This window comes from Vibrio sp. ZF 223 (assembly GCF_003050585.1).
Classification (GTDB): Bacteria; Pseudomonadota; Gammaproteobacteria; order Enterobacterales; family Vibrionaceae; genus Vibrio; species Vibrio crassostreae.
On record NZ_PIGB01000003.1, the window covers coordinates 57672 to 115342 of the forward strand.

Annotated in this window: 55 protein-coding genes and 1 pseudogene (1 of these 56 only partly in view); 23 read left to right on the forward strand and 33 right to left on the reverse strand. The window is 44.2% G+C overall.

Features of this window, described 5'->3' with window-relative positions:
• The 3 genes from CWO13_RS07765 to CWO13_RS07775 form a co-directional block, all read left to right on the forward strand.
• On the forward strand, window positions 1–1004 hold the final stretch of the coding sequence (locus CWO13_RS07765) for an Ig-like domain-containing protein (RefSeq protein ID WP_108082735.1). The gene continues 1891 nt to the left of window position 1, outside the view; only the last 1004 of its 2895 coding nucleotides appear in the window; its start codon lies beyond the left edge, outside the window; its stop codon occupies window positions 1002–1004.
• A 381-nt stretch (window positions 1005–1385) separates the two neighbouring features.
• On the forward strand, window positions 1386–1565 hold the full coding sequence (locus tag CWO13_RS07770) for a hypothetical protein (RefSeq protein WP_102431307.1): 180 nt from the start codon (window positions 1386–1388) through the stop codon (window positions 1563–1565).
• Between the two features lie 47 nt (window positions 1566–1612).
• Complete coding sequence (locus CWO13_RS07775; protein WP_108082736.1) at window positions 1613–2200, forward strand: SAM-dependent methyltransferase; 588 nt, start codon at window positions 1613–1615, stop codon at window positions 2198–2200.
• 127 nt (window positions 2201–2327) lie between these two features.
• Here the strand turns inward: CWO13_RS07775 and CWO13_RS07780 are convergent, their stop codons facing one another.
• Window positions 2328–3965 carry a methyl-accepting chemotaxis protein gene (locus CWO13_RS07780; RefSeq protein WP_108082737.1) on the reverse strand — a complete coding sequence of 546 codons (1638 nt, stop codon included), beginning with the start codon at window positions 3963–3965 and terminating at the stop codon, window positions 2328–2330.
• 592 nt (window positions 3966–4557) lie between these two features.
• On the opposite strand from CWO13_RS07780, the gene CWO13_RS07785 reads away from it, so the two are divergent.
• Together CWO13_RS07785 and CWO13_RS07790 are read left to right on the forward strand one after the other, a co-directional pair.
• Window positions 4558–4806 (forward strand): hypothetical protein, encoded by a 249-nt coding sequence (locus CWO13_RS07785; protein WP_102441111.1) that lies wholly within the window; start codon window positions 4558–4560, stop codon window positions 4804–4806.
• 157 nt (window positions 4807–4963) lie between these two features.
• Window positions 4964–5167: an alpha/beta fold hydrolase gene (locus CWO13_RS07790; RefSeq protein ID WP_258186372.1), complete on the forward strand. Its 204-nt coding sequence runs from the start codon at window positions 4964–4966 to the stop codon at window positions 5165–5167.
• Here CWO13_RS07790 and CWO13_RS07795 read toward each other — a convergent pair.
• Window positions 5164–5562 carry a hypothetical protein gene (locus CWO13_RS07795; RefSeq protein WP_108082738.1) on the reverse strand — a complete coding sequence of 133 codons (399 nt, stop codon included), beginning with the start codon at window positions 5560–5562 and terminating at the stop codon, window positions 5164–5166. The genes CWO13_RS07790 and CWO13_RS07795 overlap by 4 nt on opposite strands.
• 195 nt (window positions 5563–5757) lie before the next feature.
• Between CWO13_RS07795 and CWO13_RS07800 the strand changes: the two genes are divergently transcribed.
• A complete protein-coding gene (locus tag CWO13_RS07800; RefSeq protein WP_057621948.1) occupies window positions 5758–6237 on the forward strand; it encodes an Sbal_3080 family lipoprotein in 480 nt (159 codons plus the stop codon).
• Window positions 6238–6422: 185 nt separating this feature from the next.
• On the opposite strand, the gene CWO13_RS07805 is transcribed toward CWO13_RS07800, so the two are convergent.
• Window positions 6423–7271: a DMT family transporter gene (locus CWO13_RS07805; protein ID WP_102433576.1), complete on the reverse strand. Its 849-nt coding sequence runs from the start codon at window positions 7269–7271 to the stop codon at window positions 6423–6425.
• Window positions 7272–7410: 139 nt separating this feature from the next.
• Here CWO13_RS07805 and CWO13_RS07810 point away from each other — a divergent pair, with 139 nt between their 5' ends.
• Window positions 7411–8310 (forward strand): LysR substrate-binding domain-containing protein, encoded by a 900-nt coding sequence (locus CWO13_RS07810; protein WP_102433577.1) that lies wholly within the window; start codon window positions 7411–7413, stop codon window positions 8308–8310.
• An 82-nt stretch (window positions 8311–8392) separates the two neighbouring features.
• Here the strand turns inward: CWO13_RS07810 and CWO13_RS07815 are convergent, their stop codons facing one another.
• Window positions 8393–9970: an EAL domain-containing protein gene (locus CWO13_RS07815; protein WP_108082739.1), complete on the reverse strand. Its 1578-nt coding sequence runs from the start codon at window positions 9968–9970 to the stop codon at window positions 8393–8395.
• Window positions 9971–10344: 374 nt separating this feature from the next.
• Between CWO13_RS07815 and CWO13_RS07820 the strand changes: the two genes are divergently transcribed.
• Window positions 10345–10767 carry a lysozyme inhibitor LprI family protein gene (locus CWO13_RS07820; RefSeq protein ID WP_102433579.1) on the forward strand — a complete coding sequence of 141 codons (423 nt, stop codon included), beginning with the start codon at window positions 10345–10347 and terminating at the stop codon, window positions 10765–10767.
• 73 nt (window positions 10768–10840) lie between these two features.
• A pseudogene (locus CWO13_RS07825) lies at window positions 10841–11284 on the forward strand (carbon-nitrogen hydrolase family protein); the annotation flags it as partial.
• A gap of 78 nt (window positions 11285–11362) precedes the next feature.
• On the opposite strand, the gene CWO13_RS07830 reads toward CWO13_RS07825, so the two are convergent.
• The 8 genes from CWO13_RS07830 to CWO13_RS07865 form a co-directional block, all read right to left on the reverse strand.
• On the reverse strand, window positions 11363–13822 hold the full coding sequence (locus CWO13_RS07830; RefSeq protein WP_108082740.1) for a CHASE3 domain-containing protein: 2460 nt from the start codon (window positions 13820–13822) through the stop codon (window positions 11363–11365).
• 216 nt (window positions 13823–14038) lie between these two features.
• A complete protein-coding gene (locus tag CWO13_RS07835; RefSeq protein ID WP_108082741.1) occupies window positions 14039–15040 on the reverse strand; it encodes a substrate-binding domain-containing protein in 1002 nt (333 codons plus the stop codon).
• A gap of 152 nt (window positions 15041–15192) precedes the next feature.
• Window positions 15193–16119 carry a ribokinase gene (rbsK, locus tag CWO13_RS07840; RefSeq protein ID WP_108082742.1) on the reverse strand — a complete coding sequence of 309 codons (927 nt, stop codon included), beginning with the start codon at window positions 16117–16119 and terminating at the stop codon, window positions 15193–15195.
• A gap of 212 nt (window positions 16120–16331) precedes the next feature.
• Window positions 16332–17210 (reverse strand): ribose ABC transporter substrate-binding protein RbsB, encoded by an 879-nt coding sequence (gene rbsB / locus CWO13_RS07845; RefSeq protein ID WP_017060856.1) that lies wholly within the window; start codon window positions 17208–17210, stop codon window positions 16332–16334.
• 127 nt (window positions 17211–17337) lie between these two features.
• Window positions 17338–18330 (reverse strand): ribose ABC transporter permease, encoded by a 993-nt coding sequence (gene rbsC / locus CWO13_RS07850; protein ID WP_009844905.1) that lies wholly within the window; start codon window positions 18328–18330, stop codon window positions 17338–17340.
• Window positions 18327–19832, reverse strand: a complete 1506-nt coding sequence (gene rbsA, locus CWO13_RS07855; RefSeq protein ID WP_099166634.1) for a ribose ABC transporter ATP-binding protein RbsA — start codon at window positions 19830–19832, stop codon at window positions 18327–18329. The genes rbsC and rbsA overlap by 4 nt, the downstream gene beginning before the upstream one ends.
• A gap of 83 nt (window positions 19833–19915) precedes the next feature.
• The gene (gene rbsD / locus CWO13_RS07860; RefSeq protein ID WP_029222043.1) at window positions 19916–20335 is read right to left on the reverse strand and encodes a D-ribose pyranase; all 420 of its coding nucleotides are present in this window, start codon (window positions 20333–20335) and stop codon (window positions 19916–19918) included.
• A gap of 200 nt (window positions 20336–20535) precedes the next feature.
• The gene (locus CWO13_RS07865) at window positions 20536–20850 is read right to left on the reverse strand and encodes a winged helix-turn-helix domain-containing protein (RefSeq protein ID WP_017108334.1); all 315 of its coding nucleotides are present in this window, start codon (window positions 20848–20850) and stop codon (window positions 20536–20538) included.
• Between the two features lie 440 nt (window positions 20851–21290).
• On the opposite strand from CWO13_RS07865, the gene CWO13_RS07870 reads away from it, so the two are divergent.
• Window positions 21291–21887: a porin family protein gene (locus CWO13_RS07870; RefSeq protein ID WP_102268581.1), complete on the forward strand. Its 597-nt coding sequence runs from the start codon at window positions 21291–21293 to the stop codon at window positions 21885–21887.
• A gap of 116 nt (window positions 21888–22003) precedes the next feature.
• On the opposite strand, the gene CWO13_RS07875 is transcribed toward CWO13_RS07870, so the two are convergent.
• Window positions 22004–23047, reverse strand: coding sequence for an endonuclease/exonuclease/phosphatase family protein (locus tag CWO13_RS07875; protein WP_108082743.1), 1044 nt, complete (start codon window positions 23045–23047; stop codon window positions 22004–22006).
• 403 nt (window positions 23048–23450) lie between these two features.
• Here CWO13_RS07875 and CWO13_RS07880 point away from each other — a divergent pair, with 403 nt between their 5' ends.
• From CWO13_RS07880 to CWO13_RS07900, 5 genes are all read left to right on the forward strand, one after another.
• Window positions 23451–25343 (forward strand): extracellular solute-binding protein, encoded by a 1893-nt coding sequence (locus tag CWO13_RS07880; RefSeq protein WP_108082744.1) that lies wholly within the window; start codon window positions 23451–23453, stop codon window positions 25341–25343.
• A 12-nt stretch (window positions 25344–25355) separates the two neighbouring features.
• Window positions 25356–26444: a microcin C ABC transporter permease YejB gene (locus CWO13_RS07885; protein ID WP_004730359.1), complete on the forward strand. Its 1089-nt coding sequence runs from the start codon at window positions 25356–25358 to the stop codon at window positions 26442–26444.
• Between the two features lie 31 nt (window positions 26445–26475).
• Complete coding sequence (locus CWO13_RS07890; protein ID WP_048608646.1) at window positions 26476–27498, forward strand: ABC transporter permease; 1023 nt, start codon at window positions 26476–26478, stop codon at window positions 27496–27498.
• 9 nt (window positions 27499–27507) lie between these two features.
• Window positions 27508–29130, forward strand: coding sequence for a microcin C ABC transporter ATP-binding protein YejF (gene yejF / locus CWO13_RS07895; protein ID WP_108082745.1), 1623 nt, complete (start codon window positions 27508–27510; stop codon window positions 29128–29130).
• A 117-nt stretch (window positions 29131–29247) separates the two neighbouring features.
• Entirely contained in the window at window positions 29248–29796 is a 549-nt protein-coding gene (locus CWO13_RS07900; RefSeq protein WP_108082746.1) for an RNA-binding S4 domain-containing protein, read from the forward strand.
• Window positions 29797–29921: 125 nt separating this feature from the next.
• Here CWO13_RS07900 and CWO13_RS07905 read toward each other — a convergent pair whose 3' ends face one another.
• The 9 genes from CWO13_RS07905 to CWO13_RS07940 form a co-directional block, all read right to left on the reverse strand.
• Window positions 29922–31655 carry a sodium:solute symporter family transporter gene (locus CWO13_RS07905; protein ID WP_108082747.1) on the reverse strand — a complete coding sequence of 578 codons (1734 nt, stop codon included), beginning with the start codon at window positions 31653–31655 and terminating at the stop codon, window positions 29922–29924.
• A complete protein-coding gene (locus CWO13_RS07910) occupies window positions 31648–32643 on the reverse strand; it encodes a nuclear transport factor 2 family protein (protein ID WP_108082748.1) in 996 nt (331 codons plus the stop codon). Before CWO13_RS07910 ends, CWO13_RS07905 begins: the two co-directional genes overlap by 8 nt.
• A 17-nt stretch (window positions 32644–32660) precedes the next feature.
• Window positions 32661–33635 carry a nuclear transport factor 2 family protein gene (locus tag CWO13_RS07915; RefSeq protein WP_108082749.1) on the reverse strand — a complete coding sequence of 325 codons (975 nt, stop codon included), beginning with the start codon at window positions 33633–33635 and terminating at the stop codon, window positions 32661–32663.
• 513 nt (window positions 33636–34148) lie between these two features.
• Window positions 34149–35429 carry a TRAP transporter large permease gene (locus tag CWO13_RS07920; protein WP_108082750.1) on the reverse strand — a complete coding sequence of 427 codons (1281 nt, stop codon included), beginning with the start codon at window positions 35427–35429 and terminating at the stop codon, window positions 34149–34151.
• The gene (locus tag CWO13_RS07925) at window positions 35426–35989 is read right to left on the reverse strand and encodes a TRAP transporter small permease (protein ID WP_108082751.1); all 564 of its coding nucleotides are present in this window, start codon (window positions 35987–35989) and stop codon (window positions 35426–35428) included. Before CWO13_RS07925 ends, CWO13_RS07920 begins: the two co-directional genes overlap by 4 nt.
• 167 nt (window positions 35990–36156) lie before the next feature.
• Window positions 36157–36783 (reverse strand): TRAP transporter substrate-binding protein, encoded by a 627-nt coding sequence (locus tag CWO13_RS23660; protein WP_258186377.1) that lies wholly within the window; start codon window positions 36781–36783, stop codon window positions 36157–36159.
• An 11-nt stretch (window positions 36784–36794) separates the two neighbouring features.
• Window positions 36795–37157 carry a TRAP transporter substrate-binding protein DctP gene (gene dctP, locus CWO13_RS23665; protein ID WP_258186373.1) on the reverse strand — a complete coding sequence of 121 codons (363 nt, stop codon included), beginning with the start codon at window positions 37155–37157 and terminating at the stop codon, window positions 36795–36797.
• Window positions 37158–37470: 313 nt separating this feature from the next.
• Window positions 37471–38436: a LacI family DNA-binding transcriptional regulator gene (locus CWO13_RS07935; protein ID WP_108082752.1), complete on the reverse strand. Its 966-nt coding sequence runs from the start codon at window positions 38434–38436 to the stop codon at window positions 37471–37473.
• Between the two features lie 152 nt (window positions 38437–38588).
• Complete coding sequence (locus CWO13_RS07940; protein WP_108082753.1) at window positions 38589–39338, reverse strand: HpcH/HpaI aldolase family protein; 750 nt, start codon at window positions 39336–39338, stop codon at window positions 38589–38591.
• Window positions 39339–39678: 340 nt separating this feature from the next.
• On the opposite strand from CWO13_RS07940, the gene hisD reads away from it, so the two are divergent.
• Genes hisD through CWO13_RS07960 form a run of 4 tightly spaced genes read left to right on the forward strand, consistent with a single transcriptional unit; the run spans window position 39679 to window position 43442 of the window.
• A complete protein-coding gene (hisD, locus tag CWO13_RS07945) occupies window positions 39679–40971 on the forward strand; it encodes a histidinol dehydrogenase (protein ID WP_017631601.1) in 1293 nt (430 codons plus the stop codon).
• Between the two features lies 1 nt (window position 40972).
• A complete protein-coding gene (locus CWO13_RS07950) occupies window positions 40973–41704 on the forward strand; it encodes an SDR family NAD(P)-dependent oxidoreductase (protein WP_108082754.1) in 732 nt (243 codons plus the stop codon).
• Window positions 41705–41721: 17 nt separating this feature from the next.
• Window positions 41722–42726: a cupin domain-containing protein gene (locus tag CWO13_RS07955; RefSeq protein WP_108082755.1), complete on the forward strand. Its 1005-nt coding sequence runs from the start codon at window positions 41722–41724 to the stop codon at window positions 42724–42726.
• Window positions 42727–42728: 2 nt separating this feature from the next.
• The gene (locus tag CWO13_RS07960) at window positions 42729–43442 is read left to right on the forward strand and encodes an alpha/beta fold hydrolase (RefSeq protein ID WP_375111966.1); all 714 of its coding nucleotides are present in this window, start codon (window positions 42729–42731) and stop codon (window positions 43440–43442) included.
• A 125-nt stretch (window positions 43443–43567) separates the two neighbouring features.
• Here CWO13_RS07960 and CWO13_RS07965 read toward each other — a convergent pair whose 3' ends face one another.
• Entirely contained in the window at window positions 43568–44455 is an 888-nt protein-coding gene (locus CWO13_RS07965) for a LysR family transcriptional regulator (RefSeq protein ID WP_108082757.1), read from the reverse strand.
• A 105-nt stretch (window positions 44456–44560) separates the two neighbouring features.
• Between CWO13_RS07965 and CWO13_RS07970 the strand changes: the two genes are divergently transcribed.
• A complete protein-coding gene (locus CWO13_RS07970; protein WP_108082758.1) occupies window positions 44561–45523 on the forward strand; it encodes a nitrilase family protein in 963 nt (320 codons plus the stop codon).
• Window positions 45524–45674: 151 nt separating this feature from the next.
• Here the strand turns inward: CWO13_RS07970 and CWO13_RS07975 are convergent, their stop codons facing one another.
• From CWO13_RS07975 to CWO13_RS08020, 10 genes are all read right to left on the reverse strand, one after another.
• Window positions 45675–46118, reverse strand: coding sequence for a F0F1 ATP synthase subunit epsilon (locus CWO13_RS07975; protein WP_108082759.1), 444 nt, complete (start codon window positions 46116–46118; stop codon window positions 45675–45677).
• Between the two features lie 14 nt (window positions 46119–46132).
• Window positions 46133–47518 (reverse strand): F0F1 ATP synthase subunit beta, encoded by a 1386-nt coding sequence (atpD, locus tag CWO13_RS07980; RefSeq protein ID WP_004730394.1) that lies wholly within the window; start codon window positions 47516–47518, stop codon window positions 46133–46135.
• Window positions 47519–47562: 44 nt separating this feature from the next.
• Window positions 47563–48432 (reverse strand): F0F1 ATP synthase subunit gamma, encoded by an 870-nt coding sequence (gene atpG / locus CWO13_RS07985; RefSeq protein WP_108082760.1) that lies wholly within the window; start codon window positions 48430–48432, stop codon window positions 47563–47565.
• A 46-nt stretch (window positions 48433–48478) separates the two neighbouring features.
• Window positions 48479–50020 (reverse strand): F0F1 ATP synthase subunit alpha, encoded by a 1542-nt coding sequence (gene atpA / locus CWO13_RS07990; RefSeq protein WP_048608585.1) that lies wholly within the window; start codon window positions 50018–50020, stop codon window positions 48479–48481.
• 9 nt (window positions 50021–50029) lie between these two features.
• Window positions 50030–50581, reverse strand: coding sequence for a F0F1 ATP synthase subunit delta (locus CWO13_RS07995; protein WP_108082761.1), 552 nt, complete (start codon window positions 50579–50581; stop codon window positions 50030–50032).
• A gap of 11 nt (window positions 50582–50592) precedes the next feature.
• On the reverse strand, window positions 50593–51063 hold the full coding sequence (locus CWO13_RS08000) for a F0F1 ATP synthase subunit B (RefSeq protein ID WP_017060839.1): 471 nt from the start codon (window positions 51061–51063) through the stop codon (window positions 50593–50595).
• Between the two features lie 54 nt (window positions 51064–51117).
• Window positions 51118–51354 carry a F0F1 ATP synthase subunit C gene (gene atpE, locus CWO13_RS08005; RefSeq protein ID WP_004730405.1) on the reverse strand — a complete coding sequence of 79 codons (237 nt, stop codon included), beginning with the start codon at window positions 51352–51354 and terminating at the stop codon, window positions 51118–51120.
• 45 nt (window positions 51355–51399) lie between these two features.
• Window positions 51400–52170: a F0F1 ATP synthase subunit A gene (gene atpB / locus CWO13_RS08010; protein ID WP_048608583.1), complete on the reverse strand. Its 771-nt coding sequence runs from the start codon at window positions 52168–52170 to the stop codon at window positions 51400–51402.
• A 1-nt stretch (window position 52171) separates the two neighbouring features.
• A complete protein-coding gene (locus CWO13_RS08015) occupies window positions 52172–52573 on the reverse strand; it encodes an ATP synthase subunit I (protein ID WP_048608582.1) in 402 nt (133 codons plus the stop codon).
• Window positions 52574–53293: 720 nt separating this feature from the next.
• Window positions 53294–54175: a LysR family transcriptional regulator gene (locus CWO13_RS08020; RefSeq protein WP_048608581.1), complete on the reverse strand. Its 882-nt coding sequence runs from the start codon at window positions 54173–54175 to the stop codon at window positions 53294–53296.
• 157 nt (window positions 54176–54332) lie between these two features.
• Between CWO13_RS08020 and CWO13_RS08025 the strand changes: the two genes are divergently transcribed.
• From CWO13_RS08025 to CWO13_RS08035, 3 genes are all read left to right on the forward strand, one after another.
• The gene (locus CWO13_RS08025; RefSeq protein WP_004730412.1) at window positions 54333–54731 is read left to right on the forward strand and encodes a RidA family protein; all 399 of its coding nucleotides are present in this window, start codon (window positions 54333–54335) and stop codon (window positions 54729–54731) included.
• Window positions 54732–54930: 199 nt separating this feature from the next.
• The gene (locus CWO13_RS08030) at window positions 54931–56391 is read left to right on the forward strand and encodes an aldehyde dehydrogenase family protein (RefSeq protein WP_048668871.1); all 1461 of its coding nucleotides are present in this window, start codon (window positions 54931–54933) and stop codon (window positions 56389–56391) included.
• 182 nt (window positions 56392–56573) lie between these two features.
• Window positions 56574–57569, forward strand: a complete 996-nt coding sequence (locus CWO13_RS08035; RefSeq protein WP_017060833.1) for a membrane dipeptidase — start codon at window positions 56574–56576, stop codon at window positions 57567–57569.
• Window positions 57570–57671 lie beyond the last annotated feature (102 nt).

A 57671-nucleotide genomic window follows, 5' to 3' on the forward strand; every position in this document is an offset into this window, starting at 1 on the left:
ATCTAACGTCTTGGGGTTTGAATGACTACCAAGAGCTGTTCACCTCAGAAGGTGATGGCTATCTATTGTCATTTGGTAAGTGGGACGCAAGCGGTAACATCACGATCTCTGATGGCATGCTAACACCACCGAATTATAGCCCGGACTGGATGACAACACAGTATCTAGCGTGGTCAACACTCAAGCATGATAATGAAAATGTGACCATGATGGTCGCGTTCGGTGGTCAAACTTACGAAAGCATTTGGTCGGCGATCGGTACGCCTGAAAGCCGTGAAGCAGTAGCTAATGGGTTGGTTGATTTGGTGCATACGCCATTCCCTGTCTACAAAAAGAACCTCAAACCTGAAGAAATGGAAGGCGAGTGTCTTGCAACACATTCAGACGGCAGCTGTGATTACAGCAAGTACCAGTTAGCGGGTTATGTGCACATTGATGGCCTGGACTTCGACTTTGAGAAAGCGGCGCGAATCACAGACAAAGAGAACCAAGACTTGACGGCTTTGATCAAGCTTATCCGTGAGAAGGTGGGCAATACGAAGGTTCTTTCTCTGACGACTTACCACGTAGGCGCGGATCCTGTTGAATGTATGGATGCAAGCGTGTTTGAAAACTGCTCTTACATTGAAGAGTCTGGCCGTTCATCTCACCACGGTGAAGTGATTGATCTGTTGAAAGCAACCAAGAACGACTTCGATTTCTTTAACGTGATGACATACGACGCGGGTCGAAACTTCTTATATGAAGTCGCGATGGCAAACTACGCTGAGTACATTGGAGACAAGTCGAAGATTGTTTTAGGTAATACGATAAACAGTCAGTGGTCACCAGAGCCAGGTGGTAACTTTGTCGAAACGCGCCAGAACAACCTAGACCGTGCTAAATGGCAGAAAGATAACGGCTACGGTGGCTTTTTTATGTGGGCGCTAGGCTATAACAACCAAAGTGTGAGCATGGCAGAGCAAGTGGATTACTTTAACGACATGATCAGCGTAAGTAAGTAGTACTTACCTTATCACCTACTTGAACGACGGAAGGCGCTTATGCCTTCCGTTATTTGTTCCCCAATCATTCAGAGCCCCAGATTCCCCTTGTGATAAAGGGGTTTAGCCAAAAGCGGTGAATAGTGCTTCATAACACTTCACATCGCATGCCCCCAAAGTGCGTCAGCACGATTTTCCTCGTTGATTTGGATACATGGTTTTCATTACTTGAACTCATGGCCGGAAAAAGTAAAGGGCGTGGACAAATTTAAAAATAAATTAATATAGTTGAAAATCATTGCTTTACATCGCATTTAATCTGAAAAATATATATTCAGGTTTGACCATTATTAGGTTCTATACTTATATAATAATTTCAGTTCTAACTCTAAAGGAGTATTGATGGATATGTTGGGTAAAGATTGCTTATTGCAATTAGTACTTGAACACTTTCAAGAAGATATAGCAAAGTCCGTTAACTTTGTGACTGGTGAAGTTGGAGTGGCATATTCAGACTTACCACATAATCTTGTTTTTTGTGTGAATTTATCGCTTGTCGAAAAAATTTATCCCACTAGCTAACTCGCCTCTGTTTTAAATCGAGTAAAACAAAACCTCAAGGTTTAAATATGGTAACTGACAACTTTTTCTATAACGCTGAATTATATAGAGACTACAGTGAGCTTGTGATCGAAAGGCAGATACGGGGGAGTGATTTACTTATTTGTTGTTTAGATACAGGTCAATATTACGATAGTTTTTCATTGGCAATGTTACATTCTTATTACGAACAAAAGACAGAGATGATCTCATCTGGTTTTTGTCGGATTATGTCTTTGGTTGACAACAGTAGTTTTAGAAAAATCAACTGTAAAGGGAACTTCAAAGAAAGGTTATTTAGTAACACCCGAGGTGAATTAGCTGAATATCTAGAGTCTAACAAAGTTAAAATGAAGAATAGTCATTTTTCCATCAATCGAAAAATAGAAAATAAAATCACATTTAATAACTTCGACCACGTTAATTTTAATCAGTACAATAGTAGGTTAGATGCGATTGTTATCGCATCATTAACCAATGAGTATCACGATATTGTCCGTAAGTATGCTCAAGACATCCTCATACCCGGAGGGCATGTTTTTATCTGTGATAACTCCCATGCACTAGAACTTAAAGGGATGCGGTGTTTGAAAAAAGGGGTTTATGTTCGTGTTTAGACTGATTCTCCTGTGGAAGCTGTCTTTGCAATCAATGGAAGAAATCAGTTCTAGCAGTAGCTGCGTGAGCTACTGCTATTCGTTTTTACGCGTAGGAAACTTCCGCTTTTCAAAGCAAATTCTTGCATCATGCAAGTTTGAATCGGTTAATTGTACACATGAGATTTTCCGAGATACCTCTGAGTTCCCGGCTCGAATTAGCCATTTCGGTAGATTCACTCGACACTAAAGTCGCCATATCACTCAAGCTGGCTACGTTACGGTTTATTTCGTTCACGGTGAGTGTTTGCTCTTCAGCAGCAGTTGCAATGTGTTGCGCCATACCTTCGATCTTATTAACTTGCTTGTTACTCTCGTCAATCTTGCATCCTGCCTGCGCTGATAGCTCTGAGGCTTTATTCGCTTTATCAACCCCTTGATGCATTACTGTAACGACATTTTCAGCGCCAACTTGCAACTTTTCTATAATATTTTGAATCTCAAGTGTGGACTCCTGAGTACGTTGAGACAGGGTTCTTACTTCATCAGCTACCACAGCAAAGCCCCGACCATGATCACCAGCCCTAGCGGCTTCAATAGCAGCGTTAAGTGCTAAGAGGTTTGTCTGTTCTGCGACTCCTCGAATAACTTCTAGAACCGTATCAACATTTTTTGCATCAAGCGCCAACTTCTGGACTGCTTGTCCTGCTGAGGTAATGACTTCCGCCATTTCGTTAGCTTCTATCACATTATTTTGAATAATTGAGGAACTCTTCTGTGTCTCCTGCGCTGCAAACCGACTTGCTTCATTTGCTTCAACGGTTCGCCCAGCAACTTCCTCAACGGTAGCAAGCATTTCTGTCATGGCTGTCGCAAGCATATCCACGTCGTTTCTTTGCTGGTTAAGGCTATTATCTATTTGGTGTACCGAATCAGTGAGTTGCGTTGCCGACGCTGATACTTGAGTCCCAATTCCCTGAATCCCGAGCATCATTGATTGAATAGACTCTACAAACTGATTGAAATAACGAGCCAAGAAAATCAGTTCTTTGCTCCCTTCTTCGGGAATACGTTGCGTTAGATCGCCTTCACCTTTTGATAATGCTTTCATCGCAGCCAAAGTACGATTTATTGGGAGAGTGATGGTTTTGATGAAGTAACCAACGATCAGTGAGAGAACCGTTAAAATGCCTATTGCATAACCTATCGATGTCATCTCAGCTCGGTGAGTCGTCGCTTGTAAGGCCACCATATTTACACCAGAACCAACCATCCATCCCCAAGGCTCCAACATTATTGCATAACTGGTTTTTGGCTCTAGCGTTTGTTTGTTCGGGTTTTTCCAATGATAATCAATGAATCCACCACCATTTTTCGAAATGCTGTACATCTCTCTGACAAAATATTTACCCTTACTATCTTGAAGGTCAATAATATTTTTTCCTAAAAGAGAGGGGACGCCTGTAGCTATTTGCTTTCCTTCTCGATCACCTACGAAGATATAATTCCCACCATCAAATCGCATATTTGAGATGGTTTCCAATGCGCGTGCACGTGCTTCCTCTTCACTTAATTTCCCTATTGCACTTTGATTTTCATAATGCTTAATAACGCTAACGGCGCTTTGAACTAGAATTTTTACCCCTTTTTGATAACTCTCACGTACATGTTGGCGTGAGCCGTCTATATTTAAAATTGTATTTGTAAGTAAAGCGATTGCAAACAAAGCGAGAATCGCCCAAACTCTAATAGCAATCGATACGTTTTTAACTTCTTTAATTATCATGGATTTATCCCCTAACCAAAAATTCACCAACGCAAGACAAAGGTTTTATGTTAAATTAGAACCAGAATATCTTAATTTTTATATTGTAAAATTAGCACATAAAAATCATTTAGTTTTGGGTAGGATGTAAATTAAAGAGTTTTTTTGATTGATGATAGATTGAATAATTAAACTGGCTGATTATTAAGTTAATAAAATATATTTAAAAATAGAAGTTATTTAAATTGAAATATATGATTATTAGCTTCATCATAGCCGAATGTGCTTTGGTAGGTTGATATAAATCCCCTATATTTTCAGTGATTTAAATTTGTTTTACTTAATCAAACTAGATTTTTAAGCCCATGCGTCACACAAATGGCTACGGCGCTATTTCTCCTTACAAAATCTCTCTTAGCATCCAATTCAACAAACACCTTTCTCATACATGTAATTGTCACCTTCAAGATGGCCCTGAGCTGTCGCAGTTTTAGAGTGGGCCAATCAATGCATTTTTAATATGTGTAATGTTTCATTTCTCGCATGTAACTCACAGACAAATCTCAAAGAAAAGGTACTCTAGTAAGTCCATGTGTTCGGCGAGTATTTTTGCATGCGTAAGCTCAAAATGGACACTTATTGCTTTGAAACTAGTGAGCTAAAGGACAGCTTGGTGGTTCCTTTAGGCTTGGCAAAGTTGGTTGTGACACTCTTACCCAAGAACATATCGTCTAAATTTGACGAAAACGGGGAGCAATTAGAAGCATTAGTTAACGCATTAAAAGACGCGAAGGCCGAAGGCATTTTACTTGAGTTGAAAGATGATGAAAGCCAAGAGCGCATTGTGTTTTCAGTGGCTTGATTGGCTAATCAATAACAAGCAATTCGACACGCTTGGTATGTGAAGTATGTATATGTTAAGTGTTGTGTTCAGTTGGTTTCAGAGGAATAAATGAAAGAGTTTAAGGTTAAGGGGGAGCAACGCGATACTCAGGTATCATGATCTTCCCGGTTCGGAAGTGCCTATTATTTTTATACATGGTATTGGCTGTGCTTCCTCGTTTGATTATCCGGCCGTTGCGGCTAGTGATTGGTTGCTTCCTCATCGGCGCATTCTTGTTGATTTGTTAGGTTCTGGGTTTAGTGATAAACCTGAGGACTTCGATTATTCCATCTGTAGCCACGCGGCTTATCTTGAGGCGTTTATTCAATCTTTGTGTTAGTTGGAAACGCTGTAAGTGTCGTAGTCGCGCAGTAAGAATAGTGCGATACAGGCTGCGAGCATTGGCCAAGAGGCAAAGAACAGTAGGTTGTTGAACGGGTCCATGTATTTTCCAAAAGAGGCGAAAGTTGAGCCTGCGTGCAGGACCAAAACCGCACCGTAGGTGTACTTTTTCCACATGCCGACGACGAATGCGCCTAAAAATCCAAGCTGAGCGACACCCAGCGCCATCATCGCATTGTTCGACACGTCGATGCCGTAAAAGCCGAACAGTACTTTTGTCGCGTGTTCAGGCACAAGGATCTTATCCAAGCCCCAGAACAAGAAGACTATAAAAATGCCGATTCTCAGCAGTAGTAGGCTGGTCGCCAGTTTGGTTTGAAGTGTCTTTTCCATGGTATTCCTTTTAATGTACTCAAGATGCGATGAAGTTAAATGTCCATCAAAGGAGACCCATGGTCGTTGGTTTTTCTTTCGCTATTTTTCAATGCTTTATGTAACAAGGAATGTCTTGTTGACTCCTTAGTATATGACATGCTGTTTTTATTTTATGGTACTATTCACCCAAATAATCATTAATGGATATGTAACGTGAAAAAATACCTACTATTATCGCTTTCGGTTTTAATTTTGGCTGGTTGTGGAGCCCCTCGTTACACAGGGAGCGCGATTCCAGAACCTACGACTGAAGTGGATGTTGTGATTGTTAAAGACGCTGAAACACGTGAAGGGTTCTTAAATACCATGGAAACGTGGCTGCAAGATAACGATTATACTTACACCGTCGTACCAGATAAGTCGCAGCACGATCTTGATAAGCTAACATTGGAGTATGAAGGCCATTGGGGCTGGGACTTAGCCTTGTTCTTAAAGCAAGCGGAGATCAATGCTTATCAGAACGGGCAAAGAGTAGGTGAAGTAGAGTTTAAAGTTCCATATACGGCTAACCCGAATAAGTTCGGTAATGCATCTAAGCGTATTGGTTTTATGATGGATACGGTGTTTGGTAAGAAAACCGCTGAAGAAGCGACGAAAGCGGCCAATTCATCAGATTCAAAAGCGACGAACTAGCCTAATTAGCTGACTAACTCACCCCTTTGTTCGCTTTCTATTTCTCTTTAAGCTCTGTTCGAACAGACGAAGCCGTTGCTTTTACAGTTACGGCTTCACATTGTTCGTATTAATTAAAGCTTTTGTCTGAAGTGATATCTTACTCATTTCGCTTGGTATTCAGGGCCTGGTATCAATAAACTTTGTTAGCTTTGCTTCTTCTCATTTCGAGCCAGCCAGATGAGTGGCAGTATGATCATCGCTGTGCCAATCGCCATTGCAATATCAGGCATTTCACCAAACCAGACCAACCCAACTCCCACCGCTCCGAGTAAGCCGCTGTATTCAGCACTGGCGATTTTATTGCTTTCTGCCGACCGGTAAGTGACGACACATATCGCCGCGTAGATGAGGATAAAACCGCTTGAACCTGCGGCAGTGATAAGTGGTGACCAATTCCATTCACGGCCTTCCCAAATGGCGAGCCCAAGTGATGCCGGAACGCCCGCTAAGTTGGTTAACAGCAACGTTTGTGCGACGGTTTGGTGCTTGGGAAGTTTGCGGATTAATAAGTTATTGCTGGCAATGGTTAACGCCACGATAAGCGCAGCAATGGCCGCCCAATCGATCTCTGTCGGGCGAATGATGACCAGAACGCCCATAAAGCCGAATATTCCAGCAGCAACAGAGTAGCGGTTGAGTTGTTCTTTGAAAAAGACCAAGGCTAACGGAAGCATCATCAAAGGTGCGGCGTAGAAAATCGCGTTAGCGGTAGCCAATGGCATGGCATTGATGGCAAACACCATAAAGATTGCACCCAGTAACCAGATGTGCGCGCGCAAGGCATGCCATTTTAGCCCGTCGGTGAAGCTCTTTTTACTCACGCCAAAACAAAAAGGCAGAAGGATTAACACGGCAGTTAGTTGTCTGAAGAAGACAAATTGAAAAACAGCAGTGTCTTCGCCTAAGGTTTTAATTAAGGCATCAGAGAAAACCGCAATTAGATTGCCGACAATGAGTAAACTCATTGCCATTCCAACAGACATTGTAGGCATGAAGAAGCTCCTATCATTGACTGACGCGTGTTCAGTGTGAGTTAAAAAGAAAGTGAAGAAGTGTGATGGCGTAATCTTAATGCATAAAATGGTTTCATATATAATGATAAAAATTCACTTAGTATGAGCTGAACTAATAATGAAATTACCACCATTGAGAGCAGTACAATGTTTCGAGTCAGTCGCTCGTTTTAATAGCTTTTCTCAGGCGGCTATAGCGCTTCATGTTACTCAAAGTGCGGTGAGTCATCAGGTTCGCTTGCTGGAGGAATACTTAGGTGAAACCTTGTTTGTGCGTCAGGGAAGGCGTTTATCGCTCACCCCGATAGGAGAGCGTTACTACGAAGATGTGTCTCATTCATTACAGAATATCGCGCAAGCCAGCTACCAAATCCGCGAAGGTGACAGTGGCAAAATTCGGATTGCAATGTACAGTTCTCTGGCCGTGAAATGGTTGGTACCTAGGCTCGAAAACTTACGCCAACAGCATCCAGAAATCGACTTAACGTTAAGTATGGTAGCCGATGAGCCTGAGTTTTCAGATCAAGTTGCCGACTGCTTTATCACTGCCTACCCGCCTAAGAAAAACTACGTTAGTGACTTCCTATACAAAGAGCAGTTATATCCGTTCTGTAGCCAAAAGGTGTGGCAGAGGATCGAAGATAAACCTTTGCCAGAGGCTCTGTGGGATCAGCAATTACTTTCAGTAAGTTCAATCTTCAAGGATGGCGGTGAAGCGAAAGACTGGATTCAGTGGTGTGAACGCGGTGGCTTCAGCTTGCCAAAGGATGTGAAAATTAGCCAGTTCAGCCACATGGTACTGGCCGCCGAGGCCGTGAAATACCATCAAGGTATTGCGTTCCTGAACGACTACTTTCTTAACGACCAAGATCTTCAACAAAACTTGGTTCGTATCCCAATGCACGATTTGCCGACTGGCGACAACATGTATTTTGTATACAAAAAGTCGAGAGCTAAGCAGTTTGAAATCAAAACGTTAGGCCATTGGCTTAAACAGCAATGTTTTGATTATGAGTAAGCCGTAAACAAGACCCTTATGCTCGCGGTAAGCGTAGACTCGTAGTAAAAAGAGTCTACGCAGGCTGCAATTATCAAACAGTTTAAATTTGCTCACACTCCGGCGTTGATGCCGAAGGCTTCTCAATGCTATCAGACTCAAAATGCTGTTGCTTAAGCAAGCTTATCGTCAGGTTTATCGGCATCGGCTTATAAAAATAAAAGCCTTGGATATAGTCGACACCTAGCTTAGACAAGATTTTTACTTGTGATTCGTACTCGACACCTTCGACGATGACTTGCATACCTAAGGTTCGTGATAGTTGAAGCATGGATTCGAGTAAAGGGAGACCAAAGCTGGATTCGTCGGATATGTTTTTCACGAACACGCGGTCGATTTTGAGAATGCTAAACGGGAACTGTCTTACAAAGTCTAATCCGGCGTAGCCTGTACCAAAATCATCAATCGCGACTCTCACGCCCATGTTCGATAGCTTGGTAAGGTTGTCTCTAATTTTGACCATATCGGCATCAGAACATTCACCATCTTCTGTTACTTCAAATACCACCTGCTTGAGGATCTCAGGGTGTCTTTTAAAGATACTGATTACCTTGTTAGAGAAGTTACTGTTGGACACAACGTTGCGACTGATGTTGACGCTGATGTACTTTGATTCGAACTCGTCTTGATTGCTTTTCAGCGTCATTAATACTTTGCGTAGCACGAAGTAAGTTAGCTCCTCAATCAGCCCTAAGCTTTCAGCTAGTGGGATGAAAATAGCAGGGGATACGTTACCTTCAATTGGGTCGTTCCATCGTAATAATGACTCACAGCCAACGATCTCGTTGGTGTTTTGGTTAACGATGGGCTGCATGTGAACATGTAGATGTTTGTTTTTTAGTGCACTTGAAAGCGAATACTCTAAGCTACGTTGGCTCTGTTTCTTATGTTTGACGGAAAGGAGAATAATGGTCGTAATTCCGGCCATCAAAAAGCCAAACCATAAATAGCTCAACATGAAGTGAAGATAATACTGATACCCAATGTATGAGGTGATGGTCAGCGGGTAAATGTTTGATTGTATACGCACCTTGGCTAATGATGAGTCAATGTTAGTAGGGTGGATGTCTCTTTTGATCACTTCAACTTTAGCCTGTATTCCATGGCTGTTAAGGTTTGTTTCGACAATGTCATAGATAAAGTGCGGCGGAATCATCAGGCTCACCCCGGCATCTTCCTTATTCGAGAAAATAAGCATGATGGATTGCACTTGGGTGATGGCCGAATTGGAATACGATAGGGTGGTTAAATTCGGATCGTCATTGAGCCTTTCTCTGATAGTGCTGTAAAGGTGAAACGAAACCTCACCATCGGTGGTCGAACAGTAAAAACGGTTCTGTTTGTTGAATACGGCTGCTTCTTTTACCCAATCGGCATCAAAAACGGTTTGTCGCATCTGTCTAACAATTACATCGCAAGATTGGTCAGGGGTGATGCCTGATAAAAAACGGTCGAACCTCGATTGGATACCTTCAAGTTGTGTTTCGACGAGCTTTGATGTGTCTTGGGTTAAATTCTGATAGTGAGTTGGTGTAAACGGGATAAGCAATGCCATAGAGAAGAAGAAAGAAATGGCAAAGTAGAGCGAAGTCTTGGCAAAATGTTGGTACTTGATATCCATAGTTGGAGAAGCGTTACCGATTGGGTGAGCATTCAATTTAATTTATAAATTTAACGATTGCGTAGCAATAGTAATAATAAATATTGTGAATGCGCGCATGAATTATTGATAAAGATAATATATTTTCCATTTTTACCAGCGAAATCTTGATGTTATCTCGTTTTTTTATTGGTGGGATTGGTGATATTTTGCATTATTCACACGTATAACAAACGCTTATATCCCGATAAATTTTGATGTTATTTGCTTAAAGATCGAAAGAGATTTAAATATAGAGCCATGTTTAATCTAATTAGCTGATATGGTCACAAGTTAAACAAGGTTATAAGGAAATATCATCGAACCGTTCAGGGGTGACAATATTTAGGATGTTTATGAAAAAACTTATATTAGCATTCATAGTCGTGTGCTTCTCATTCTCTGCGTTGGCTGATCAAAGTGCTATCGATTGTGAGAATGCGATGAATACCATCGAGATCAATCAGTGTGCCGCAATTGAGTTGGAATCTGCACAAGCGGAACTGGATAAATACCTTGCAGCCAGCTTTGAGCACAATGCTTATGATGCTGAGCTGGTGGCTTCAATGAAGGAGGCTCAGGAGAGCTGGCAGACGTACATGTTGGCTCATTGTGACTCTGTGTATACCCAATGGCGCGATGGTTCCATTCGAGGGGTTATGACGCTTTCTTGCAAAACCAAACTCACTAAGCAGAGAACACATGAGGTATGGGAAAACTTCTTAACCTATATGGATAGCACGCCCCCCGTTTTACCAGAGCCCAAGCTGATGAAGTAGTTGAGCTGAGATGCTTATGAGAGTGTGCGCTTGCTTCAACCGTTGGCGTTCGCGTAGGCAAGTGAGAGGGGATCAAACGAAATTCGACAAAGAGTACTTTTCTAGAGGAAGTGAATTACTGACATTTAATTTTAAAGGATTGAAGTTCGGTGTCGCGATTTGCTTTGATATTTGGTTCCCAGAAATCATGAGGGCATATCAGTCGGTAGACGTTATTCTCCATCCAGCGAATTTTGGTGGTCATCATAGCTTTGCCATTGCTCAAGCGAGAGCTTTAGAAGAGGGGTGTAATGTCGTGACGTGTAATCGCGTTGGGCAGGATGTGGTAGATGCGTTTTCCGCGACATATTGTGGTGGCAGTAGAGTTTATTCACCAAAAGGTGAGTTAGTGACTCAACTCAGCGACAAGCAATCTTTAGAAAGTGTGAGTATTCAGGATCTGTCTATTGCGCCTCAATACAATGGTGTTGATGTGTTCGATGAAATGCAAGAGATAGCTTCAGTGTTGAGTCGTTAGAATTTCTCGTCTAATGGCGTTTGATCGAAAAGGGCAAGGTTAGATAACCTTGCCCTTTGGTTTAGGAATGACATTTTCTTAAGTCTTATCGTTCATTTGATTAAGACGTTCTAATGAATTGCCGGTTTTCATCCGCTGAGCTTGATGGATATTGACCATGAGGCGATTGAGCAACTTTTGTAGCAGTTCAATATCAGGCAGCTGTTGATTTTTTGCTTGTACTTCTAGCTCCAGTGCTTGTTTAGAAAGCATCTTAAGACCTAAATTTAGAGACATACCTTTAATGGAGTGCAGGGTGCGGCACAATAGCTTCAACTCTTTCGCCAAATAATATTCGATGACTCGATCAACAGACTGTTCAAACTCAATAATGGTTGAATCGATAAGCAAGTTGAACCCTTCTGTGTCGTCTTTCAGTATGTGTATTACCCCTGAATGGCTTATTTCTTCTTCCGTTAATCTCAACGTTTCAATTGGTTTTCGGTGAAGCTCAACGATATTTTCATCATAATTTGAGTCTTTAGTTTCAGTTTGCTTAGGTAATCGATTTGAAAACTGTTGTAGGGCGTCAAAGAAACTCTCTTGCTGCAATGGCTTAGTAAGAATATGGTCAACACCGGCCTGAATAAAATTGTCATGAGCTTCACGAAACACATCTGCTGTGTAGGCGAAAATTAAGGTGTCGAGCTTTAGTTTCTCGCGGATGTATTGAGTTGTCTCGACCCCGTTCATCTCGGGCATGTGATTGTCCATCAAGATAAGGTCATATTGAGTGGTTTTGAGGCGCTCAATCGCAAGCTTACCATTTTTAGCAAGATCGACATGGTGACCTAAGTTTTCACAGAAGCCTTGCGCAACAATGGCATTGATACGGTTATCTTCGACCAATAGGATGTTCATTGAATTACAGGTGAGGTTTTCTGTATTCGTCATCTGTGTCGTACTCTCACCGGTTTTGCCTTCTTGCCACGCAATAGATATAGAGACTTGGAATTTTGTTCCAAGGCCAACTGCGCTGGTTAAGATGATTTCCCCATTCATTAGATTGACAAGGTTCTTAACGATCGCGAGGCCAAGCCCTGTGCCGCCAAACTGTCTAGTTGTTGATGTATCTGCTTGTTCAAATGAGTTAAAAACTTGTTCGTGCTTGTCTTTAGGAATACCAATACCCGTGTCTGTCACGCTGATAATGAGCTGGTTATTTGGTCTATTGAGGTCCGCTTGAATGGACACGTGACCTTCTTTGGTGAACTTAGTCGCGTTCCCCCCCAAGTTGTACATAATTTGGCGCAGCCGAGCACAGTCTCCGATAAGTTGAATATGGGTTGGGATGTTATTTTCGATTAACAAGCGAATGCCTTTCTCGTCTGCTAATGGCTTAAGTGCGCTACAGACGGGTTGCATAACTTGGGTAAAATGAAAGGGTGCAAAGTCTAACTCAAGCTTGTTTTCTTGTACTTTAGAGAAGTCGAGAATGTCGTTGAGTATGGTCATTAAGTGGTGGCCAGATTCAAGAATGATGTTGATGTTCTCTTTTGTTTCCGGCTCTTGGGTTTGGCTTGCAATGATCTGAGATATGCCAAGCACTCCATTCATGGGCGTTCGAATCTCGTGACTCATGGTCGACAGAAAATCGCCCTTAGCTTTTACTGCGGCTTCTGCTTTGGTTCGTTCGGCGATTAGCTCCTGATTTTTCGCTCGCATTTCACTGTTATTACTGATCAAATTGGCTGTCATTTTTTGAAAGCTTTGTTTGAGGTGAGCGATTTCGTCTTGGGTGTTTATATTTGAACCCAACTCCAGAGTCGCAGCGCCTTGATCCAAATGGCCAGCGGCAACTTGGTTAGTGGCTTCAAGTAGGGTGTGTAATCTTTGATTAATACGGTTTGACGCCCACGCAGCAACAATCAGAGAAATTAATGTCGAAAAGAGCGTTCCGACTAATAGAGCGTAATCGGTTTGCTTGGCGGAGTTATCAGATTTAACAACACGAACACTGATTAATTGTTCTTCTATTTCGATAAATCGAGCGATTTCACGTCGTATTTGGTCAATCAGTTGCTTTTCCGTTTGCTGCTTGGTGAGTTCTACGACACTCTGCATGTCTGCTTCACCTTTATTAACGAGGTTGCGCTGTAAGATTTCCTCCTCTCCGGATTCTTTGAGCCAAGTTTTATGGATATCGTCAATTCTGTTAAGGCGATCAACTTGAGGTGGATTATCGCTAACTTGAGTAGCAAGGGTTTGAATTTTTTGACGCCACACATCGAGTGCGAGGTGGTAGGGCTCTAAAAAGACAGGGTCTCCTGTGATTAGGTAACCACGTTGTCCTGTTTCCATATCTACGACTAGGTTTAGTAACTCCTGAGCTCGAGCAATGGCTTTGTGAGTATGGACAACCAAGTGGTTGTCTTCGACCATAGATTGGCTGTTTTCATGAACAGAAAAGGAAACAGCAACCATTAAGGTGATAGGAATCAAAAAGCTGACTAATAGCTTTTTCTGTAGGGATATCTTGTCAAACCAACCCGCAATCATAAAACGGCACTCTCCATGTCCATATCGATGTCATGTATTGATAGTGTAGATGACAATTAGTCGTAATGTGTGTAATTAGTAGCTTATTCCGTAATTGCATATTCTAGAGTGTAAGTTTTTGAATATTTAAGGCATTTTAGGGACGAGTAAGTGGCGTTATTATGTTCCAAAAAACAAATAAGCTAGCTTTCAACGGTGTAATGTGTATGGCGAGTACTAAATCGCTTTTACACTGCTTCGTTCAACAAGAGTCGGTTCCAGTTCAACGACTTGCGGGTAAGCGTCTGGAGTTTGTAATCTACTCAAAAGCGTATCCACAGCCGCTTTACCTAAACGATATTTTGGCTGGTGGACAGTGCTTAACGCGGGTGTCATGTACTTCGACAGGTGGATGTCATCGTAGCCAATGATAGATAGGTCATTTGGAATCGATGTACCATCTTGAGCCGCTGCGTGAATCACGCCCATGGCCATCATGTCGTTACTGACAAACAAGGCTGATGGCATTTCACCACGCGCTTTTAAAGTTTGGTAAGAGTCAAAACCGCCATCGCATTCGAAGTTTGATTCAACAATCCACTTAGGATTGATCTCTAGATTCGCTTCTTCCATCGCTTGCTTGAAGCCTTGATAACGAGAAGAGGCTTGATTGCGGTGAAGTGGGCCGGTGATACAACCAATCTGAGCATGACCGTTATCGATCAAGTGCTTGGTTGCCATGTAGCCACCTTGATGCGAGTTATCTTGGATCTTATCGCTGGCGAACAACATTGGGCCCCAGTCCATAACCACAACTGGTAGCTCTGGGTATCGTTCAAACACATCGATATGTTCACCTTCAAGGGTCGAACACATCAGCATTAAGCCATCGACACGCTTTTGCAGCAAGATATCGATAGATGACTTCATGCGTTCGCTGTCGCCTTCGGTATTACACAAGATAAGGTTGTAACCTTTCTCGTAGCAACGACGCTCAACACCTTTTACGACTTCACCAAAGAATGGGTTAGTAGAGGTAGTAACTAGCATGCCTAAGGTTTTGGTTTGCTTCATTTTCAAGCTACGAGCCAATGCAGACGGTGCGTAGTTGAGTTCTTTAGCCGCACTGTTAACACGCTCAGCAATCTCTTCACTGACAAAACGTGACTTGTTGATCACATGGCTGACGGTTGAAGTTGAAACCTTTGCTAGCCGAGCGACATCTTTCATTGTTGCCATAAAAAATCCTTGTGGGAGTAACTTGCCACGTTGCGCGATATTCTGCCCGAAAACAGGGGCTTATGCTTGTTATTTGTTGTTACCGAAATTGAAGGCTAACACGCGTTAACTACGGTTTAGCTCAGGAGTTAAGCCTTCAAATAGGTGTCAAGCTAAGCAGATAATTGCTCTGATAAAAACGCATCCGTTTCTGCTCTGCTTGGGATTGACGTCTGAGCGCCAAAGCGAGTCACTGAAATTGCAGCCGCAGCGTGAGCAAACTTAATTGCGCGTTCTAATGGCATGTCTTCAAGCAAGCCCGTCACTAATGCGCCATTGAAGGTATCACCAGCAGCCGTGGTATCTGTCGCTTCAACGCGGAAGCCTGCAATTAACTCACCTTCTCCGTTTTTACTCACCCAAACGCCTTTAGCGCCAAGTGTGATCATCACAGTCTTGATGCCTTTCGCATGCAGAGCCAAAGCCGCCTGATGAGCAGATGCGCTGTCGGTTACGGTAACGCCTGTCAATACTTCTGCTTCGGTTTCGTTTGGTGTAATCACATCAACACATGCTAGTAAGGTATCCGATAGTGGGCGAGCAGGGGCAGGGTTTAGAATCATGCGAGTTCCGCTCTCTTTCGCTACTTTTGCTGCGTATTCAATGCCTTCAATCGGTGTTTCAAGTTGAGTCAGCAGGTACTTGGCTCCGCGAATCTTCTTTAGATGTGGTTCGATTTGGTCGCAAGTCAGCTTGTCATTAGCTTCTGCAGAAAGACAAATGCTGTTTTCGCCCGTTGCAGATACTTGGATCATCGCAATGCCAGTTGGGGTGTTGTTTGCAACGATAACACCGTCGATGTTGATGCCGTCTTTAGCGAAATCTTGACGAATGTTGATGCCAAATGGGTCGTCACCGACACACGCAATAAAGCCGATATCTGCGTTTAATCGCGCAGCAGCGACCGCTTGGTTAGCACCTTTACCGCCAGGGATGACCTGATAGTTACCGCCAATCAAGGTTTCACCCGGACGAGGGAACGAAGGAACTTGCAGTACGTGGTCAGCGTTAACGCTACCTAAAACAATCAGTTGAGTCATGATACGAGCCTTATGATATATCGTATTTGAAAATGCATGGGTCTTTCTCATGGTGTTGAGTGCGCACTCGCTTGTGAGCGGCATGAGAAACAGCGATGCACTGTCGGTTTTTCGTTTTTTGTCTTGGTCTTGAGTCAGCGAGTTAATCAAAGCAGGGGATAGGGGACCCCTGCTTTATATCGCGTTACCTAGTAACGATTGCCTAGTAACTATTACTTAGCGATGATTTTTAGAGGTACTGGTACGTACTCGTCTACTGTTTCGCCTTTCAGTACTTTGTCTGCCATTTCGATACCTAGAGAACCGATTAGGTCAGGTTGTTGTGCAACTGTAGCGCCTAGTAGGCCACGGTTAACTGCTGCGATGCCGTCGTCTGTGCCATCAAAGCCAACAATCATTACTTCTTTACCTGAAGCTTGAACTGCGCGAAGAGCACCTAGTGCCATTTCATCGTTCTGCGCGAATACTGCTTGTACATCTGGGTTAGCTGCAAGTAAGTTTTCCATTACGTTCAGACCTTTAGTACGGTCGAAATCAGCAGGTTGGCTTGCAAGAAGTTCAAGGTCGCTGCCGTTTACTGCGTTCATGAAGCCTTCACCACGTTCACGAGCTGCAGAAGTACCAGCAATACCTTCAAGTTGGATTACTTTCGCTTTTTCACCCACTTTTTCCATGATGAAGTGACCTGCCATTTCACCACCAATTACGTTATCAGAAGCGATGTGGCTCACTACGTCACCACGGCTTGCGCCACGGTCTAGCGTTAGCACTGGGATGTTTGAACGGTTAGCCATGCGAATCGCGTTAGACACAGCATCTGAATCTGTTGGGTTGATCAGGATTGCCTTAACACCACGAATGGTTAGATCTTCAATGTTCGACAGCTCTTTGCTTGGGTCGTTTTGAGAATCCAGAACGATAAGCTTGTAGCCTAGCTCTTCAGCTTTCGCTTCTGCGCCATCTTTCATGGTTACAAAGAATGGGTTGTTCAATGTAGACAGAACGATTGCCATTGTATCTTGCGCCTGTGCAGACACAGATACCGTTGTAGAAAGAAGAGCAGCAGAAATAAGAGTCGCTAATTTTTTCATGGTGTAAGTCCTTTGTGTAGGGTGAGCTAGGAGGTGAGTTCTAGCTCGTAGTTACATTATTTATAGATTCTAATATTTAAAGGTAAAACAGGGTGTTACTTGTATTAACCTAGAGTGTGAATAGGTTTTATTTGTTTTTGTTGTCGACCAATACTGCCAGAAGAATAACCACTGCTTTTGCAATCATCTGGTAGTAAGAAGATACGTCTAGTAGGTTTAGGGCGTTGTTTAGGAAGCCGATGATCAGTGCACCAATCAATGTGCCCATGATGCGGCCACGACCGCCAGCTAAGCTTGTGCCGCCAAGAACCACGGCTGCGATAGCGTCTAATTCGTAACCCATACCTGCGGTTGGTTGAGCTGATGACAGTCGAGATGCCACGATGATGCCTGCAACGGCTGCTAACAGACCACAGATTGCGTAAACGCCGATTTTTACTTTGTCTACGTCGATGCCTGATAGGCGAGTTGCTGATTCGTTGCCACCCAGAGCGTAAACGTAGCGACCAAAGCGTGTGTGGTTAAGTAGGTACCATACCGCTGCGAATACCACGACCATGATCCATACTGGAACCGGGATGCCCATTGCGTAGCCTGTACCGAACCAAGCGAATGCGTCTGCTGTGTCTGTGAAGCCAGTTGAGATAGGGCGACCATCGGTATAAACCATGGTTACGCCGCGAAGTAGTGTCATGGTTACAAGCGTTGCGATGAAGGCTTGAACCTTACCCTTAGCGATAATCACACCACTGATAGCGCCCAATGCTGCACCAGCTACAAGAGCAGTTGGCACTGCTATCATCACAGGGATTTCCATGCCAATCATGCTGGCTGCGAATGCACCACAAAGTGCCAGTACAGAGCCGACACTTAAGTCGATACCCGCGGTTAGGATAACCAACGTCATACCCACAGCAATGATTGCGTTAACCGAGGTTTGGCGCAGAATGTTTAGGATGTTGTCGACAGTAAAGAAGTTCGGGTTTAAGAAAGAAACGACAACAATCAGGAAGATCAAAGCTATCAATGATTTTTGATCAATCAGCCACTCTTTGCTGATTAATGGCTTCTTCTTAGGCGCTTCGGTTTCAGTTGTTTTGCTCATGGTTTTAGTACTCATGCTGCATCCTCGTTGATCTTTTTACCGACCGCACACGCCAGTAATAATTCTTGGTTTGCTTCTTTAGCGTCAAATTCACCGCTTACACGGCCTTCATGCATCACCATGATGCGGTCACTCATTCCTAATACTTCTGGCATTTCAGAGGACACCAAAATGATGCTCATGCCGTCGGCTTTAAATTTATTAATGAGTTGGTAAATCTCTTTCTTAGCACCGACATCGACACCACGCGTTGGCTCATCGAGAATCAATACTTTTGGTTTGGTCATCAAGCCTTTAGCGATAGCCACTTTCTGTTGGTTACCACCAGAAAGGTTGCCAATGATTTGCTCGCGAGTAGGGGTCTTGATGTTGAATAGCTTGATGAAGTCATCAACCGCCATCACTTCGTCTTTGTGTTGGATTTGACCGCTTTTTGTAAGCAGATCCAGTGAACATAAAGACATGTTTTCTTTAACAGAAAGCCCTAGCACTAAGCCATCGCCTTTACGGTCTTCAGAGATGTAAGCAATGCCATTCGCCAAGCCATCTTTTGGACTTACCGGGTTAATGGTTTTGTTTTCTAGGTTGATGACGCCGCGTTCACTAGGAAGGGCACCGTAAATGACTTTCATCAGTTCGGTACGACCTGCGCCCATCAGCCCCGAGACACCAAGGATCTCGCCGCGCTTTAGAGTAAAGCTCACGTCGTGAACACCAGAACCGGTCAAGCCGATGACTTCAAGGCAGGTTTCACCGTGGCTCTGGCCGATACGTGGATATTGTTCGTCTAGCTTACGGCCAACCATCATTTCGATTAAGCCATCTTCGTCGGTGTCTTTTACTTCACACTGACCAATGAATTTACCGTCACGAAGCACCGTGATGTCATCACAAATCTCGAAGATCTCTTTCAGGCGGTGAGAGATATAAACAATGCCGCAGCCTTCAGAACGCAGCTCGTTAATCACCTTAAATAGCGACTCAGTTTCGGTATCGGTTAATGCATCCGTTGGCTCATCCATGATGATGACCTTAGATTCAAACGATAGGGCTTTCGCGATTTCTACCATTTGCTGCTCACCAAGGCTTAACTGACCTAAAAGTGTTTTCGAGCTGTGTTTTACATTAAGACGCTTAAGTAGCTTGTCCGCTTCTTGGTACATTTCGTTCCACAAGATGCGGCCCATAGTCCCTGTGATTTCACGACCTAAGAAGATGTTCTCGGCGATGGTTAGCTCTGGAATTAGGTTCAATTCTTGGTGAATGATACTAATGCCAGCTTGTTGTGAATCACGCGGTCCTTTAAATGCTGCTGGTTTACCTTGATAGGCGATAGTGCCGCCATCCAAGTGGTAAATGCCGGTGAGCACTTTCATGAGGGTTGATTTACCTGCACCGTTTTCTCCCATTAACGCCATTACGCGTCCTGGATAAACGTTGAGGCTTGCCTTATCCAGTGCTTTCACACCAGGGAAGGCTTTCTCAATTGAGCTAAGTTCTAAAATGGCTTGAGTCATGTCGGTTCCTTTACTCGGGGCCAGTTGTATTTGATTGTTTTGGTTCAGTGATGACACTGAGCTGTCGTTGCGTTTTGCTTGAGTTAAAAGGTTACGCCAGCTTGGAAAATAACATTCGCGTAAGGCGTGCATTCACCTGTGCGGATAACCGCGCGGCTTTCATGCGTGCGCTCTTTGAATTCTTCATGAGTGATGTAAGTAATCGAAAGCGGTTTACCGCAACGCGCTTCTTCTGTCTTGATTAAATCAATCAGTGCTGCGTGGTGTTCTGGGCTTACTTTTGCAAACTCTTCTGCAATCACAACGCCTTCGATTTGAGATTCATCCAGCATGGTTTTTACGGTTTGCTGAAAGCTTGGGACACCGTGAGTCAGTGCAAGGTCTATGCGTGTTACGTGGTCTGGAATCGGCAAGCCTGCGTCACAAATCGTGATTTCATCTGTGTGGCCAAGAGTCGCCACTAGGTAAGAGAGTTCAGAGTTTATTAGAGTACTTTTTTTCATATCACGACCTATCGAAAAATAACGTTTGATGGGTTGAGAACAACTCAAGAAAAGCCATCGAAACGTTTCGATAGTGATAATAGTGTTTGATTTATCATTTGCACTATTCACTTTCTTAGAGTGTGATAACGATCATCGAAACGTTTCGATGGGGTGTTTTTTGGTGATCTCAGTCACCGACATTGATTGCATAAATCCTTTTACGTGGCTTCAATTGATAGCGCATATCCAAACTTACTGATGGTAATGATCTGGACGTTTGGCGTTCTCAATCGCGCGAAGACATTGCGTAGGTTATAGACGACGTTTGCAAGGGCATGCGGTGACGAGAGTTGCCCGTCCCAGCACACATCAACAATATGTTCTCTCGAAATCGGCTTTCCCACATTTTCTATCAGTAAGCAGAGCACTGCTAATAGGTGAGGGCGCAAGGTGATTTTATTCCCTTGCTCGTTGGTAATAGTGCGAGCGTCGATATCAATGATTAAGCCGTTGAAGTCTATTGTGTGGTTCATCGTGTTTTTTGATCGTCTTATTCTGAATTGTGGAGATTGAGCGAAATTGGCTGCTTTTGGATCGGATAACTATTTAAGTGTGGTTATTTAAGTGTACGAATGGTCAAAGCGCGCGAATTATGCAGAATCGCATCACTCTTGAAAGTAAGCGTTCGTAAGTCTGCGTGAATAAAATCTAAAAATGGGATGGTTTGAAAATTGAGTGGAAGGTTTTATCTAGAAAAGATGTGTTTTTATTTCTTTATTATTCATGTGTTTATTTTGTTATTACTGATTATGTTGGCTGAAGTTACAAAGTGATTATATTTTTATTTATTTTTTTGTTACCTGTGAGCGTAATCTGCTTGCCAATTCGACGGGGTGTCGGATAAGTCTGACAAGATTGTGTAGCAGGGAAAGACGTAGCAATGTTGATTTGAAATAATTAAGGTCAAGCAGTAATGAACAACAAATATATTTTAAGCATCGCGATGATGTCTGCACTTGTGGCAAACAGTGTAATGGCAGAGGACAATGGTTTCTACTTAGGTGGTGCAATTGGTACTACTGGTATTGATGATGGTGGGCTTTATGAGGGCTCTTCAAGGCCAATTACTGTTGATGCAGAAGATCGGACGTACAAGATAATTGCTGGATACCAATTCAATCGCATCGTCGCACTAGAGGCGCAATATACGAATTATGGCGACGTTGTTGCAAAAGATGCATTAACCAAAGATTCTTACACTTGGTCTCCAACTGCATTTTCGATCGTTGCTAATCTAGGTTACACGTTTGACAACGGAATTCGCCCTTTTGGCATCGTAGGTTTGTCGACGATTGATTTAGACCAGTCGGCTCCGTTGCTTGATGACGATCGTGGTGACGCTATTCGCTATGGTTTCGGAGTTGAGTACACACCAAAACAGGCTGAAAACTTTAACTTTAGGTTAGGTTATGAAGCGGATGCATTTGCGATTGAGAGTGATTCAGGTTTTGAAAATGATAAAGATCTCGTGATTGATTCATTTTATCTAGGCGCAACTTACAACTTTTAAGTTTCACACTTTGCTAAACGGCAAATCGGTTTCTAAATGGGGCGTCGGTTGGCTCAACCCGTTTGTCTGAAGTGGAAAGGCCGCAGTGTTTGACTGCGGCTTTTTTATGTCTAACTCTAGGCTTCGCGGATATGAGCGGTGACGGAAACGACAGCGTGATCGGTACTGAATTGGTCGCGTTCGAAGATTGGGTTAATCAGATGATGGTCGAGCACAGTGTAGTTTGATATTTCCATCAAACTTGAGGAGTTCTGGCAGTCAAATTCGTTCGACATCAAAATGTAGTCCAGTACAGAACCTGATGCGCCGTAATAATGAGTTGGTTTACGTTGTGAGAGTAAGTCTTCTTCGTGTAATTTATGGTAGAGGTCCCAACTGTCTCTCAATCTAAAGTGTGAAAGCCAATGTTGGCTGGTTTCATCTCGCTTCAACGAATAGCTCAACAACCCTTTGAATTCATCGTTGAATAGGGGCTTGTTAAAATCGCCCATCAACACAACGGGTTGGTCGGTTAGATAGCGTTGATTGGTAATGTATTGGTGTAGCATTTGAGCTTCTAGTCCGCGCTGAACACTCGATAGCCAAGATCCAAGTTGTTCCTGGTGAAGTTTAATCAGTGTATCGCTTTGTGGCTTTTGCTCTGCTGAACTGTCACTCGGTTCTACCGTTTCAACTTTAGGCTCTGTTGCGCGTTGTGACTTAAAGTGCACGACATAACAATCGGTTGAGCCTAAGTGAGGCAGTTCAATAGTGGCGTGTACTGGTGTTCGGTTGAATGAAAAATTGTCACCAAGGCTAAAGGCGGCAAGTAAGCTCGAATCCGGCGTGACAGGCTGAACATTTTCAATCGGATAACGGGAAGCAATGCCCACAACAGGGGAGGTGTATAGGTAATCATCTTCAACGTGTGCGTTATCGACGACGGCAAAGTGCGGATAGCCCAACTCTGTCATGAGTTTCTTTAAAGATTCTGGGCTGAAAATTTCTTGAAAGCCAATCACATCGCAATCTAATGAACGAATCGCTTCCGCAATCCAATTTTGCTTCTTCTGCCATTCATCGAAGCTGTAGATGTTCTCAAAATCATAATAAGCGTTCGGTGGCTCAAGGTAGTTCAAAAGGTTGAACGTTGAGAAGGTTACTTGGTTTGGTTTGTTCAAAGTGTCATTCCATTTAGACCTAGGCTGCAAGGATACTCCAGTAAAGTATAGTTTGTTGATTATTTAGAACGTAAATTTCGCTTTAGAAGCGAATCAAAGGAAATCTAAGTCGTGGAGGCTTGTGTCATTCACGCTAGCGCAATCTTAGTGCTTCTGCCTTCCCCCGTACTTTTTTACGCCACCAAACTAATCAAAGCAATCAACTCAATCAAAGCTTACTGCATTCAATAACTTCGAGCTGTAACGAGTTAATTGTAAATAAACCGTCAGAGATGGAGTGCTGATGGTTTTATTAGTTATTACATGATGTTAGATTTGAACCTATACTTGTTTTAACGGTGTGCATTCAAAGCCGGTTAATCAAGTTGAATATCGAATTCATAACATTTGAAGGGAGAGTCAAATGGGAACAGATTTCCGAAGTAAAGCCTCGCAGCGCACTCAGTTTTTCAGGTCTAATTTGAAGTCATGTGCAGTCATGCTGCCGCTTATTGCTCTATATCCCTCCGTTACACACGCTTCTGATACCGAAACACCTGCCGCCACAGTAATTGAAACCACGCAACTGGTTGGTTTTGGTGAAGCGAAATATCCAGTCGATTTCACTCACTTTGATTACGTTAACCCTGATGCCCCAAAACTAGGTAAAGTAACCTATGGCAGCATTGGTACCTACGATAGCTTTAATCGATTCGGTTCTCGCGGCGTTGCGGCAAGTTACACGGGTGAGATTTACGATACCTTGATGTTCTCTCCGAGCGACGAGATTGATGCGTATTATCCATTGATCGCCTCAAAGGTTCGCTACGCCAGTGATTTCACTTGGATGGAAATCGATATCAATCCAAAAGCTAAGTTTAATGATGGTGAGCCAATTACCGCTCATGATGTGGCATTCACCTTTAATAAGTTTTCAACCGAGGGTGTGCCTCAATACCGTGTCTATTACAAAGAAATTAAGTCAGTCACCGCGGTTTCTGATTTAGTGGTACGTATTGAGATGGAGAAGCCAAACCGCGAGAAGTTGTTTAGCTTTGCCCAAAGCACTCGCGTATTGCCAGAGCATTATTGGAAAGACAAGAAGCTATCTGAACCTCTAAGTGAACCGCCGGTAGGAAGCGGCCCTTATAAGATCATCAGCTATAAATCGGGTCAAAGCGTGACTTACGGTTTAGATGAAAATTACTGGGCAGCCGACCTGCCTGTTAACGTCGGTCGTAATAACTTCAAAGAAGTACAATACGATTACTACCGTGACGACACAGTAATGCTAGAAGCCTTCAAAGCAGGGGAGTTCGATCTTCGAACCGAAAACTCAGCTAAGTTTTGGGCCAATTCATACACGGGCGCGAACTTCGATAAAGGCTACATCATCAAAGAAGAGATCAACCATGAGAAGCCAGAAACGACTCAAGGTTTTGTCTTCAACATTCAATCTCCTGTGTTCTCAGACCCAAAGGTTCGTGAAGCGTTAACCTACGCGATGGACTTTGAGTGGATGAACAAGAACATGTTCTACGGTCAGTACAAGCGCACTCGTAGTTATTTCCAAAACACCGACTATGAAGCGAAAGGCTTGCCAAGCGAAGCTGAAGTAGCGTTGCTGTCTCAGTACAAAGATCAGATTCCTCCGCGAGTGTTTACCGAAGAATTCCAGCCTCCAGTCACCGATGGTAGTGGCCGTATTCGTAGCCAGATGCGTACTGCTTTCAAGCTCATGAAAGAAGCGGGTTGGGTACTGAAAGACAAAGTGATGACCAACGAAAAGACTGGCAAGCCGATGTCATTTGAGTTGTTGATTTACAGCCCAACCACGGAGCGTATTGCAACGCCGGTTCAGAAGAACTTGAAGCGCATGGGTATCGAAATGAAGATCCGTACCATCGATACCACTCAGTACATCAAGCGCTTGCGTGATCGTGATTTCGATATGGTGTCTTCATCGTTTTCTGCAAACCCTTATCCGAGCCCGAACTTAATGATTGTTTGGAACTCTAACTACATTGATTCTACTTACAATACTGCAGGTGTGATGGATCCGGTGGTTGACGCGTTAACAGAAGAAATTGCGCGTAACCAACAGCATCCTGAAAAGCTGCTTACGTTAGGTCGTTCACTAGACCGAGTATTGCAATGGAATTTCTACAACATCCCTCAATGGCACGTTGGTGAATATCGAGTTGCAATGTGGGATAAGTTTGAGCGTCCAGATGTATTGCCTAAATACGATTTAGGTATCGATACATGGTGGATTTCAGAAGAGAAGGCGGCATTGCTTCCTGAAAAACGTCGTTAGGAGTTAGTTAGCATGGCCGCGTATATATTTCGACGTTTATTGTTGGTGATCCCCACGCTGTGGGCGATCATCACCATCAATTTTTTCATTATCCAGATTGCCCCAGGAGGTCCGGTAGAACAAGCCGTTGCTCAGTTAGAAGGGCATAACTCTGGGATCATGGAGCGCTTTTCTGGTGGTGGACAAGAAGTTGATTTAAGCGAAAGTGATCAAGCGTCTGCCAGTGGTTATAAAGGCTCGCGCGGGCTGGATCCGGAAGTGGTAGAAGAGATCAAAAAGCAGTTTGGTTTTGATAAGCCGATTCACGTTCGCTATTTTGATATGTTGAAAAATTACGCGACCTTTAACTTTGGTGAAAGCCTGTTTAAGGGCGGCAACGTGATTGATTTAATCATCGAGCGTTTACCTGTCTCCATTTCCTTGGGGTTGTGGAGTACGTTAATCATCTATGTGATTTCAATACCGCTAGGCATTATGAAGGCGATACATCACGGCTCTCGCTTTGATATTTGGTCTAGCGCGGTAGTGATTGTCGGTTACGCGGTGCCGGGCTTCTTGTTTGCGATTATCCTGATTATTTTGTTCGCGAGTGGTAACTACTTCAGCTGGTTCCCATTGCGTGGGTTAGTTTCGAGTAACTTCGACCAGCTCAACTGGTATCAGCAAATTGGCGACTATTTCTGGCACTTGGCGTTGCCTATTTTTGCGATGGTCATTGGCGGCTTTGCCACACTCAGCATGCTAACCAAAAACTCTTTCCTTGATGAAATCAATAAGCAATATGTGGTGACTGCGAGAGCGAAAGGCTTGGACGAGAGCAGTATTCTCTACAAGCACGTTTTCCGTAACGCCATGCTGATCATTATTGCGGGTTTCCCAAGCGCATTTATTAGTATTTTCTTCACGGGTTCTATGTTGATTGAAGTGATGTTTTCACTTGAAGGCATTGGTCTGCTTGGCTTTGAATCGACCATTCAACGTGACTATCCCGTGGTGTTCAGCTCTCTCTATATCATGACCTTGCTTGGCTTGGTGCTGAGCATTATCTCCGACCTGACTTATACCTGGGTTGATCCTCGAATTGATTTTGAAGCGCGTTAATGGCGAACGAATAACAAGGTATTGATAATAAATGTTTAACAACCCTTTAGCTGAAGCTCGTTGGTTACGTTTTAAAGCAAACAAGCGTGGTTTTATCTCCCTATGGATATTTACCATCTTGTTTGGCTTGAGCCTGTTCGCTGAAATCATTGCCAACGATAAGCCACTCTTGGTTTCTTATGATAATCAGTGGTTTGTGCCTGTTATCAATGAATACGCCGAGACAGAGTTTGGTGGCGAGTTTGAAACCGAAGCCGACTACAAAGACCCGTATGTTATCGAACTCATTGAAGACAGCGGTTATATCGTGTGGCCAATCATTCCGTTTAGTTACGACACGATAAACTTTGATATTTCAGGTGCGGTGCCATCGGAGCCAGATTCAGTCAACTGGCTAGGAACCGATGATAAAGGACGAGATGTATTAGCTCGTATCATTTATGGCTTCCGTATTTCTGTTCTATTTGGTTTTATTCTGACCATTGTATCGAGCGTGATCGGTGTCGTCGTCGGGGCAACACAAGGGTACTACGGTGGTTGGGTTGATCTATTCGGGCAGCGCTTCATTGAAGTCTGGTCTGGTATGCCGACCCTGTTCTTGCTGATCATTCTATCGAGTTTTATTGAGCCTAATTTCTGGTGGTTGCTGGGGATTATGGTGCTGTTCAGTTGGATGAGTTTAGTTGGCATCGTGCGAGCGGAATTCTTACGCTGCCGAAACTTTGACTATGTGCGTGCTGCTCAGGCCATGGGCGTTGATGATAAACGCATTATGCTTCGTCACATGCTGCCCAACGCGATGGTTGCTTCGTTAACCATGATGCCGTTTATTCTTTCTGGCTCGGTGACCACATTAACCTCATTAGATTTCTTGGGCTTTGGTCTTCCTGCGGGTTCGCCTTCATTAGGTGAGCTTTTGGCGCAAGGTAAAGCGAACTTACAAGCGCCTTGGCTTGGTATCTCTGCTTTCGTTGTGCTTTCACTGATGCTTACGTTACTTGTCTTCGTTGGTGAAGCGGTACGTGATGCCTTCGACCCGCATCAACAGAAGTAAGGATAGGTTATGACTTTAAATACAGTTCCTGCTTCTCCAGTTTTAACGATAGACAAACTGTCTGTCGGTTTCGGGCGAAAAGATTCGATAGAACAAGTGACACAAGATGTCTCTTTAGAAATATACAAAGGTGAAACGCTCGCGCTGGTAGGCGAGAGTGGTTCTGGTAAATCGGTCACGGCTAATTCGATTTTAAAGCTGTTACCTAAAGGTTCGTCCCACTACCTAAACGGTAAGATCAATTTCTCTGGCACCGATATTCTGAGTTGTTCAGAAAGGCAATTGCGCGGGATTCGTGGTGGTCGCATTGGGATGATCTTCCAAGAACCTATGGTTTCGCTTAATCCACTTCATCGAATCGGAAAACAATTGGTTGAAACCTTAGCCATTCACCGAGGTATGCGAACCAACAAAGCGCAAGCCTTGGCGATAGAGTGGCTCTCAAAGGTGGGTATTCGTTACCCAGAGCAAAAAATTTCAGCCTATCCACATGAGTTGTCTGGTGGAGAGCGCCAACGCGTGATGATCGCAATGGCACTGATCAACGAACCTGAGCTGCTTATAGCTGATGAGCCAACAACCGCATTGGATGTGTCGGTACAAGCGCAGATCCTTGATCTTCTAAAAGATCTGCAACAAGAGCTGGGTATGGCGATGCTTTTCATTACCCATGACTTAAGTATCGTTCGTAAGATTGCCGATAGAGTTGCCGTAATGAAAGATGGTCGTTTGGTTGAAAGTAACGATTGCCAAACATTGTTTAATGCACCAACTCACCCTTACACTCAAAAACTCATTAACTCTGATCCTAAAGGTTTGCCTGTTCCTGTATCACCAGATAGCAAGCCTCTACTTAATGTTGACCAACTTCGAGTTTGGTTCCCGATCACGGGCGGCTTATTCAAGCGTACGATTTCGCACGTCAAAGCCGTTACCGATATGGAGTTTACCTTGAAAAAGGGGCACTCAATCGGCCTAGTAGGTGAGAGTGGTTCGGGTAAATCAACAACTGGGATGGCGATACTCAAGCTAGTGGATAGCGAAGGGTCAATTACCTATTCGAATGAACAGCTTCAAGGCTTAAACCGCCAACAGATGTTGCCGTTTCGAAGCCGTATGCAAGTGGTGTTTCAAGATCCGTTTTCGGCATTGAACCCAAGGATGTCAGTTGCTCAGGTGATTGGTGAAGGGTTGTTAGTGCATCAACAATTGGATGAGAGCGAACTCGATCAACGTATCTGTGAAGTAATGAAAGAGGTCGATCTCGACCCTGAGACTCGCCACCGTTACCCAAACGAGTTTTCTGGCGGACAAAGGCAGCGTATTGCAATTGCGCGCGCTCTGATTTTAAAGCCAGAGTTTATCTTGTTAGATGAACCGACGTCGTCACTCGACAGAACGGTTCAAGCTCAAGTGTTGGATTTGCTGAAGTCACTTCAAGAAAAGTATGGCCTGACCTATTTGTTTATTAGCCATGATTTGAATGTCGTGAAATCCCTCTGTCATTACACCATCGTGATGAAAGCGGGTGAGGTGATAGAGAAGGGCGACACTGAGACTTTGTTTGGTAATCCGCAACATGAATATACCAAGCAGTTGGTGAATCTCTCGAACGTTGGTGGTGCTCTATAGCGTAGGTATTAGCACTAAAGCAAATGATGCCCTGATCAATTCAACATGGTCATTTAGTTGTTTTAAGATTACACTGCGACCAATATTCCAGAAGTACATATTTAGGTAGAGGTCACCATGGACCAAGAACATTACGAAGACGCTGATTACGAAGGCCAAGAGCTGGGCGAAGAAGGCGAAGAGATTGAAATTGAAGCCATTGGTATTGATGTTTCATCACAGCCAATTGAGCTCTACAAAGTGTTTAAAATTGCTAACCTAGTGAGTGGTGGCGGTGAAGCTAAACACATCATCTCTGAAGGATACGTAGCGGTAAATGGTGAGCTGGAAACGCGTAAGCGTCGTAAAATGTACGATGGCGACTTCTTTGAATTCAACCAAGAATACTATGTAGTGGTGTGTGATCAACCAGTACAAGAAGAATCAGAAAAGCCGAAAAAGAAAGAAGCGCCTAAACAAAATAACAAGGCGAAGAAAGGTCAGTCTAAAAAGGGTTCAAGCAAGAAAGAGTCACAGCGCAGCACTGCAGAGATGCTAAGCGCTAAAGCTGAACCTAAGAAACAGAAAAAAGAGAAGAAGAAAGAAAATAAACCGAAAAAGAAAGCGGACACGCCTAAGCCAACACGTGATGACAAAAGCGGCCGTAACTCGATTGAATTCTTCTAAACTACAGCTCTAAAACGATTTTTCGATAGCTTCGCTACATGTATTTTTAGCGTTTGCCAGATACCAAAAGGCTCACTGTGATAGTGAGCCTTTTTTGTTGTAGCTAGTTTAATTTGAGGATAACTCTAGCTGGTTTGTTCTACTTCATTTGACGTCTTAGATCGCTTGAATGAGTAAATCATATAACCGATGACACTTGCCGCAACAATAACCGAGCAGACTCGAATAAAGTTGATCAACATTGGTGCGTTCTCAATGAACTCGTTAATCCCCCAAAGTAGAACGAGTGAGAATACGAACATCACGAGTAGCCCCCAACAAGGTGCATCGACTTTACCCGGCACAACATACCACCCATCTTCTTTGATTGGCTTGTTCAAGCGTGCATACTCTGCTTGCTGACCTTTGACGGTATAAAGGTGCATTTCTGTCTGTTTGCCAGTTAGCAGCAAGCTTGCAGCGTAGGCGACAATCGCATTGACGAAAACACCGATTACACAGTACCAAGGCCAAGCAATATCAGTCGCAACCGCAACATACCAAATCGCGGCGAAGCTTGCTGCGACACCAATTAATAGTCCCTTTTCTGTAATATGTTTGGAGTAGAAACCAAGCACGAACATACAGAAGTTTGCACCTACAAAATAGGAACCCGCTTTACTCAATATTTCTAAAACTGAGCCGGTGCTGGTTGCAAACATGAAGGCTGGAATGATGATACATAGCGCCCACATAACCGTGAAGAAACGCGATACTTTGAGGTAATGCTCCTCTGACTCGTTCTTCTTGTAAAAGCGTTTATAGAAGTCAGTAACAGACACGGTAGCCATTGAGTTGAACGCGGAATCTAGGCTCGACATACTTGCCGCAAGGATAGCTGCGGCGATGATTCCCATCAGTCCAGGCATACCATATTCACTGGCATAGTGCAGGATAATGGTGTTGCCATTCTCAAACTCTTTACCATCGTAGTAAGCGTTAAATAACACGCCTAACAGAATGAATACGAAGTAGATGAAGAACGCAACGTAACCCATCATCAGCATCACTTTTTTCGCATCACCCATGCTTTTCGCCGCCATGCAGCGTTGAACCATCATTTGGTTACCGCCATACACAGTGGTGTGGAACATTGTCATTGCGATAACGCCAGCCCACACGGTGGTAACTTGGCTTAAATCTAAATTGGTTTGCAACGCATTGGTCATGCCTTGTGACTTAAGATCTTGCATCACTTCAGTCATGGGTTGTGGCATGCCATTCCAAACGGCTTCGATGATGATGAATGCCCCAAGAAACAAAATGACCGCTTGAATGACATCTGTCCAAATAACGGCGGCAATTCCTCCCATTACGGTATAGATCAGCGCAATAACAGTGACAATGACGATGCAGTAGGTAACGTCGATACCGGTAATGAACTCGAGGATTAACGAGGTCGCATATAAAACCGCAGCTGAGCTTATCGCCTGTTTAATCAAGAAAATCAAAGACAGAGTGATACGCGAAGCTTTACCAAAGCGTCGTTCTTGATACTCATAAATTGAAGTAAGACCGTTGTTGTAGAAAAACGGCATAAACACAGCAACGATAAAGAAAATCACCAAAGGGTAGTTTAGGTGGATAGCGATCACCGACAAGCCTTCTTTGTAAGACCAAGCTGGTCCCCCCAAGAAAGACATCGCACTGACATAGGTACACACAACAGAGATACCTATAGCCCACCATGGAATATTTTTATCACCTAACGCAAATTGGTTAGCGGAAGTCACACGTCTACCAACCAGTGCACCCATAACTAAAGTTAGGACGATATAGGTTCCAAGAATTGTCCAGTTTAAAGCGCCAAACTCATACATGCTCGCGTCCTTTTAATTGTTCTTCCATTTGCTCAAACAGATCGTAGCCAAGCTGTTTTAAGATGTGTGCGATATCGATAGCGACCCAGTTCTCCTTGAGTAGTTCGCCTTCTCGTCGCCAGATATCCATAACGCGAAGCTCGATGTGCTTGCCTGTCGGTGCTAACCCTAACCAGCCACTGCTGCCTGTATGTGTACCGTGCATGTGTGGCCAACCACCTGTGGATACGTAGTCATTTTTGGGCAAAATATTGAGCTCTATATCGACACTTCGATCAGGGAAGGCAAATACAAATGGTCCTTGATGGTGGTCTCGGAAACCTTGAATTCCACGTGTCGTACCAATTGCAGCAGGTCCATACCACATAAAGTCGTCATGCCAGTAGTTTTCTAAATCCATTGAATCAAGGCGTTTACCATCAAATCGACCCAAGCAATCCAGCATGTCTAGCACTAGCTTTTGGCTTTTCTCACTCTCTTCCGCTGCGATGCTGCCTGTCTGTATTCCGTCTTGAGTCGCCGGGGCAGGGACTAATCCAGCATGGCCTAGGCTCTTGCGCAACGGATTAACCCCAGCTTGGTTCATTGCATCAATAAAATCAGGGATTAGGTAGGATTCAGTAATTTGACCATCTTGGGTGCAAACCATTTCGGTGTAGCGTAAGTAGAGCGTTTTTCCTGTTGCCGGGATACCAAATAACGGTTGGGTAAATGTACCGACAAAATAACCCGTAGAGTTTACCCAAGTGCGGCCTTCGTATTCACCTTGCATAACGATTGAAGGGCGTCGTTCAACATCAGGTAGCGAGTTTATTAGCGGTAATAGAAACGCTTGCTCCGTCTTATCGACACCAGAGACGTCGTTAATTGGATGAGCGACACACCATTTAACGTCAGCATTTAGCACCTCGTGGGCTACTTGAGTCCGTTCTGATGAGTGAGCGTTAAAATAGGATCTGTAGAAATTTTCTATCAAGCTGTTCAACATAATACTTCCTTATATAGTTAACCGATTTGGATTAAAATCTGTTTCCAGACAGCACTTTCATCAAGTAGTGTAAACTCTCTGCGTAGACCCCAAGGTCCAAACTCTGCATGGCTGATTCCCATGATGTAAACGTCTTTTCCTGTAGGCTTTCCAAACATGCCGTAGCCTTCATGCTTACCTTGTAGCGACCAACGAATAGCTGCACGTGGTGACATCGTTTCGTCATTGCGACCAATACGGTGGTGTATTTTGAATTCCGCATTCGGAAATGAAGAGCGCAGTGACATCCAAAACTGGTCGATCTCATTATGAGAGAGTGCAGTTTGACCACCCGTGTATTCGCCGATACAAGCTCGGTCATATTCTTTTGGGATTACTGAGAACTCAGCACTCATTACACGTCGCAGTATGTCTTCATAGCGCTGACCGTATTCATGGTCGTTACCTACGCCAAGGTAAGGGCCTTGAATGTCGACTTGGGGAGTGAAAGGGAATGGGCATTGCTCAACGCCACCTTCTATTTCGATTTGTTGACGAGCGTACTCTTCTGACGTCATACCCAGTTGGTTTGCAATCGCAGCGATGTCTCGGATCATCCACTCGTCATTGATTTGGTTATTGATGGCATGGCAGTCTGCGATAATTCGAAACTTAAGTGTTTTGTTCGTGGCTTTACCAAATACACCATCATTAGTGTGAGTGGCTGTAGAAATGATTCGATGTGATGAAAGCATGCCTTGCTCAGGAGTCCCTGACCAAATAACGTCTTCACCCAATAAGGTACGGTTCGGAAACTCGGCTAGTGTGCCCATGGTCGCGCTGATGACCTTTTCGTTTCCCTTGGTGATGGAGAGTGGTGTACGGACGATAATGTCAGGTGAGTAATAGTTATGTAGGGTACTCAGACCTCGACCTTCCCAAATTTCTTTAGTGATACCTAATATGTAGTCTGGAAAATCTTGCCATTTAGAATCAAAGCCAACCATAGCCATTAATCACCTCCTGATGCGTTATAAAATTAGTTATTGGATTATTTTTGGTTACGTATCCAATATTGCTTTTTGTTATCGCAGTGTCAATGAGGTGTTTTGCATATGTTTCTTTATTGTGGGTTTGATCTGTTTTTTAACAACTCTCAAAATGCGGTTCTCTGTAAGATAATTGAGTGATGGTTCACTGTTTATCGAGTGTATATGAACAAGATGATTAGGTTTGAATGCAGTGGAATTCAACTTAAGTGGTTGTATTTATAGGTGTTGCAGGTGGTTTGGCGAGGTGGGTATTAAATCGGAGAATGCTCTGTGACGATTTGTTATGTCGAAGTCATGATGAGAGAAAATTTAGAGTAATTATTCTTACACGATGGAGTTTTACTTAGATTGTTAATTTTTTGTTTGTATTTGTTTAATTGAAAATGGATTCGCATGCAACGATAACTTTGGGAATGGTTGGATTGAAAAAGCCACTCAAAGATGAATATTGAGTGGCTTTGTTCACGGAAACGCTTAAGACAATAACTCTGGAAGATACAATGATATCGCTGGCACAAAGGTAATGATCATCAAAGCAACGAGCATGGCACCAATCCAGCCTAGAATCTCTCGAGATAAGGATTCAATCGGCACATTACCCACCTGACTGGCCATAAATAAGTTGGCTCCGAGTGGGGGAGTAACAAACCCGATGGCTAGGTTCACTATCATCACGATACCGAAGTGAATTGGGTCCATTCCTAATGCGGTTACGATAGGCAGCAGGATTGGAGTTAAGATAACAATCGCCGCTAATGTCTCCATGAATGTACCAACGATCAGTAGCAATGCGGTGATACATAGCAAGATGAGCAGCTTGTTTGCCGTGATAGAGAGAATGAATTGTGCGATTTCGGTTGGTAGACGCTCAAGCGTTAGGATTCGACCAAAGGTAACTGAAGCGCCCACAATCACAAGTACTGCACCTACTAATAACGAAGATTCTAAAATGATCTTCACGACCTTTTTGTAATCCAACTCTTTGTAAACAAACATGCCGAAAAACAAGCCGTATAACACACCAATCGCCGCTGATTCAGTTGGCGTGAATACACCAGAGTAGATGCCGCCAAGAATGATTACGGGTAATAGCATTGCCCAAATCGCTTCTTTAAGCGCTGCCAGTCTCTCAGGCCATGTCGCTTTCTTATCGTTACCTTTGTAGCCACGGATTTTAGAGACGATCAAACAGTAACCGATAAGGACGAGTCCGACGACAACCCCAGGGAGAATACCAGCCATGAACATTTTCGTTACGGACACTTCTGCAGTAATGGCATACACGATCATTACAACAGACGGTGGAATAATTACACCGATACCGCCGGATGAGGCAATCAATGCACCAGCAAAGCTTCGGTCGTAGCCTTTTTTCACCATAGACGGAATCATGGTTAAGCCAATAGCCGCAACGGTTGCTGAACCTGTACCAGAGATGGAGGCAAAGAACATACACGCAACGATAGCTACAATCCCCAAGCCACCGGTGAAGTGACCAAAGAAGACTTCAGCAACATGCAAAAGACGTTTTGATATACCGCCTTGGCTCATTAGGTTACCGGCCAATGTGAAGAGTACTACGGCCAATAGTGGGAAAGAGTCTAGGCCTGTCACCAAGCCCTGAACTAAAAATTCGATATTTAAGAAGGGTAGGCTCAAGATTGCCAGCATGCTGGCACCTGCGAGTGCGATACCTACGGGAACGCCAATAAGAAGCAGTAATCCAAAACTACCAAATAACAAAGCAGAGGTCATAAACTTAGCTCCAACAAGCGGTTAGAAGTGCGGTGTTTTGCTTTCAAGTGACGGTAACGGTGTTGCGTTAGTCGAACCGACTTTGGTGAGTAAGCAATAATTGAAATGCGCTTATTGATGCTAACGACAAGGCGAATGGCACTGAGCACGGCACAAACAAGTACAGAGGCATATAGGCATGCAATCGGGATTTCCATTGCTGGAGCTATTTGGCCCAGTTTCAGGCTCCGACCAATCACTTTGAAACCAAACCAGGCAACGGTGCAGCTGAAGGCAAGGTAGATAAGGTCTGAAAGAATCAAACTGTAGTGGGTTAGATTACCTGGTAGTTTGTCGATGAATAGGCGAATGCGAATATGTCGATCATCACGAATACAGTAGCTGATGCTTAAGTACATCGCCCAAACGAAAAGGTAGCGGGCAAGTTCTTCTGCCCAAGCAATTGAAGCGTCAAATAGGCGCAATGCTATCTGTAAACAGAGTAGCGCGGTCATCAACGAGATAGAAAGTACGATCAGTGTTGGTTCGAAGTATCGGTCGAACAGGCGAAACCATTTCATACGTAACTCCAAAGAGTGTTGAAAAGGGCATTGAATGCCAATGAATGAACTGCATCTCAGGCTTTAAAGCGGTTTGTCTGTAAAGCAATAAAGCTGCTTTAAACGAAGCCTCAAAGCCTGAGTCAATAACGGGCACCCATGAAGGGCTAGCAATCGTGATCAGTAAATTAGAGTTGCTCTATTTCTGTGATCACACTGTCGAATAGCGCTTCACCAGTTTTGCTACGAAGTTCTTGGTAAACCGCAGCATTCATCTTTTCTTTCATTTGAGCACGAACGTCGGTTGGCACTACGTTTACTGTCATGCCTTTCGCTTCAAGCTCTTTGATGACTTCTTGGTTCTGTTTCGCTGCTAGATCACGCTGTACCGCGATGGTTTCTTGGCTTACTTCATTGATAAGCGCCTGTTGATCACTCGGTAGAGAATCCCAGAACTCTTTATTCATGAATAGCACGTAGTTAGTGTAAATATGGTTAGTTAACGATAGGTACTCTTGTGCTTCATAAAAACGCTCAGCGTAAATAGAGTAAACCGCGCTTTCTTGTGAATTGATTAAGCCTTGTTGTAACGAAGTGAAGATCTCACCCCAAGAAAGCGGTGTCGGTGCCGTACCCACCGATTTCCAAGCACTAATTTGTGTTGGGTTAGACGCTGAACGAATTTTTAAGCTGTTCAAGTCTTCAATGCTGTTAATAGGTTGCTTGTTATTGGTGATGCTGCGGAAGCCAACTTCCATGAAGCCTAAGCCATGAAAGCCTTTCGATTTCATTGAATTAAGAAGTGGTTTGCCGATCTTGTCACTGTCTAACGCCTTGTGTGCTTGCGCTTCGTCTTCAAATCAAATAGGTAGAAAACATCAAGTACGTTGAACTCAGGTACGTAAGGTGAAAGCAGCACCGATGCACCAAACGTCATCTGTAAGTTACCTTGCTGAACAAGCTCTGTGGTTTCACGAACATCACCGAGCTGTCGAGCTGGGTAGATCTCCACTTCAAGTTCGCCATTAGAGCGAGCTTCAAGTTCTTTTTCAAAGTGAAGCATCGCTTTATGTACGGGTGAAGTTTCTTGGCTATCGTGAGCAAGACGAATCACATTGCTTGCAAACGTATTCATGCTAGATAGGGTTAAGCCGAGGGCAGTTATCGAGGTAAAGATTGCGCGTTTCATTGTTCTTCCTTTTTCATCACATGACTTTTTATGTGCATTCATTAGAGTCATGTTGGTCAGTGGGTTTTTATTCCGCACTTCATATCCTTATTTTGCATACGAATCCAAAATATAAACACACAACTAACAAGTCAATAACAAATCCATAAAAGTGATAAAGAAGTTAATTCGAATAGAAGAAATTTTAGGCGAGGTCACAGAAAGAAGCCCTAATATGATATTAGGGCTTCTACTCTAAATTGAGTGACGTTTTGTTTATGGGAAAAACAGCGGATTTAATAAGTTGGAGATGGGACTAAGTTGGCTAAACCTTTTATGAACTTAGTGATGTACTACCTCGTTCCACTATAATTCCGGGTTCCAATAGGTAAGCCCCTTTGGCATCGGTATTTTCATTGATACGTTGCATCAAGTCTCCCACTGCACTCTGTACTATCTTGTCTACTGGTTGCGCAATAGTCGTAAGATCGTAACTCGGCCATGCGGCCATTGGGATATCATCCACGCCCATGACGGCAAAGTCTTTCGGGATATGGCAACCAAGTTTTCGCAGGCCGTCCATAACACCCATGGCAAGGATATCATTGGCACAGAACACGGCGTCAGGTTTTGATGTGTGTTCCATCAGCTCTTTCGCTGCCTCTAATCCAGCCTCAAAACTGTATTTTGCATTGATGAAGATAGGGGAAGCTGCTTCACGTGTTTTTACGGTTTCAGAGAAGCCTAACCAACGCTTGTCACTGGTCATGGAACCTGCGTCACCACTTACATAAGCCAGCTGTTTGTAGCCTTTATCAAGTAAATAATCTGCTGCTTGCGTGCCAGCTTGCTGGTTGTCTAGGCCAGCGCTGTTCGCATTGACACCTTCGGTATATCGGTTGATGAGGCTTAAGTGAACACCAAACTTTTCACATTGTGCAAACGCACGAGAGGTCAGGCGACTGGTGGCGATGATCAAGCCATCAACCTGATATTCAATTGCACGTGAAATGGCGAGATCCAAGTCGTCTTTGTCGATAGGGCAAAGGACAACTTGACCGCCGCGCTTTTGAATTTCCATCGCGAGTGCACGAGATTGCAAGTCGTACATTGGGTTTGATTCGCTATCAAGTGCGATAGCCACTAACCCTGAACGATTGGAAATAAGGCTGCGGGCGATCGCATTTGGCGTGTAGCCAAGCTTGGTCGCGGCATCCATAACCATTTTACGCTTCTTCTCACTAATGCTAGCTGTCGGACTGAATGCCCGAGAAACAGTAGACTGAGAAACGCCAAGCATTTTGGCAACATCAATAGAGGTAACTTTCGCTTTTATGGTGAATCTCCTTATATCGCGATAAATCCAAGCGCTACCTTGATTAGGTCAACAGACTCTAATGAGCAAGGTTTGATAATTACAATACGTGTAACATTTGAAATCACAAAGAAAAATTATGATTTCATGACGGCTTGCTCATTTCGAAAGCCATCAATGATCATTTTGTGTTCAGAACCGACGCAAAAGAAGTTAACGCCGAGCTCTTTCCAGTGACGAGCCGCTTGAGCATTTGCGACAAACATTCCCACAGGCTTGTTAACCTGTTGAGCTGCTTTGATTGTTTTTATGCTCGCTTCTCGCACGCATTCATCATTCACACTTTCAGCACCGTAAGACACGGCTAAGTCTACTTGGCCAATGAACAGGGCATCAACGCCTTCCACTTTTGCGATTGATTCAGCATTTACCACACCTTCTGGATCTTCAATTTGCGCAATCACTACCGTGTTGTTCTGGCTGTCTTTCAAGTGACTTGCCATTGGTTTAGTTGCGTATTTTGCTGCGCGGCTTGAGCCTGCATAGCCTCGGCCACCTTCACCATAATGGGACATCTTCACCAGTTTTTCTGCTTGCTCGGCGCTGCATACGTGAGGGATCTGGATTCCTGTCGCACCGCAATCTAACGCATTCAAAATGGTCGACGGCTGGCTATCTTGAACTCGAACCACGCAAGGGAGTTGATTCGCGCGCGCAGCAAGAATACAGCTATCCAGTGTCGATCTATCAAAAGGGGCGTGTTCTGCGTCTAGCACAATGAAAGGGAGTTCCGCCAACGCAAGCACTTCAATGATGTGTGGGTGAGGGGTTTTTACAAAAGTCCCAAGTAGCTCGGTGTTGTTCAGTGTGTTCTTAAAGTTATCCATTACTTTTTATTCTCCATTACTTTTCGTTCGCTTTTGCAAAGGTATGCAAAACTTAACATGTGTTGTTGTAAAAAAGAGTAAAAACAATGTGATCAATGCAACATAAATTGATTGTATTTTAATCCGCCAGGTATCGTGTCTGGCCGTTTTGAAATGATTTTTATCTTTAAAACAATAAGTTGCATTTGATTTTTCAAGTTGAGAAATGAATTTGCCAAGTGTTAAAAAAATGTTTATGTTTATTTTGCATTCGTATCCAAAAGTATACAAAACAAAAAATAAACTCTGTTAAAACTACACATAAGCAAACACTAGGCATACGCCACAAGGAGAATTAAGCATGGCTCGCATTCTAAAACACGGCATCACTGAAGAAGCATCAGCATCAAACAACGCGCAAGTACGTCAAACGGTTGAGAACATTCTTTCTGACATCGAAAAGAAAGGTGACAGTGCAGTACGTGAGCTTTCAGAAAAATTTGATAACTGGTCTCCGGAGCAGTTTCGCTTAACAGATGACCAAATTCAGGCATGTGTGGACGCATTGGACGAATCTACTAAGCACGACATTGAATTTGCACAAACACAAGTTCGCAACTTCGCTCAGATCCAACGTGACTCAATGCATGATGTAGAAGTAGAAACCATGCCGGGTGTTGTACTGGGCCACAAAAACGTGCCAGTAAACAGTGTTGGTTGTTACATCCCAGGTGGTAAGTACCCATTGGTTGCATCAGCGCACATGAGTGTTCTTACTGCGAAAGTGGCTGGCGTGAAGCGTGTTATTGCTTGTGCTCCTCCTTTTAATGGCCAACCAAATGTGGCGATTGTAGCGGCAATGGCGATGGCTGGTGCGGATGAGATTTACTGTTTTGGTGGCGTACAAGCGGTGGGTGCGATGGCGCTTGGTACAGAAACGATTGCTCCAGTAGATATGATCGTTGGCCCAGGTAACGCATTTGTTGCAGAGGCAAAACGTCAGCTGTTTGGTCGTGTTGGTATCGATTTGTTTGCTGGCCCAACAGAAACGCTAGTGATTGCGGATGAAGAGGGATGTGATCCTGAATTAGCCGCTGCGGACTTACTTGGTCAAGCTGAGCACGGTTACAACTCTCCTGCGGTACTGCTAACCAATAGCGAAACTTTTGCTAAAGAGACAGTAAAAGAAATTGAGCGTCAGCTAACGATTCTTCCTACTGCTGAAGTCGCTGGTAAGGCTTGGGAAAACTACGGTCAGGTTATTGTATGTGATAGCTACGAGGAGATGGTTGAAGTAGCTGATGATATTGCGTCAGAACACGTTCAAGTAATGACAAAAGATCCTAAGTACTTCCTAGATAACATGACCAACTACGGCGCGTTGTTCTTAGGTCGTGAGACAAACGTTTCTTACGGCGACAAATGTATCGGTACTAACCATACTCTGCCAACAAACAAAGCAGCACGCTACACCGGCGGTCTGTGGGTTGGTAAATTCATTAAAACATGTACTTACCAGCGCGTAACTGAAGCGGCTTCACTAAAAGTCGGTGAGTACTGTTCACGTCTATGTGCACTAGAAGGTTTCGCTGGCCACAAAGAGCAAGCAGACATCCGCGTTCGTCGCTACAAAGAAAAATCGGTAGAGGCATAACATGACAAAACTCGCCTTAGTTACAGGCGGCAGTGGCGGCATCGGTGCCGCCATATGTCACAAATTAGCGCAATCTGGCTATCGTGTTGTCTTTACCTACAACAGCAATGAGGTTGCAGCCCAACAGATCTTGGACAGCTTACAAGGTTCTGGTCATGCCATGTATCAACTGAATGTTGAAGACAGCTCTGCGATTAGCGCTTTGGCCGAACAAGTTAAAGAGTCGTCGGCTTCATTAGACTTGCTAGTGAACTGCGCAGGTATGACAAAGTTTGTCGCGCACAATGATTTAGAGTCCTTAAGTGACGATCTGATAGACAAGATCTTCCGCGTCAATGTTCGCGCTCCATTTGCGATGGTTCGTGCGTTTGAGACTTTACTTCGCAGCGCTAAGGGTTGCGTAGTAAACATTACCTCGATTGCAGCGCAAACCGCAATGGGTAGCAACGTGGCGTATTGTGCGAGTAAGTCGGCGGTTGAAAACATGACGCGCTCATTAGGCCGCGCTTTATCTCCGGATATCCGAGTGCTTGCTGTCGCTCCTGGCTTAGTGGATACCGAATTTGTCAAAGGGTTAGATGATGAGTGGCGTAACGCACAAGAGCAGTCGACTCCGCTTAAACGATTAGCGAGTGACGAAGAGGTTGCCAACGCCGTTTATGCAGCCGCAGAGCTACTGACATTTTCAACCGGAACTACCATCGCCGTCGATGGTGGAAGACCGCTAGGTTAGGTAAGAAGGAATTTAGAATGACCCTACAAAATAAAATAAATAACAATCTTGTTCGTTACATGGAGCTTATCCCTGGAACGAGTGCTTTCATTGATGCACGTACGCCGGGAAGCGATCTAAAAGACAACTTCTGTATCATTGGTGCTGGTGTGGCTGAAAGCAGCCGTCAACATGTTCATATCCGTGAAACTGCTGGCTTTAACATTGGTGCAGCTGGTCAGCCTCCAGGTATTAAGAACTCTCTGCACTCTCACCATACTGCTGAGCTATTCGTAGTCTTCAAAGGCCAGTTTAGATTCTATTGGGGTAACGAAGGTGAACACGAAGCTGTGTTGTCGCACGGCGATGTTATCTCGATTCCGACTAACCTGTTCCGAGGCTTTGAGGTTGTAGGGCGTGATTACGGCTTTATGTACTCTGTGTTAGGTGGTGACAACTCTGGTGGTGGCGTGGTTTGGCACCCAAGTGTGATTACAGACAGCCAAGGCTACGGTTTATATCTAAAAGCTGACGGCACGCTGGTCGATACCATTGACGGTGATGCTGTGCCAAATCAATCTGATCTGATGCCACTGTTGTCGGAAGAAGAGCTGAGCAAGTTCGATACGTATACGGCTGAGCAGATGATGCCTTTCGTCGCATTGAAAAAGGATTACCGAGAAATCTCAGGTGATTTTGACAAGCCTGGCGTTAAACAGTTTGCATTAACGGGTCACCCATCTGCGAGCTACGACTTCCAAGTTAAAAGCGTTGATGACGTGAGTATCATGGCGTACGAGTTAACGGAAGGTGCGAGTATTCCGGTTCACCAACGTGACGAAAAGCAGGTGTTGATTAACTTTGAAGGCGATACCTTATTAAACATCGTTCAAGACGGCGAGCAAGCGCAAGTCGTTCTGACCACTGGCGACGTATTTAGTGTACCCGCAGGCGCATCGTATAGCCTTGAAAACCTAAGAGGCACAAGCTTCACCTACGTGGTATTGGGTTCTGACCAACCACAAACACTGCAGGACATTTAATGATGAAACCAGAAGTACCACTGTTATGGTTACCTGGTTTGTTATGTGATGAAGCGTTGTTTCAAGACGTCAATAAAGAGCTGCACGATTGGGTGGCTCCTTTTACTTGTGACTTGGGAGCCGACACATCCATGCAAGCCTTGGCGAGTAAAGTGCTAGATAACGCCCCGGAAAGTTTCGTGCTTGGTGGTTTATCTATGGGCGGCATCCTTGCGTTTGAAGTCTTTCGACAAGCGCCACAACGCGTGAAAGGGTTGATCTTAATGGACACCAATTCTGCAGATGAAAAGCTAGAAGTGTCAGAGAAGAGAAACGCCTTAGTTGATAAAGCAAAAGGGGGGGAGTTTGAGTCAATAACGCCTGATATCTTAATGCCAGTGCTTATTCATCCGAACCAGCTAGCGAATCAAGAGCTGACTCAAAGAATCACGCAAATGGCGAACAATATCGGCGTTGAAAAGTTTGAGGCTCACGCTCAAGCATTGGCGACTCGCCCCGACGCGAGACCGATGCTGGCCGACATTCAAGTTCCTACATTAATCATTACTGGGAAAGATGACCTGTTATGTCCAATCGACAATCACCTGCTAATGGCAAAACACATCAAGCAGGTATCGCTTCATGTTATTCCTGATTGCGGGCACTTATCGACAATGGAGCAGCCTAAGATCGTTGCGCAGCATATTCGTAATTGGTTTGAGACCAGTCAGCTGTAATTTTTAGTAGTGATCTGCCGAAGTCGCTTTTCATGTAGAGTATGCAATATAAAGTTCAGTGCACTTTATATTGCCCTTGTCACCATGTTTGCCACTGCACTTAAACACTTAAAGCTATCGCTGACTTATAAGCTGCTTTCTACCTGCTTCGCCACAAACTCCACAAACCTATCCCTGAGTGGATTTTCACTCTTCCCATTCCATATCAACCCCACTGGCCAAGTGGCGTATTCACCTTCTAACGCAATGAATTCCACATCGGTGTTACTAATGAACTGAGCACTGTTAGGAACAATGGTGAAGCCGATATTGGCAGAAACCAAGGCAAGCAGGGTGAGAATATCATCGGCTTCTTGCGTTTTTGATAAGTCGATTTTATTCGCAAGACAATATTGTTGAATCTGTCTGTCTAATCCGGGGCCACTATGTTGGGTCAGCTTTAGATAAGGCCATTTCGATAACTCAGAGACGACGAGATTTTTGCTTGGCGCTTGCTTGAGAAGATCTTTGTGTATCGCGACCACAAGTGAATCATTGAACAGCGTTAGGCTTTCTAAATCCGATGATTCTGGTATCCGATTGAAGCTGATATCGAGATCATGGCTCAATAACTCATCTGTTTGTTGCTTGGAAGGTGTGTCATTTAAGGTGACATGAACGTCTGAGTACCGTTGTTTATAAGCTGCAATAAGCTTGGGTGCTTTATGATAAGTAGACACGCCAAAGCCAATGTTCAAATGTCCCTGAGTCCCGTTCACCACAGAGCCTGACAGCTGCTCAAACGCTTGCATTGAATGAACCAAACGTTGGGCTTCTGCCAGTAACGTTTTTCCTGCGTGCGTCAGCTCTGCGCCATTCCTGCCACGAGAAAACAAAGATGCCCCAATGTTGGATTCAAGTCTTTGAATCTTTTTAGTGAGTGCCGATTGAGTGATGTAGAGCTGCTCTGACGCCAAACGGTAATTGCCCGATTTAGCCAGCTGACAAAATGCCTTCAGTAGATCAAATTCCATTCCAAATGCTCATTGAATTGAGAATATGTTTCATTATATGGAATTGAATTGATTTTTTATACTAGGTTCATACCAATCAGATAAAGCGAAGCTTGAGGACGAATTATGAAGAAAGACATCAAAGTAGCGTCGGTTCAATTTAACCACCACGCAGGTGATAAGGCGTATAACTTATTGGTTATAGAGCAATACGTTCAACAAGCTGCGGACAGTGGCGTGGAGATCATCAGTTTCCCAGAGATGTGCATCACTGGCTACTGGCATGTGTCTGCATTATCTCGCGATGAAATTGAAGTGCTAGCGGAACCCGTACCAAGCGATGAATCGACTCAAAAACTCATTTCACTGGCAACACAATTTGGCATGAGCGTTGGCGCAGGCTTGATAGAGCAGGGTACTGATGGCGAGTTATACAACACCTACGTATTTGCCATGCCAAATGGAGAACTTCAGAAACATCGAAAACTGCATACCTTCGTTAACCCACACATGAGCAGTGGAGACCAATACACGGTGTTCGATACGCCGCATGGCTGCAAAGTCGGTATCTTGATTTGTTGGGATAACAACTTGGTCGAAAATGTCAGGATCACTGCTTTGAAAGGGGCAGATATATTGATTGCGCCACACCAAACGGGCGGTTGTCATTCACGAAGCCCGAACGCGATGAAGCGAATTGACCCTGAGTTATGGTTTAACCGAGATGAAAACCCAGATGCGATTCGTGCTGAAATGCAGGGCAAGAATGGACGCGAGTGGTTAATGCGTTGGTTACCTGCAAGAGCGCACGACAACGGTATGTTTGTGGTGTTTAGTAATGGTGTTGGCGTTGATATGGATGAAGTAAGAACAGGCAATGCGATGGTCCTCAGCCCTTATGGTGAAATCATTGTTGAGACCGATAGTGTTGATAACGATATGGTGATTGCAGAGCTAAAAGCAGAAGAGTTAGACATGTGTACTGGTAGACGCTGGATTCGTGGACGTAAGCCAGAATTATATCATTCACTCACACAACCTCTTGGTCATGAATTTGATCCGCACCAAGCGCGTTTTGCTGAGAAATAATGGTGTAAGCGCTGGTGAAAAAGGATGTATTAGGGATGGTTGAAAGAGAGGGGAAGCTGGAAAGGAGAGAAGGGTTCCTGATGTAGTCTACCCACTTAAATCATGTTTAAGTGGGTAGACTATTTACACATCAAGCATCTAAGTTCTATTCTCAGTGACGTGTGCGAGAAGACGTCAATTCTGATGCACGAAGCTGAGCGACAGCTTTCGCCAGTTCCAGTTGAGCTTGTGCAAAATTGATGTCGACATTGCCCTTGTTGATGTTCTCTAGGGCAGCATATTTCGCCTCTTCTGCACGAGCGCGGTCAATGTCTTTACCATGCAAGGCCGTGTCGGCTAATAACGTAACCACATCCGGCTGAACTTCCAGCATCCCACCAGAGACATACAGCACTTGGCCTTCTGATTTAGGGTCCGTGACAAACACGGTTACGCCCGGTTTGATCTTACTGAGAAGCGGAGAGTGACCGGGGCGAATCCCCAGTTCACCATCAGCGCCAGAAACGGCTAGGGCATACGCTGGACCTGAAAACAGCGTACCTTCCGCACTTACAATATTAAGTTGAAATGTATTATCTGTAATTCCGATAGCCATGGTGCACCTGCCTCTTAGAGTGATTTTGCTTTGTTAAGCACTTCGTCGATAGAACCACAGTACAAGAATGCTTGCTCTGGGATATCGTCATATTCGCCGCCTAACAGGCCTTTAAAGCCTCTTAGTGTTTCGCTTAGCGGTACAAATACGCCTTTCTGACCGGTAAACACTTCGGCCACGTGATAAGGCTGAGTTAAGAAACGTTCAATCTTACGAGCGCGAGATACGGTCTGTTTGTCTTCAGTCGATAGCTCATCCATACCAAGAATCGCGATGATGTCTTTTAGCTCTTTGTAGCGTTGCAGCGTTGTTTGTACTTTTTGTGCAATGTCGTAGTGCTCTTGACCAACCACAAGCGGGTCCAATTGGCGCGATGTTGAATCCAATGGGTCGATTGCAGGGTAGAGGCCCAATGCCGCGATGTTACGAGACAGTACAACGGTCGCATCTAAGTGAGCAAAGGTTGTTGCTGGTGATGGATCGGTCAAGTCATCCGCAGGTACGTATACCGCTTGGATAGACGTTATAGAGCCTTGTCTAGTCGAAGTGATACGCTCTTGCAGTACACCCATCTCTTCAGCGAGTGTTGGTTGGTAACCTACTGCTGAAGGCATACGACCTAACAGTGCTGATACTTCTGTTCCCGCAAGTGTGTAACGGTAGATGTTATCAATGAACAGCAGTACGTCACGACCTTCATCACGGAAGCGCTCAGCCATAGTCAGGCCTGTAAGAGCAACACGTAGACGGTTTCCCGGTGGCTCGTTCATTTGGCCGTAAACCATGGCTACTTTGTCTAGTACACCGGCTTCTTTCATCTCGTAGTAGAAGTCGTTACCTTCACGAGTACGCTCACCAACACCGGTAAATACAGAGAGACCTGAGTGGGCTTTTGCGATGTTGTTGATAAGCTCCATCATGTTGACGGTTTTACCTACGCCAGCACCACCGAACAGACCGATTTTACCGCCCTTTGCGAACGGACAAATAAGGTCGATAACTTTAACGCCGGTCTCAAGAAGTTCAGTGCTGTTTGCTTGTTCTTCATAAGAGGGTGCTTCACGGTGAATTTCGTAGCTTTCTTTTTGACCGATTTCACCACATTCATCGATAGGCTGACCAAGAACGTTCATGATACGGCCTAAGGTTTCTTCGCCCACAGGAACGGTGATTGGAGAACCTGTGTTTTCAACAGTTAGGCCGCGGCGCAAGCCATCTGACGTACCCATTGCAATACAACGAACGATACTGCCACCCAGTTGTTGCTGAACTTCCAATACGAGAGAGCTTGCTTCCTCGCTAGTCACTTTCAATGCATCATACACGCGTGGGCTGTTGCCGCCGCTGAACTCGACGTCTACCACCGCGCCGATAACTTTAACTATTTTTCCAACACTCATCTCTAAATCCTCAAATTCTATTCTTAACCCACTCTTTCCTGCCCTTAGACAGCTTGAGCACCTGAGACTATTTCACTCAGTTCTTGGGTAATGGCAGCCTGTCGCGCTTTGTTGTATACCAACTGCAAATCATCGATGAGTTGGCCTGCGTTATCGGTCGCCGCTTTCATGGCCACCATTCGGGCTGCTTGCTCACAGGCAATGCTCTCTACGATGCCTTGATACACTTGTGATTCAATGTATCGATGTAACAGCTCAGAGAGGATGTCTCTTGGTGCTTGCTCATAGATGTAGTCCCAACGACGCGCTTTTTTAGGCTCACCACCTTCCTCAGAATCCGAAGGGTGGGGGAGCAACTGCAAGGTCGTTGGCGCTTGAACCATGGTGTTGACGAACTGGTTGTAAACGAGATACAAGCTATCGATCTTGCCTTCGTCGTAATGCCCCAGCATCGCGTTCACTGTACCTAAGATGTCTTCTAACTTAGGGGTATCGCCAAGACCTGACGTTTGTGCAATAACGTTGCCGCCGCGTTGGAAGAACGAGATAGCCTTAGATCCCACTAAGGTTGTTTCTATCTCGACTCCCTTGGTACGCCATTGCTCCATTTCTTCTAACACTTTCTTGAACAAGTTTGAGTTCAAGCCACCACACAAGCCGCGATCGGACGAGATAATGATGTAAGCGACACGCTTAGGTTCACGCTGTTGCAGGTAAGGGTGCTGGTATTCCAGCGAACCCGATGCAACATGAGAGATAACTTTTCGCATGTTCTCGGCGTAGGGGCGAGTTAGCGTCATGTTGTCTTGAACCTTGCGCATCTTACTTGCTGCAACCATTTCCATTGCGCTAGTGATTTTCTGAGTGTTACTAACACTGGCTATCTTGGTGCGAATTTCTTTAGTACTTGCCATAATCTGCTCCTATTTGTTTTGATTTCCAGCTAACAAACCGGAGCACTTACCAAGCTTTCATCCCAACAAAACCTTCTAGGATCTCTTTAAGAGCGCCGTCGATTTCGTCGTTGTAATCGCCTGTCGCGTTGATTTTTTCGAATAGCGCAGGGTTTTGACCTTTGGCGTAAGCAATCAGTTCTTCTTCAAAACGGGCAATGTTGCTTAGTTCAACACCGACCAAGTAGCCTTTCTCTGCCGCGTAAATAACCGTTGCTTGCTCAGCGACTGACATTGGAGAGTATTGTTTTTGCTTCATTAACTCGGTAACACGCTCACCATGGTCTAGCTGTTTGCGCGTCATCTCATCTAAGTCAGAAGAGAACTGAGCAAAGGCCGCGAGCTCGCGGTATTGAGCTAATGAAGTACGGATACCACCAGACAGTTTCTTGATGATCTTGCATTGCGCCGCACCACCCACACGAGATACCGAGATACCTGGGTCGACTGCAGGACGTAGGCCTGAGTTAAACAGTTGGGTTTGAAGGAAAACCTGACCATCGGTGATGGAGATTACGTTGGTTGGTACAAACGCTGACACGTCACCCGCTTGAGTTTCAATGATAGGAAGCGCCGTTAATGAACCAGTTTGACCTTTCACTTCACCGTTAGTGAACTTCTCTACATACTCTGCATTCACTCGTGCTGCACGTTCTAGTAGGCGTGAGTGAAGGTAGAATACGTCGCCAGGGAAGGCTTCACGACCCGGTGGGCGTTTCAATAGCAATGAGATTTGACGGTAAGCAACGGCTTGTTTTGATAGGTCATCATAGATGATCAGCGCATCTTCACCGCGGTCACGGAAGTATTCACCCATGGTGCAACCCGCATAAGGGGCTAGGTATTGAAGCGCTGCAGACTCTGATGCTGATGCCACGACTACGATGGTGTTTTTAAGCGCATCGTGGTCTTCGAGTTTACGAACCACGTTAGCGATAGTGGAGGCTTTTTGGCCAATCGCCACATACACACATTTGATGCCAGAATCTTTCTGATTGATGATCGCATCGATAGCTAACGCTGTTTTACCCGTCTGACGGTCACCGATGATAAGTTCACGTTGACCTCGGCCGATTGGGACCATGGTATCAACCGCTTTGTAGCCAGTTTGAATCGGTTGATCGACTGACTTACGTTCGATTACACCGGGTGCAATCACTTCTACAGGGTCGAGTCGGTCACAACTCACTGGGCCTTTGCCATCGATTGGCTCGCCTAATGTGTTTACTACACGGCCAAGAAGTCCGTTACCTACAGGTACTTCTAAGATACGACCTGTACCTTTCACTTTCATACCTTCAGAGAGGTCAGTGTAAGGGCCCATAACCACCGCACCTACTGAGTGGGTATCGAGGTTAAGTGCGAGTGCGTATTTGCCACCTGGTAGCTCAATCATCTCACCTTGCATAACATCAGCAAGGCCATTGATTGTGATGATGCCATCACGAACCGATACGATAGTGCCTTCGTTGCGAGCCTCGGTGCTCACATTAAATTTCGAGATGCGTTCTTTGATTAGATCGCTGATTTCATTTGAGTTTAATTGCATAATTGTTACCTATCTCGCGTGAAGTTGATGAGCCAATCGGTCAATTGATGTGTTTAAAGAACCATCGATAACGGTTTCACCCGCCTTGATGACCATTCCACCCACTAGCGTGTCATCAATAACCTGCTTCATTTCAACCTGACGCTCTAATTTCTTCTCAAGTGCAGCTGTTAATGACGTAACTTGATCTTGTGTCAGTATTTCTGAACTGGTGACAGTGACAGGCACTACACGTTCATGTTCGTCCTTGAGCTCGCAGAACAATTCAAACAGGTCTCTTACAACAGAAAGGCGGCCGTTCTCGGCCAAGACTCGAATGAGATTAATGACGTGGTCATCAACGAGGCCTTGGCAAATATGAATGATGAGGTTTGCCAGCTCTTCCGTTTGGTGTGTAGAAGCCCCTTCAGCTGAAGAAATCTGACTAGCGATCGTTTCTTCTTCCGCGACAGCTACAAGAATGGACAGCATTGAGTGCCACTCTTGTAACTGGTTTTCACCTAAAGCAAATTCAAACGATGCTTTGGCGTAGGGATGAGCAATATTGGTGTAATCTGACATATTGCCTCTCCTTAGAGTTCGCTAATCATTTGGTCAACTAGCGCTCGGTTCGTTGCGGAATCTAGGTTTTTGCTAATCAGTTTCTGTGCACTTTGAATCACTGCGTCTGCCATATCCGCCTGAAGTTCACGGCGTATCTTTTGGCGTTCGCCTTCTAGCTCAGCTCTACCTTGTTCTAAGATGCGTGCCTTTTCTTGCTCGGCTTCTTGTTGCGCTAAGCTGATGATTTCATTGCGGCGTTTTCGGCCTTGTTCAACCAGTTCAGTCACATCTTTTCTTGCATCTTCGATGAGTTGCGCGCCATTTGATTTTGCTAGTTCTAGCTCTTTCGCAGCGTTCTCTGAGTGGCGTAAACCATCAGCGATTTCTTTTTGGCGCTCGTCTAACATCGCGGTGAGAGGTGGCCATACATATTTCATGCAGAGCCAAACAAAAATCACGAATGAGATTGCTTGTCCAAACATGCTTGCATTTAAGTTCATACCTTCCTCACTAAATCTTGATTATGTATAAATCGATCTTTCAAAGCGGTTTGATTAAGCCACGGCGAAGATGATGTATAGACCGATACCAACACCGATCATCGGTACTGCATCCACAAGACCCATCATGATGAAGAATTGAGTACGAAGCATTGGAGTAAGGTCTGGTTGACGCGCAACACCTTCAAGGTATTTACCTGCTAAGTTACCAATACCAGATGCTGCACCTGCTGCACCTAAACCGATCAGTAATGCACCTGCTACATATAAAACTGCGCTTACGATATCCATTTGTATCTCCAAAAATAATTTGTTAGTTAATTTTTTAGTTATTAATTAGTGGTGTTCTTCTGTTGCCATTCCTAAATAAACAACGGTCAGTACCATAAATATAAATGCTTGTAAGAATACGATTAATATGTGGAATAAGGCCCAAGGTACACTCAGTGCCCACTGCATCCACCAAGGCATTAGTGCAATAAGGATGAATATCATCTCGCCTGCATACATATTTCCGAATAATCGTAAGCCTAGTGATATTGGCTTTGAAATTAATGTTATTAATTCAAGAACTAAGTTAACAGGATATAAAAGAGGGTTATCAAACGGCTGAGTAGTTAGCTCTTTGATAAAGCCTTTCAAACCTTTATTTTTAAATGTATAGGTTAACAGTAGAATAAACACACCGAGTGCCATCGACATTGGTATATTTACGTCTGCCGTTGGTAGGTCTCTAAAGTGCTCTAGACCCACAGCTCGAGTTAACCCCGGGATTAAATCAATGGGTAATAGGTCGACTGCATTCATTAACAGCACCCAAACAAAAGTGGTTAATGCCAGTGGTCCTATTAATTTATCTTCCGCTTGAAAAATCTCTTTGACGAGATTATTGACGAAGTCAAAGACAAGCTCGATAAAACATTGAAAACGACCTGGAACGCCGCTAGTGCCACGAGTGGCTACATACCGAAATGCACCGATGAAAAGTAAACCTGTAATCCAAGATACCAACATCGAGTCAATGTTAAACGCCCAGAAACCATCACCTGTAGTTAAGAAGGTTAAGTGATGCTCTATGTATTCGTGAGCGGTAGTTACTTGATCCATACTACGCGTACTCCGATCTATTAGAGGCGGTAATAAACGGTGTTAAGAAGTATCCAACCATAGTAAAGATGTACGCATATAATATTACTGGGTTATCCAATTTGAAAAACTGGAACGCCAAGATAAACATTAAAAACGTATATGTTATTTTTACGACACGACTCATTTGCATTAAGTCACGTAAACTATAATTAGGATTCTTACGCACCTTTAGGCTTGCATATATAAATCCAAACAGCGGTGGCAACATCGCAATTACGATGCCCAAAGCTGATGATTCCATATCTACTTTATTACCAAAAAACACTTCATATAAAACTACACCGATGGCTAATACTATTTGGCAGAGAACAACTCTTTTAGCGGCAACAAGGATGTCGCTACTAATCCCATTAAGCCTCATAATAAAACCTTATGTTAAACAGTGTAAGTTAATATAAAACACAGTTTAAATTTAACTTGTTACTACATTTCACTTGTTAATAACACTTGATTTGCTTTAAAGAAAAACCCTTGCTGGTTTTATATCTCCTGACGAAATTAAACTAATTAAGCTAATTCGCTATCGTTTCGACAAAATATAAATTACGCCTAAAATTATGTGATCAAAACGACAAATATCGACATCAATAATTCCATTTTTGAAAGATATATTTTTCATTTATGAAAGTAATAGTTTTATTACTTTATTCATGAATATTTAAGATGCTTTATCCTCATGAAAAAGATGGGCTTTTTAGGAGGGTTCAGCGAGCGAAATTATCAATTTATTATCTTATCAATTAAGACTATTCAAACACTTAGGTTCATTTTCAAGTTGAACTGCGAAGTGTGGTTTTGGCCATGGTTACGCTTGTTTGAGCCAATGATGGAAGAGCTCATTGTTCTGGGAAATTAAACGTACGTCGCTCCTTATCAATAAGCGAATAATTTTTATATTGTTGTCAGCTTGTCACTATTTGCGTGCGAGAGAGTGAAAATTCAGCGCCTAAATGTTGATGATATAGGAGTGAAGTGGGGGGATTGGGTTTATGAGAAGCATGGTGCGGAGAAGAAACACCGAGTTTTGAGGAAGTAAATGGCAGCAAAACGCTGCCTAATTTACTCAATCTAGGCTCAGTTATTACTCTTCATAACTGAGGTATTGAATACATAAGTCATGGAAAGCCTGTGCTTGTGGTGAGATCGTACGATCAGACAATCTGAAAATACCAATTTGTCGTTGCAAGGGCGGGTCAATTAACGGAATCCACACCAAGCGGGTTTCATTCGTTGGGAAAGCCAGCTTAGGTAGCGTGGTCACGCCTATCCCGAGCTCTAACACCGAAAACAGCGAGGTAATGTTCTCGACTGAGTATAGGGCTTGTTCGCTGAGCATGCGCGCAGGCGTTGGGTCTAGTAGGGTGCAAGTCCCGTTCCGAATGAAGGGCTGTTTTAACAAAGTTTGCCATTCGATTCCTTCCCGTTGAGAGGCAATAGGGTTGTCTTTGAGGCACACCACACCGATAGGATCAGAAAGTAAAGGCGTGAAGTCGATGCTCTCTTCTTCTAAATGGGAGCTATTGCCGAGGGCAACATCCACCTCGCCAGAGAGTAACCTTGCTTCTACACCTGCCGCATTATCATCAATCAAACTCACTTCTACATTAGGGTACTGCTCACAAAAAGCCCCTAAAACACTGGGGATTAGTTTTGCGGCTACCGAAGGCACGCTCGCTATTCGAACTCTTCCTTGTTGTCCTGCTGCCGCTGCGCGTAGGTCATTGTCTAATGCTTTGTAAACATTAAGAAATTGAATGATCTTGGGCAAACATATTTCTCCAAAAGGCGTCAGCGTCGATTTGTTGCCTGTTTCAAACAGTGGCTGACCAAGTATTTTTTCTAGCTCTTTTATCGACGTAGAAAGTGCCGCTTGCGAGCGATTTGCGCGGTGAGATGCTGCTCGAAATCCGCCTTCTTCGACCACTAAAACAAAATGTTTTAACTGTTGTAGCTTAATACTCATGGCACTGATCCTTCTCTAGCCCTTGCTATACCTTACTTTTCACAAGGTGATAGATTTTATTTATCAAATGCACAAAATTTACCGTTAGATTTATCATTCGTCAAGGTGCAGTATTTAACCATCTTGAAACATAGTTGTTACAAAGTTGGATGGAATCGTGAACGCACAAACTAAAAAACACCCAGTAAAAACCGAGCTTTTCGCTTCAAAAGCACCACTAGAGTGGGCAATCGTTAATAACGGCACTCTATACACAGCGCAGATTCCAATTGATGAAACTGGCGCAGTAGTAGAGGGCGGTATTGAAGCGCAAACGCGTCAGACTTTTAACAACCTTGTTCATACGTTGGAGTGTGCAGGCGAATCTATGGATTCAGTGCTGCAAGTTCTGATCTACGTGACAGATCGTGAATACCTAAAAACGGTAAACAGCGTATACGGAGAATACTTCAATGCACCTTATCCAAACCGTGCTGCGGTCGTCGTTGCAGGGTTAGCAAGAGAAGAAATGTTGGTTGAGTTCGTGGTTTATGCATCAGCATCTCAACCTGAATAATTCGACTGTGAACTAAGGCTATTTGCGGATCAAAACTCTTTTGAATTAAAGCGGTTTATTGATACAAGCGGTCGGGTTCACTTCAGATACAAAATGTACGACTTATTTTAGCAATTAATTACCTGAATATTAACAGTTTATTAATTAACCAAATGGTTGCCAGACTCAACCGCAACCTAACCGTTACAAGGACAGAATGATGACTCAATTACAGAATGTTCAAGCAGAAAGCGCACTTTACATTGGCGGCGAATGGCAAGCTGGTGTAAGCACCGTTGCGAACATTAACCCATCAGATATTTCTGAAAACATCGGTAACTTTGCACAAGCAAGCGCAGAGCAAGTTCAACAAGCGATTTCAGCGGCAAAACACGCTCAACCAGAGTGGGAAAAAACGCCGATTGAACGCAAGCAAGCGGTACTTCAAGCGATTGGTGATGAGCTGATTGCACGTTGTGATGAACTAGGCACACTACTTTCGCGTGAAGAGGGTAAGCCTTTTGCTGAAGGTCGTGGTGAGATTTACCGTGCAGGACAGTTCTTCCAATACTTTGCGGCTGAAGTGCTTCGTCAAATTGGTGACAACGCGGACTCAGTACGCCCTGGCGTTTCTGTTGAAGTGACTCGTGAAGCGGTTGGTGTTATCGGCATCATCTCTCCTTGGAACTTCCCGACAGCAACGGCTGCTTGGAAAATCGCTCCAGCACTGGCTTTCGGTAACAGCGTTATCTGGAAACCAGCAAACCTAACACCAGCAAGTGCGGTTGCGCTTACTGAGATAATCCACCGTCAAGGGATCCCTGCAGGTACGTTCAACCTTGTTTTGGGTAGCGGTTCAACAGTGGGTGATGCACTGATCAACTCTAAAGAAGTGAACGGTGTGAGCTTTACTGGTTCGGTTGATACGGGTCGTAAAGTAGCAGCCGCTACTGCACCAAACTTCGTTCGTTGCCAACTAGAAATGGGCAGTAAGAACGCACTTGTGGTTGCTGACGATGCTGATATCCAAACAGCAGTTGATGCAACTATCGCAGGTTCATTCTCTGGCGCAGGTCAAAAATGTACAGCATCTTCTCGTCTAGTGGTTATGGACGGCATTCACGACCAATACGTTGAAGCACTGATTAAGCGTATGAGCGAGCTGAAAGTGGGTCACGCACTAGAAGAAGGCGTGTTCATGGGGCCGGTAGTTGACGGTAACCAACTTGAAGCAAACCTAGGCTGGGTTGAGAAAGCGCGTCAAAGCGGCGGTGAGCTGGCATTTGGTGGTGAACGCTTGAGCATGCAACACGAAGGTTTTTACATGTCTCCAACGCTGTTCTTAAACACTAAGAACGATTGGGAAGTGAACCAAGAGGAAGTGTTCGCACCAATGGCAAGCGTGATTCGTGTGGCTGACCTAGAAGAAGCTATCGCGACGACCAACGATACTCGCTTTGGTCTAACAGGCGGCATCATTACTCAGAGCCTACGTACTAGCGCAATGTTCAAGCAACAAGCGCAAACAGGTTGTGTGATGGTGAACCTACCAACAGCAGGCACGGATTACCACGTACCGTTTGGCGGCCGTAAAGAGTCTAGCTTCGGTCCTCGTGAGCAAGGTCAATACGCGAAAGAGTTCTACACAGTGGTTAAGACGGCTTACCAGCGTCCTTACTAGATAGATCTCTATTAATTGACGTTCTATTAATGAAAAGTGGCCTGATTCACAGAGTCAGGCCAACATTCAAACCAAAACAGCAAACGAACTTAGACAAGTGATTTAACCCATTTTTGAAAACATGTTACTTGAGCGTGTTTTCAAAACCGAGCTAGAACACTGAGCTTTCAATAGGAGTGGTTATGTACCAGCAACGGATTGTTATAGATGGATTGCAATACTGCAATTGGAATAGAGAATACTTCCAAACACTAAAGGCGAGCGGCATTACAGCAGTTCACGCTACCGCGGTTTACCATGAGACAGCTCGTGAAACCTTATCTCGCTTTGCAGAGTGGAACTTAAGATTCGAGCAGAACGCAGACCTTATTATGCCGATTCACTCAATGGCTGATGTTGAGACTGCAAAAGCGACCGGTAAAGTCGGTATTTTCCTTGGTGCTCAAAACTGTTCTCCAATCGACGATGAGATCGGTCTTATCGAAGTCATGCGTAAGCAAGGTCTTTTGATCATGCAACTGACGTACAACAACCAGAGCTTACTGGCGACAGGTTGCTACGAGAAGAACGACACTGGTATTACTCGCTTTGGTAAACAAGCCATCGAAGAGATGAACCGAGTGGGCATGATCATCGATATGTCTCACAGTGCCGAGCGCTCAACACTTGAAGCGATTGACTTGTCTTCTCGTCCTATTTGTATCAGTCACGCGAACCCGACGTTCGCTCATGATGCATTACGAAACAAATCAAACGATGTGATTAAAGCCCTAACCGCACGCGGTGGCTTAATCGGATTCAGCTTATACCCATTCCACCTACCAAATGGCAGCCAATGTACATTGGAAGACTTTTGCCAGATGGTTGCGACTACCGCTGACATGGTCGGCGTAGAGCACCTTGGTATTGGCAGTGACCTATGCTTAAACCAACCTCAAGCCGTTCTTGAGTGGATGAGAAATGGTCGTTGGTCTAAAGCTATGGACTACGGTGAAGGCTCTGCGAACAACTCAGGTTGGCCAGATGCGTTGCCTTGGTTCTGTGGTAGTGCGGGTATGGAAAATATTTATAACGGATTGATGCGTCATGGTTTCAGCGAGTCTGAAGCTGGGCAAGTCTTGGGAGAAAACTGGTTTAACTTCTTGAAAGATGGCCTAGAGCCTCAAACCAAGGGTTAACGATTTCTCGCAAGCCATCATCGAATTAGCAGCCTTCTAACAAACGTTCAATTAGCAAGTGCTGCTTAAACCAATTTCACTATTCAAAAGGAACAACGGTCT

What these genes read in the sequence shown, in the direction of transcription:
- CWO13_RS07970 (WP_108082758.1), top strand. Translation starts at nt 44,561, where the DNA reads ATGAAGAAAGACATCAAAGTAGCGTCGGTTCAATTTAACCACCACGCA.
- CWO13_RS07965 (WP_108082757.1), bottom strand. Translation starts at nt 44,455, where the DNA reads ATGGAATTTGATCTACTGAAGGCATTTTGTCAGCTGGCTAAATCGGGC.
- CWO13_RS07940 (WP_108082753.1), bottom strand. Translation starts at nt 39,338, where the DNA reads ATGGATAACTTTAAGAACACACTGAACAACACCGAGCTACTTGGGACT.
- CWO13_RS07805 (WP_102433576.1), bottom strand. Translation starts at nt 7,271, where the DNA reads ATGCCTACAATGTCTGTTGGAATGGCAATGAGTTTACTCATTGTCGGC.
- rbsK (WP_108082742.1), bottom strand. Translation starts at nt 16,119, where the DNA reads ATGACTCAACTGATTGTTTTAGGTAGCGTTAACGCTGACCACGTACTG.
- CWO13_RS07950 (WP_108082754.1), top strand. Translation starts at nt 40,973, where the DNA reads ATGACAAAACTCGCCTTAGTTACAGGCGGCAGTGGCGGCATCGGTGCC.
- CWO13_RS07835 (WP_108082741.1), bottom strand. Translation starts at nt 15,040, where the DNA reads ATGGCAACAATGAAAGATGTCGCTCGGCTAGCAAAGGTTTCAACTTCA.
- atpB (WP_048608583.1), bottom strand. Translation starts at nt 52,170, where the DNA reads ATGGATCAAGTAACTACCGCTCACGAATACATAGAGCATCACTTAACC.
- rbsC (WP_009844905.1), bottom strand. Translation starts at nt 18,330, where the DNA reads ATGAGTACTAAAACCATGAGCAAAACAACTGAAACCGAAGCGCCTAAG.
- CWO13_RS07810 (WP_102433577.1), top strand. Translation starts at nt 7,411, where the DNA reads ATGAAATTACCACCATTGAGAGCAGTACAATGTTTCGAGTCAGTCGCT.
- dctP (WP_258186373.1), bottom strand. Translation starts at nt 37,157, where the DNA reads ATGAAACGCGCAATCTTTACCTCGATAACTGCCCTCGGCTTAACCCTA.
- CWO13_RS07780 (WP_108082737.1), bottom strand. Translation starts at nt 3,965, where the DNA reads ATGATAATTAAAGAAGTTAAAAACGTATCGATTGCTATTAGAGTTTGG.
- CWO13_RS07815 (WP_108082739.1), bottom strand. Translation starts at nt 9,970, where the DNA reads ATGGATATCAAGTACCAACATTTTGCCAAGACTTCGCTCTACTTTGCC.
- CWO13_RS07960 (WP_375111966.1), top strand. Translation starts at nt 42,729, where the DNA reads ATGAAACCAGAAGTACCACTGTTATGGTTACCTGGTTTGTTATGTGAT.
- CWO13_RS07915 (WP_108082749.1), bottom strand. Translation starts at nt 33,635, where the DNA reads ATGGCTATGGTTGGCTTTGATTCTAAATGGCAAGATTTTCCAGACTAC.
- CWO13_RS08030 (WP_048668871.1), top strand. Translation starts at nt 54,931, where the DNA reads ATGACTCAATTACAGAATGTTCAAGCAGAAAGCGCACTTTACATTGGC.
- atpE (WP_004730405.1), bottom strand. Translation starts at nt 51,354, where the DNA reads ATGGATATCGTAAGCGCAGTTTTATATGTAGCAGGTGCATTACTGATC.
- CWO13_RS07870 (WP_102268581.1), top strand. Translation starts at nt 21,291, where the DNA reads ATGAACAACAAATATATTTTAAGCATCGCGATGATGTCTGCACTTGTG.
- hisD (WP_017631601.1), top strand. Translation starts at nt 39,679, where the DNA reads ATGGCTCGCATTCTAAAACACGGCATCACTGAAGAAGCATCAGCATCA.
- CWO13_RS07865 (WP_017108334.1), bottom strand. Translation starts at nt 20,850, where the DNA reads ATGAACCACACAATAGACTTCAACGGCTTAATCATTGATATCGACGCT.
- CWO13_RS07795 (WP_108082738.1), bottom strand. Translation starts at nt 5,562, where the DNA reads ATGGAAAAGACACTTCAAACCAAACTGGCGACCAGCCTACTACTGCTG.
- CWO13_RS07955 (WP_108082755.1), top strand. Translation starts at nt 41,722, where the DNA reads ATGACCCTACAAAATAAAATAAATAACAATCTTGTTCGTTACATGGAG.
- CWO13_RS08035 (WP_017060833.1), top strand. Translation starts at nt 56,574, where the DNA reads ATGTACCAGCAACGGATTGTTATAGATGGATTGCAATACTGCAATTGG.
- CWO13_RS07975 (WP_108082759.1), bottom strand. Translation starts at nt 46,118, where the DNA reads ATGGCTATCGGAATTACAGATAATACATTTCAACTTAATATTGTAAGT.
- CWO13_RS07880 (WP_108082744.1), top strand. Translation starts at nt 23,451, where the DNA reads ATGGGAACAGATTTCCGAAGTAAAGCCTCGCAGCGCACTCAGTTTTTC.
- CWO13_RS07890 (WP_048608646.1), top strand. Translation starts at nt 26,476, where the DNA reads ATGTTTAACAACCCTTTAGCTGAAGCTCGTTGGTTACGTTTTAAAGCA.
- atpD (WP_004730394.1), bottom strand. Translation starts at nt 47,518, where the DNA reads ATGAGTGTTGGAAAAATAGTTAAAGTTATCGGCGCGGTGGTAGACGTC.
- atpG (WP_108082760.1), bottom strand. Translation starts at nt 48,432, where the DNA reads ATGGCAAGTACTAAAGAAATTCGCACCAAGATAGCCAGTGTTAGTAAC.
- CWO13_RS07935 (WP_108082752.1), bottom strand. Translation starts at nt 38,436, where the DNA reads ATGCTTGGCGTTTCTCAGTCTACTGTTTCTCGGGCATTCAGTCCGACA.
- atpA (WP_048608585.1), bottom strand. Translation starts at nt 50,020, where the DNA reads ATGCAATTAAACTCAAATGAAATCAGCGATCTAATCAAAGAACGCATC.
- CWO13_RS07770 (WP_102431307.1), top strand. Translation starts at nt 1,386, where the DNA reads ATGGATATGTTGGGTAAAGATTGCTTATTGCAATTAGTACTTGAACAC.
- rbsB (WP_017060856.1), bottom strand. Translation starts at nt 17,210, where the DNA reads ATGAAAAAATTAGCGACTCTTATTTCTGCTGCTCTTCTTTCTACAACG.
- CWO13_RS07995 (WP_108082761.1), bottom strand. Translation starts at nt 50,581, where the DNA reads ATGTCAGATTACACCAATATTGCTCATCCCTACGCCAAAGCATCGTTT.
- CWO13_RS07910 (WP_108082748.1), bottom strand. Translation starts at nt 32,643, where the DNA reads ATGTTGAACAGCTTGATAGAAAATTTCTACAGATCCTATTTTAACGCT.
- CWO13_RS07900 (WP_108082746.1), top strand. Translation starts at nt 29,248, where the DNA reads ATGGACCAAGAACATTACGAAGACGCTGATTACGAAGGCCAAGAGCTG.
- CWO13_RS07785 (WP_102441111.1), top strand. Translation starts at nt 4,558, where the DNA reads ATGCGTAAGCTCAAAATGGACACTTATTGCTTTGAAACTAGTGAGCTA.
- CWO13_RS08000 (WP_017060839.1), bottom strand. Translation starts at nt 51,063, where the DNA reads ATGAACTTAAATGCAAGCATGTTTGGACAAGCAATCTCATTCGTGATT.
- rbsA (WP_099166634.1), bottom strand. Translation starts at nt 19,832, where the DNA reads ATGACTCAAGCCATTTTAGAACTTAGCTCAATTGAGAAAGCCTTCCCT.
- CWO13_RS07820 (WP_102433579.1), top strand. Translation starts at nt 10,345, where the DNA reads ATGAAAAAACTTATATTAGCATTCATAGTCGTGTGCTTCTCATTCTCT.
- rbsD (WP_029222043.1), bottom strand. Translation starts at nt 20,335, where the DNA reads ATGAAAAAAAGTACTCTAATAAACTCTGAACTCTCTTACCTAGTGGCG.
- CWO13_RS07885 (WP_004730359.1), top strand. Translation starts at nt 25,356, where the DNA reads ATGGCCGCGTATATATTTCGACGTTTATTGTTGGTGATCCCCACGCTG.
- CWO13_RS08015 (WP_048608582.1), bottom strand. Translation starts at nt 52,573, where the DNA reads ATGAGGCTTAATGGGATTAGTAGCGACATCCTTGTTGCCGCTAAAAGA.
- CWO13_RS07775 (WP_108082736.1), top strand. Translation starts at nt 1,613, where the DNA reads ATGGTAACTGACAACTTTTTCTATAACGCTGAATTATATAGAGACTAC.
- CWO13_RS07920 (WP_108082750.1), bottom strand. Translation starts at nt 35,429, where the DNA reads ATGACCTCTGCTTTGTTATTTGGTAGTTTTGGATTACTGCTTCTTATT.
- CWO13_RS07925 (WP_108082751.1), bottom strand. Translation starts at nt 35,989, where the DNA reads ATGAAATGGTTTCGCCTGTTCGACCGATACTTCGAACCAACACTGATC.
- yejF (WP_108082745.1), top strand. Translation starts at nt 27,508, where the DNA reads ATGACTTTAAATACAGTTCCTGCTTCTCCAGTTTTAACGATAGACAAA.
- CWO13_RS07905 (WP_108082747.1), bottom strand. Translation starts at nt 31,655, where the DNA reads ATGTATGAGTTTGGCGCTTTAAACTGGACAATTCTTGGAACCTATATC.
- CWO13_RS08020 (WP_048608581.1), bottom strand. Translation starts at nt 54,175, where the DNA reads ATGAGTATTAAGCTACAACAGTTAAAACATTTTGTTTTAGTGGTCGAA.
- CWO13_RS07830 (WP_108082740.1), bottom strand. Translation starts at nt 13,822, where the DNA reads ATGATTGCGGGTTGGTTTGACAAGATATCCCTACAGAAAAAGCTATTA.